54 protein-coding genes, 1 tRNA gene and 8 pseudogenes (2 of these 63 only partly in view) are annotated in these 54,382 nt (G+C 71.9%); 34 read left to right on the forward strand and 29 right to left on the reverse strand.

Going from position 1 to position 54,382, the window contains the following annotated elements; genetic code table 11:
* Both BN1555_RS01860 and BN1555_RS01865 read left to right on the forward strand, forming a co-directional pair.
* A protein-coding gene (locus tag BN1555_RS01860; protein ID WP_093797261.1) for a cation:proton antiporter crosses the window boundary here: on the forward strand, positions 1-127 show its final stretch. The gene continues 1,118 nt to the left of window position 1, outside the view; the window shows 127 of its 1,245 coding nt (coding positions 1,119-1,245); its start codon lies off the left edge, out of view; its stop codon occupies positions 125-127.
* A 541-nt stretch (positions 128-668) separates the two neighbouring features.
* Positions 669-1,544 (forward strand): SGNH/GDSL hydrolase family protein, encoded by an 876-nt coding sequence (locus tag BN1555_RS01865; protein WP_093797263.1) that lies wholly within the window; start codon positions 669-671, stop codon positions 1,542-1,544.
* 183 nt (positions 1,545-1,727) lie between these two features.
* Here the strand turns inward: BN1555_RS01865 and BN1555_RS01870 are convergent, their stop codons facing one another.
* Positions 1,728-2,303, reverse strand: coding sequence for an HPP family protein (locus tag BN1555_RS01870; protein WP_093797265.1), 576 nt, complete (start codon positions 2,301-2,303; stop codon positions 1,728-1,730).
* A 428-nt stretch (positions 2,304-2,731) separates the two neighbouring features.
* On the opposite strand from BN1555_RS01870, the gene BN1555_RS01875 reads away from it, so the two are divergent.
* Positions 2,732-3,712, forward strand: coding sequence for an AraC family transcriptional regulator (locus tag BN1555_RS01875; RefSeq protein ID WP_093797267.1), 981 nt, complete (start codon positions 2,732-2,734; stop codon positions 3,710-3,712).
* On the opposite strand, the gene BN1555_RS01880 is transcribed toward BN1555_RS01875, so the two are convergent.
* The 7 genes and pseudogenes from BN1555_RS01880 to BN1555_RS01905 all read right to left on the reverse strand — a co-directional run bounded on the left by BN1555_RS01880 (position 3,644) and on the right by BN1555_RS01905 (position 9,755).
* A complete protein-coding gene (locus BN1555_RS01880; RefSeq protein WP_093797269.1) occupies positions 3,644-4,405 on the reverse strand; it encodes an SDR family NAD(P)-dependent oxidoreductase in 762 nt (253 codons plus the stop codon). The genes BN1555_RS01875 and BN1555_RS01880 overlap by 69 nt on opposite strands.
* A gap of 30 nt (positions 4,406-4,435) precedes the next feature.
* Complete coding sequence (locus BN1555_RS01885) at positions 4,436-5,452, reverse strand: NAD(P)-dependent oxidoreductase (RefSeq protein WP_255306350.1); 1,017 nt, start codon at positions 5,450-5,452, stop codon at positions 4,436-4,438.
* Between the two features lie 165 nt (positions 5,453-5,617).
* A pseudogene (locus tag BN1555_RS39990) lies at positions 5,618-6,031 on the reverse strand (hypothetical protein); the annotation flags it as partial.
* 62 nt (positions 6,032-6,093) lie between these two features.
* Positions 6,094-6,513: a PPOX class F420-dependent oxidoreductase gene (locus tag BN1555_RS01890; RefSeq protein WP_093797273.1), complete on the reverse strand. Its 420-nt coding sequence runs from the start codon at positions 6,511-6,513 to the stop codon at positions 6,094-6,096.
* Positions 6,514-7,019: 506 nt separating this feature from the next.
* Positions 7,020-8,090: a hypothetical protein gene (locus BN1555_RS01895; RefSeq protein ID WP_255305829.1), complete on the reverse strand. Its 1,071-nt coding sequence runs from the start codon at positions 8,088-8,090 to the stop codon at positions 7,020-7,022.
* Between the two features lie 123 nt (positions 8,091-8,213).
* Positions 8,214-8,813 (reverse strand): hypothetical protein, encoded by a 600-nt coding sequence (locus tag BN1555_RS01900; protein WP_093797275.1) that lies wholly within the window; start codon positions 8,811-8,813, stop codon positions 8,214-8,216.
* Between the two features lie 108 nt (positions 8,814-8,921).
* Positions 8,922-9,755 (reverse strand): class II glutamine amidotransferase, encoded by an 834-nt coding sequence (locus tag BN1555_RS01905; protein ID WP_093803109.1) that lies wholly within the window; start codon positions 9,753-9,755, stop codon positions 8,922-8,924.
* A 312-nt stretch (positions 9,756-10,067) separates the two neighbouring features.
* Between BN1555_RS01905 and BN1555_RS01910 the strand changes: the two genes are divergently transcribed.
* A complete protein-coding gene (locus tag BN1555_RS01910; RefSeq protein ID WP_093797277.1) occupies positions 10,068-10,559 on the forward strand; it encodes a lamin tail domain-containing protein in 492 nt (163 codons plus the stop codon).
* A 250-nt stretch (positions 10,560-10,809) separates the two neighbouring features.
* Positions 10,810-11,610 (forward strand): IclR family transcriptional regulator, encoded by an 801-nt coding sequence (locus BN1555_RS01915; RefSeq protein ID WP_093797279.1) that lies wholly within the window; start codon positions 10,810-10,812, stop codon positions 11,608-11,610.
* Between the two features lie 572 nt (positions 11,611-12,182).
* Here the strand turns inward: BN1555_RS01915 and BN1555_RS01920 are convergent.
* The 3 genes from BN1555_RS01920 to BN1555_RS01930 form a co-directional block, all read right to left on the reverse strand.
* On the reverse strand, positions 12,183-12,386 hold the full coding sequence (locus BN1555_RS01920) for a cold-shock protein (protein WP_069925601.1): 204 nt from the start codon (positions 12,384-12,386) through the stop codon (positions 12,183-12,185).
* Between the two features lie 64 nt (positions 12,387-12,450).
* Complete coding sequence (locus BN1555_RS01925; protein ID WP_093797281.1) at positions 12,451-13,431, reverse strand: hypothetical protein; 981 nt, start codon at positions 13,429-13,431, stop codon at positions 12,451-12,453.
* A gap of 37 nt (positions 13,432-13,468) precedes the next feature.
* The gene (locus BN1555_RS01930) at positions 13,469-13,798 is read right to left on the reverse strand and encodes a hypothetical protein (RefSeq protein ID WP_176709916.1); all 330 of its coding nucleotides are present in this window, start codon (positions 13,796-13,798) and stop codon (positions 13,469-13,471) included.
* 167 nt (positions 13,799-13,965) lie between these two features.
* Between BN1555_RS01930 and BN1555_RS01935 the strand changes: the two genes are divergently transcribed.
* From BN1555_RS01935 to BN1555_RS01945, 3 genes and pseudogenes are all read left to right on the forward strand, one after another.
* Entirely contained in the window at positions 13,966-14,613 is a 648-nt protein-coding gene (locus tag BN1555_RS01935; protein ID WP_093803110.1) for a formylglycine-generating enzyme family protein, read from the forward strand.
* A 300-nt stretch (positions 14,614-14,913) separates the two neighbouring features.
* The gene (locus tag BN1555_RS41500) at positions 14,914-15,093 is read left to right on the forward strand and encodes a cupin domain-containing protein (protein ID WP_369688932.1); all 180 of its coding nucleotides are present in this window, start codon (positions 14,914-14,916) and stop codon (positions 15,091-15,093) included.
* A gap of 386 nt (positions 15,094-15,479) precedes the next feature.
* Positions 15,480-16,741: pseudogene (locus tag BN1555_RS01945) on the forward strand (phytase).
* 106 nt (positions 16,742-16,847) lie between these two features.
* Here BN1555_RS01945 and BN1555_RS01950 read toward each other — a convergent pair.
* Positions 16,848-17,186, reverse strand: coding sequence for a DoxX family protein (locus tag BN1555_RS01950; protein ID WP_093797283.1), 339 nt, complete (start codon positions 17,184-17,186; stop codon positions 16,848-16,850).
* 759 nt (positions 17,187-17,945) lie between these two features.
* On the opposite strand from BN1555_RS01950, the pseudogene BN1555_RS01955 reads away from it, so the two are divergent.
* The 3 genes and pseudogenes from BN1555_RS01955 to BN1555_RS01965 all read left to right on the forward strand — a co-directional run bounded on the left by BN1555_RS01955 (position 17,946) and on the right by BN1555_RS01965 (position 22,243).
* Positions 17,946-19,264, forward strand: a pseudogene (locus BN1555_RS01955) (aldehyde dehydrogenase family protein).
* Positions 19,265-19,905: 641 nt separating this feature from the next.
* A complete protein-coding gene (locus tag BN1555_RS01960) occupies positions 19,906-20,487 on the forward strand; it encodes a DUF2637 domain-containing protein (protein WP_093797285.1) in 582 nt (193 codons plus the stop codon).
* 178 nt (positions 20,488-20,665) lie between these two features.
* Entirely contained in the window at positions 20,666-22,243 is a 1,578-nt protein-coding gene (locus BN1555_RS01965) for a molybdopterin-dependent oxidoreductase (protein WP_093797287.1), read from the forward strand.
* 167 nt (positions 22,244-22,410) lie between these two features.
* On the opposite strand, the gene BN1555_RS01970 is transcribed toward BN1555_RS01965, so the two are convergent.
* Together BN1555_RS01970 and BN1555_RS01975 are read right to left on the reverse strand one after the other, a co-directional pair.
* Positions 22,411-23,025: a histidine phosphatase family protein gene (locus BN1555_RS01970; protein WP_176709917.1), complete on the reverse strand. Its 615-nt coding sequence runs from the start codon at positions 23,023-23,025 to the stop codon at positions 22,411-22,413.
* A 266-nt stretch (positions 23,026-23,291) separates the two neighbouring features.
* Positions 23,292-23,495 carry a cold-shock protein gene (locus tag BN1555_RS01975; protein WP_093797291.1) on the reverse strand — a complete coding sequence of 68 codons (204 nt, stop codon included), beginning with the start codon at positions 23,493-23,495 and terminating at the stop codon, positions 23,292-23,294.
* 428 nt (positions 23,496-23,923) lie between these two features.
* Between BN1555_RS01975 and BN1555_RS01980 the strand changes: the two genes are divergently transcribed.
* Positions 23,924-24,298, forward strand: coding sequence for a hypothetical protein (locus BN1555_RS01980; RefSeq protein ID WP_093797293.1), 375 nt, complete (start codon positions 23,924-23,926; stop codon positions 24,296-24,298).
* Between the two features lie 178 nt (positions 24,299-24,476).
* On the opposite strand, the gene BN1555_RS01985 is transcribed toward BN1555_RS01980, so the two are convergent.
* The 4 genes from BN1555_RS01985 to BN1555_RS02000 all read right to left on the reverse strand — a co-directional run bounded on the left by BN1555_RS01985 (position 24,477) and on the right by BN1555_RS02000 (position 27,164).
* On the reverse strand, positions 24,477-24,680 hold the full coding sequence (locus BN1555_RS01985; RefSeq protein WP_093797295.1) for a cold-shock protein: 204 nt from the start codon (positions 24,678-24,680) through the stop codon (positions 24,477-24,479).
* Positions 24,681-25,023: 343 nt separating this feature from the next.
* On the reverse strand, positions 25,024-25,440 hold the full coding sequence (locus BN1555_RS01990) for a VOC family protein (RefSeq protein WP_093803111.1): 417 nt from the start codon (positions 25,438-25,440) through the stop codon (positions 25,024-25,026).
* Positions 25,441-25,450: 10 nt separating this feature from the next.
* A complete protein-coding gene (locus tag BN1555_RS01995) occupies positions 25,451-25,870 on the reverse strand; it encodes a helix-turn-helix transcriptional regulator (RefSeq protein ID WP_093797297.1) in 420 nt (139 codons plus the stop codon).
* A gap of 265 nt (positions 25,871-26,135) precedes the next feature.
* Positions 26,136-27,164: an Lrp/AsnC family transcriptional regulator gene (locus BN1555_RS02000; protein ID WP_093797299.1), complete on the reverse strand. Its 1,029-nt coding sequence runs from the start codon at positions 27,162-27,164 to the stop codon at positions 26,136-26,138.
* A 211-nt stretch (positions 27,165-27,375) separates the two neighbouring features.
* Between BN1555_RS02000 and BN1555_RS39995 the strand changes: the two are divergent.
* From BN1555_RS39995 to BN1555_RS02010, 3 genes and pseudogenes are all read left to right on the forward strand, one after another.
* Positions 27,376-27,999, forward strand: a pseudogene (locus BN1555_RS39995) (amidohydrolase); the annotation flags it as partial.
* Between the two features lie 58 nt (positions 28,000-28,057).
* Positions 28,058-28,363 (forward strand): carbohydrate ABC transporter permease, encoded by a 306-nt coding sequence (locus BN1555_RS40000; RefSeq protein WP_369688933.1) that lies wholly within the window; start codon positions 28,058-28,060, stop codon positions 28,361-28,363.
* Entirely contained in the window at positions 28,360-29,130 is a 771-nt protein-coding gene (locus BN1555_RS02010; RefSeq protein WP_218058166.1) for a carbohydrate ABC transporter permease, read from the forward strand. Before BN1555_RS40000 ends, BN1555_RS02010 begins: the two co-directional genes overlap by 4 nt.
* A 302-nt stretch (positions 29,131-29,432) precedes the next feature.
* Here the strand turns inward: BN1555_RS02010 and BN1555_RS02015 are convergent, their stop codons facing one another.
* On the reverse strand, positions 29,433-30,338 hold the full coding sequence (locus BN1555_RS02015) for a family 43 glycosylhydrolase (protein WP_255305830.1): 906 nt from the start codon (positions 30,336-30,338) through the stop codon (positions 29,433-29,435).
* A 116-nt stretch (positions 30,339-30,454) separates the two neighbouring features.
* On the opposite strand from BN1555_RS02015, the gene BN1555_RS02020 reads away from it, so the two are divergent.
* Positions 30,455-31,198, forward strand: a complete 744-nt coding sequence (locus tag BN1555_RS02020) for an SIR2 family NAD-dependent protein deacylase (protein WP_093797305.1) — start codon at positions 30,455-30,457, stop codon at positions 31,196-31,198.
* Between the two features lie 401 nt (positions 31,199-31,599).
* A pseudogene (locus tag BN1555_RS02025) lies at positions 31,600-32,344 on the forward strand (SDR family oxidoreductase).
* 316 nt (positions 32,345-32,660) lie between these two features.
* Here BN1555_RS02025 and BN1555_RS02030 read toward each other — a convergent pair.
* Positions 32,661-33,155, reverse strand: a complete 495-nt coding sequence (locus BN1555_RS02030) for a hypothetical protein (RefSeq protein ID WP_176709918.1) — start codon at positions 33,153-33,155, stop codon at positions 32,661-32,663.
* A gap of 218 nt (positions 33,156-33,373) precedes the next feature.
* Here BN1555_RS02030 and BN1555_RS02035 point away from each other — a divergent pair, with 218 nt between their 5' ends.
* The gene (locus tag BN1555_RS02035; protein ID WP_093797307.1) at positions 33,374-34,129 is read left to right on the forward strand and encodes an aquaporin; all 756 of its coding nucleotides are present in this window, start codon (positions 33,374-33,376) and stop codon (positions 34,127-34,129) included.
* A gap of 74 nt (positions 34,130-34,203) precedes the next feature.
* Here BN1555_RS02035 and BN1555_RS02040 read toward each other — a convergent pair whose 3' ends face one another.
* Positions 34,204-34,530 carry an STAS domain-containing protein gene (locus tag BN1555_RS02040; RefSeq protein WP_255306352.1) on the reverse strand — a complete coding sequence of 109 codons (327 nt, stop codon included), beginning with the start codon at positions 34,528-34,530 and terminating at the stop codon, positions 34,204-34,206.
* A gap of 351 nt (positions 34,531-34,881) precedes the next feature.
* Between BN1555_RS02040 and BN1555_RS02045 the strand changes: the two genes are divergently transcribed.
* The 3 genes from BN1555_RS02045 to BN1555_RS02055 all read left to right on the forward strand — a co-directional run bounded on the left by BN1555_RS02045 (position 34,882) and on the right by BN1555_RS02055 (position 36,115).
* A complete protein-coding gene (locus BN1555_RS02045) occupies positions 34,882-35,457 on the forward strand; it encodes a hypothetical protein (RefSeq protein ID WP_141662799.1) in 576 nt (191 codons plus the stop codon).
* Entirely contained in the window at positions 35,454-35,735 is a 282-nt protein-coding gene (locus BN1555_RS02050) for a hypothetical protein (protein WP_093797314.1), read from the forward strand. The genes BN1555_RS02045 and BN1555_RS02050 overlap by 4 nt, the downstream gene beginning before the upstream one ends.
* Before the next feature lie 104 nt (positions 35,736-35,839).
* A complete protein-coding gene (locus BN1555_RS02055) occupies positions 35,840-36,115 on the forward strand; it encodes a GlsB/YeaQ/YmgE family stress response membrane protein (RefSeq protein WP_093797316.1) in 276 nt (91 codons plus the stop codon).
* 66 nt (positions 36,116-36,181) lie between these two features.
* On the opposite strand, the gene BN1555_RS02060 is transcribed toward BN1555_RS02055, so the two are convergent.
* Positions 36,182-36,610, reverse strand: a complete 429-nt coding sequence (locus BN1555_RS02060; RefSeq protein WP_093797319.1) for a DUF5709 domain-containing protein — start codon at positions 36,608-36,610, stop codon at positions 36,182-36,184.
* A gap of 178 nt (positions 36,611-36,788) precedes the next feature.
* On the reverse strand, positions 36,789-37,736 hold the full coding sequence (locus BN1555_RS02065; protein WP_093797321.1) for a glycosyltransferase family 2 protein: 948 nt from the start codon (positions 37,734-37,736) through the stop codon (positions 36,789-36,791).
* Between the two features lie 490 nt (positions 37,737-38,226).
* On the opposite strand from BN1555_RS02065, the gene BN1555_RS02070 reads away from it, so the two are divergent.
* Positions 38,227-38,697 (forward strand): hypothetical protein, encoded by a 471-nt coding sequence (locus tag BN1555_RS02070; protein WP_093797323.1) that lies wholly within the window; start codon positions 38,227-38,229, stop codon positions 38,695-38,697.
* A 366-nt stretch (positions 38,698-39,063) separates the two neighbouring features.
* Here the strand turns inward: BN1555_RS02070 and BN1555_RS02075 are convergent, their stop codons facing one another.
* Both BN1555_RS02075 and BN1555_RS02080 read right to left on the reverse strand, forming a co-directional pair.
* A complete protein-coding gene (locus BN1555_RS02075) occupies positions 39,064-39,255 on the reverse strand; it encodes a DUF6381 family protein (RefSeq protein WP_093797325.1) in 192 nt (63 codons plus the stop codon).
* 218 nt (positions 39,256-39,473) lie between these two features.
* A tRNA-Trp gene (locus BN1555_RS02080) sits at positions 39,474-39,549 on the reverse strand.
* A 147-nt stretch (positions 39,550-39,696) separates the two neighbouring features.
* On the opposite strand from BN1555_RS02080, the gene BN1555_RS02085 reads away from it, so the two are divergent.
* Both BN1555_RS02085 and BN1555_RS02090 read left to right on the forward strand, forming a co-directional pair.
* Positions 39,697-40,200, forward strand: coding sequence for a metallophosphoesterase family protein (locus tag BN1555_RS02085; protein ID WP_176709919.1), 504 nt, complete (start codon positions 39,697-39,699; stop codon positions 40,198-40,200).
* Between the two features lie 289 nt (positions 40,201-40,489).
* The gene (locus tag BN1555_RS02090; RefSeq protein ID WP_255305831.1) at positions 40,490-41,584 is read left to right on the forward strand and encodes a sialidase family protein; all 1,095 of its coding nucleotides are present in this window, start codon (positions 40,490-40,492) and stop codon (positions 41,582-41,584) included.
* Between the two features lie 37 nt (positions 41,585-41,621).
* Here BN1555_RS02090 and BN1555_RS02095 read toward each other — a convergent pair whose 3' ends face one another.
* Positions 41,622-42,377, reverse strand: coding sequence for a ZIP family metal transporter (locus BN1555_RS02095; RefSeq protein WP_093797331.1), 756 nt, complete (start codon positions 42,375-42,377; stop codon positions 41,622-41,624).
* 138 nt (positions 42,378-42,515) lie between these two features.
* Here BN1555_RS02095 and BN1555_RS02100 point away from each other — a divergent pair, with 138 nt between their 5' ends.
* Positions 42,516-43,010, forward strand: a complete 495-nt coding sequence (locus BN1555_RS02100; RefSeq protein WP_093797333.1) for an NUDIX hydrolase — start codon at positions 42,516-42,518, stop codon at positions 43,008-43,010.
* A gap of 256 nt (positions 43,011-43,266) precedes the next feature.
* On the opposite strand, the pseudogene BN1555_RS02105 reads toward BN1555_RS02100, so the two are convergent.
* Both BN1555_RS02105 and BN1555_RS02110 read right to left on the reverse strand, forming a co-directional pair.
* Positions 43,267-44,755, reverse strand: a pseudogene (locus BN1555_RS02105) (FGGY family carbohydrate kinase).
* The gene (locus BN1555_RS02110) at positions 44,752-45,795 is read right to left on the reverse strand and encodes a 2-hydroxyacid dehydrogenase (RefSeq protein WP_093797335.1); all 1,044 of its coding nucleotides are present in this window, start codon (positions 45,793-45,795) and stop codon (positions 44,752-44,754) included. The pseudogene BN1555_RS02105 and the gene BN1555_RS02110 overlap by 4 nt, the downstream one beginning before the upstream one ends.
* Positions 45,796-45,956: 161 nt before the next feature.
* Between BN1555_RS02110 and BN1555_RS02115 the strand changes: the two are divergent.
* The 5 genes and pseudogenes from BN1555_RS02115 (at position 45,957) to BN1555_RS02135 (ending at position 50,650) form a co-directional block, all read left to right on the forward strand.
* Positions 45,957-46,600: pseudogene (locus BN1555_RS02115) on the forward strand (histidine phosphatase family protein).
* Entirely contained in the window at positions 46,597-47,370 is a 774-nt protein-coding gene (locus BN1555_RS02120; RefSeq protein WP_093797337.1) for a DeoR/GlpR family DNA-binding transcription regulator, read from the forward strand. Before BN1555_RS02115 ends, BN1555_RS02120 begins: the two are co-directional and overlap by 4 nt.
* Positions 47,371-47,481: 111 nt before the next feature.
* The gene (locus tag BN1555_RS02125) at positions 47,482-48,852 is read left to right on the forward strand and encodes an MFS transporter (RefSeq protein WP_093797339.1); all 1,371 of its coding nucleotides are present in this window, start codon (positions 47,482-47,484) and stop codon (positions 48,850-48,852) included.
* Positions 48,853-48,904: 52 nt separating this feature from the next.
* On the forward strand, positions 48,905-50,446 hold the full coding sequence (locus BN1555_RS02130) for an FGGY-family carbohydrate kinase (RefSeq protein WP_093797341.1): 1,542 nt from the start codon (positions 48,905-48,907) through the stop codon (positions 50,444-50,446).
* 3 nt (positions 50,447-50,449) lie between these two features.
* Positions 50,450-50,650 (forward strand): antitoxin, encoded by a 201-nt coding sequence (locus tag BN1555_RS02135; RefSeq protein ID WP_093797343.1) that lies wholly within the window; start codon positions 50,450-50,452, stop codon positions 50,648-50,650.
* Between the two features lie 123 nt (positions 50,651-50,773).
* Here BN1555_RS02135 and BN1555_RS02140 read toward each other — a convergent pair.
* Positions 50,774-50,926: pseudogene (locus BN1555_RS02140) on the reverse strand (taurine dioxygenase); the annotation flags it as partial.
* A gap of 556 nt (positions 50,927-51,482) precedes the next feature.
* Here BN1555_RS02140 and BN1555_RS38775 point away from each other — a divergent pair.
* From BN1555_RS38775 to BN1555_RS02150, 4 genes are all read left to right on the forward strand, one after another.
* A complete protein-coding gene (locus tag BN1555_RS38775; protein WP_176709920.1) occupies positions 51,483-51,653 on the forward strand; it encodes a hypothetical protein in 171 nt (56 codons plus the stop codon).
* A gap of 62 nt (positions 51,654-51,715) precedes the next feature.
* Positions 51,716-52,171: a glycosyltransferase family A protein gene (locus tag BN1555_RS40005; RefSeq protein WP_255305832.1), complete on the forward strand. Its 456-nt coding sequence runs from the start codon at positions 51,716-51,718 to the stop codon at positions 52,169-52,171.
* On the forward strand, positions 52,162-53,457 hold the full coding sequence (locus tag BN1555_RS40010) for a glycosyltransferase family 2 protein (protein ID WP_255305833.1): 1,296 nt from the start codon (positions 52,162-52,164) through the stop codon (positions 53,455-53,457). Before BN1555_RS40005 ends, BN1555_RS40010 begins: the two co-directional genes overlap by 10 nt.
* A gap of 250 nt (positions 53,458-53,707) precedes the next feature.
* Positions 53,708-54,382, forward strand: partial view of a hypothetical protein gene (locus BN1555_RS02150; RefSeq protein ID WP_255305834.1) — the 5' portion only. The gene runs 375 nt beyond the window's last position; only the first 675 of its 1,050 coding nucleotides appear in the window; its start codon is at positions 53,708-53,710; the stop codon falls past the right edge of the window.

The following is a 54,382-nucleotide window of genomic DNA, read 5'->3' on the forward strand; positions in this document are numbered from 1 at the left end:
CACCGAACCCCTGGCAGGCTGGGTCACCCGTCGCCGCACCCCGGAAAAGCCCCGCCTGTCCGGGGTGCCGTTGCCGACGAGGTCCCCGGAGGCGGTCCAGGACCAGGACCCGGCCGGCCGCGCGTGACCGAGGACGCCGGGGCGGCGCGCAGCGGCACGGCGTGCGTGCCGGTGAGCGCCGCCCCGACCGTCCGTCCCGGCGGTGCCACCGGCTCCGCCCGCGGCCTGCGCGCTGCCCGATGTCGCCCCTGGCCGTCACCGACTGCGGGCCCGCCGGCACGACCCACGACTCGTCACCCTGGCCGCGGAGCAGTGCCGCCGTACCCGAACTGCGCTTCCCCACAAGCACAGTGAAGCGCTGTGCCGTCCCGCCGGTCCGGCGCATGGACAGGGATTCGGGCGCGCCGAGCCGGGGACGCCCCCACGCGGTCGGGCCCGGTCCGGAAATTTGAACGCGGACTGAACAATCCGCTGCCGGACATCTTGACTGCCCGTCACTCCGGTCACATATTACGTGCCAGTACAACTGACCAGTAACTGCGCGCAGTGCCCTCACACCTTCGACGGCAGGCGAACGGGACCGCCTTGCCGCCGGTCTCGTACGCCTTCCGGCCCTTCCCGGCGGCAGAAGGCGTCCACTCCTTCTCTTCGCCATGAGAGGCAGCGCCATGCGATCAGTTTCACCGAGCCGCCGCACCCGCACCCTTCTCGCCGCCACCGCAGCCGTCCTGGCCACCACGACGGCCCTCGGCGCGAGCCCCGCCCTCGCCGCGGAAACCCCGGTCGACCGCTATGTCGCTCTGGGGGACTCCTACGCCTCGGGAGCCGGTGTTCCGGACCAGGTCGACTCCACCTGCACACGCTCCCACCGCAACTATCCCGCCCTGGTCAACGCCGCGCTCGCTCCCACCGCCCACAAGGACGTCACCTGCGGAGGCGCCACCACCGTGCACATGACCTCGGCGCAGAACAGTTCCGCGCCACCGCAGTTCGACGCGCTGAGCGCCGACACCGGCCTGGTCACCCTGACCATAGGCGGCAACGACATCGGCTTCGCCAGCATCATCCTGCGCTGCGTGAGCCTCGGAGTGTTCAATCCCGTCGGCTCGCCCTGCAAGAACAGCTACACCTGGACCGGCACCGACCAGCTCGCCACCACCATCAACGCCACCGCGCCCAAGGTCGCCGCCGCCATCGACGGCATCCGCCAGCGCGCCCCCCAAGCCAGGATCCTGGTCACCGGCTACCCCGCGATCCTTCCCGACGACGGCAGCAACTGCCCCTCGGTCGTCTCGATAGCCAGGGGCGACGCCCCCTGGCTGAGAGACACCCACAAGCGTCTCAACACCATGATCGCCACTCAGGCCGCCGCGCACGGCGCCCAGTACGTCGACACCTACACCAGGTCCGTCGGCCACGACATCTGCAAGCCGGCCGGAACCCGCTGGATGGAGCCTCTCTTCACCAGCGCCGCCGCACCGTTCCACCCCAACGCGGCCGGTGAGCAGGCGATGGCCGACGCCGTCCTCACCGCCGCCCGCTGATCGGCTCTCACCTCCACGCCCCGGTGCGGCGACCCAGGACGACGCGCCGTACCGGGCCACGGCCGCACCGGCCGCCGGTGCCACTGAGCCGGTCCGCGCGCCCTGGTGACGGAGCGGCACACCTCCCCGCACCGAGGGACCGCACCCGGGGAAGTGAGGACCGCACCCCCACCTGATCAGAGGTCACCACCAGTAGGCGGGATACCTCGGCGCCGTGCGGCGGATGCGGGAGGCGGCGTATTCCGTCAGGACGAGAAGGACGGTGGCCCCGAGCAGGAGGGGGACGAACCGGGCGGGCGCGGGAGTCTGGAGCACGATGACGACGGCAGTGGCACAGGCGGGTGAGTGCGGGGTACGGGCGGCCATCATCAGGGCCAGCGTGACACCGGCCGCCACGGCGGCGGCCCATGCGCTGCTGCCCGCTGCGGCCAGGACGCCGTAGCCGACGGCGGCGCCGAGCAGGTGGCCGACGACCACGCTGCGGGGCTGGGCCAGCGGCAGGGTGGGGGCACTGTGCACGAGGGCCGCGCTGGCGGCCAGCGGCGGTATCAGGACCGGTTCGTGGATCATCGCGCCGATCGCGACGAGTCCCAGCAGGACGGCTGTCGCGGCGCTGACGCTGTGGAAGGCGGCCGCAGGGGTGGGCCGGGCCGGGGCCCGTCCGGCCGCCTTGCGCCGACGGGGCGCCTCGATGGCGGCTTGGGCTGCTTCGGGGGCGGCTCGGACGGGTTCGGGACGCGGGGCGGTGTCGATGCTCATGTGAGGTGTTTCCGGGAGAGGCGGCCGAGGGCCGGGCAGGGGCGGAGCGGAGGACGGGGAAGACGGGCTGTGCGGAGTGCTGTGACCGACAGTCGGCCCGCCTCTGCGCCCGCGTCCTGGTTCGGCCGGCGCAACCGCACAAGACCTTATCGCTCAGGTTTGCGACGGAATGATTCGGGTCGGCCGAGCCGGTTGCCGGAGCAGTGCGCGGCGCTCGCCGATGCCGGGCCGGACGGGGCTCCCGGCACCGCTCGCGCCCGGGGCGCCCGAGGCGGCGTCCGTACCACCCCGGCCACCATGCTCGTCGCCGTCGGGGCGGCGTCCCGGCCGTGCCCCGCGGACGCCGCACCACGCCTGGCCGGCGCGACGGCCACTGAGCTTCTCCAGGTGCGGCGGTGGCGCTCTTCGTCTTCGAGTAGGTTCGGCGCATGGACCACGTCCCGGGCTCCGGAGTCCGCGCCGACACCGGGGGCCGCGCCGGCGCCGGGCCGCTGCGCGGACATCTCGCCGCGGGCGGTGAGACGTCCGGGCTCCGTCTGCGGTTCGGCCGGGGCGCCGACGGGATCGAGCGGCTGGCCGCCTCCATGGCCGGCGACGCCTTCTCTCCGCACCGCCACGACACCTATGCGATCGGCATGACCCTCACGGGCGTACAGACGTTTCACTACCGCGGTGAGCAGCGGCACTGCCTGCCCGGTGAGTGGCACGTCCTCCACCCCGACGAGCTCCATGACGGGGCGGCGGGCACCGACGAGGGGTTCGGCTACCGGATCCTCTACGTCGATCCCTGCCTGGTCCAGGAGGCACTGGGCGGCGCGCCGCTGCCCTTCGTCGCCGACCCGGTGATCGCACGGCACGACGTGGACCCGGCCCTGATCGCCTGGCTGGCGTACATGGACGAGCCACTGGGCGACTTCGAGCGGATCGAGGTCACGCTCGCCGTCGCGAGGCTGCTCTCGCGGCACGGGGCTGTACGGCCCGGGCAGCGCGGCGCGCTCGCCGTGGACGCGCTGGCCAGGGTCAGGGACCTCATCGCGGACGATCCGACGGTGCGGCACCCGGTCGCGGAGTTCGAGCGGATCTCGGGCCTGGACCGCTGGACGGTCGCGCGCCAGTTCCGAGCCGCGTTCGGCACCAGCCCGACGCGTTTTCGCACGATGCGGCAGCTCGACCGGGTGCGGCTGATGCTGCGGGCCGGCGTGCCGCCCTGCGATGCCGCCGTCGTGGCCGGCTTCGCGGACCAGAGCCACATGACGCGCATGTTCGGGCGGGCGTACGGTTTCACCCCCGCCTGCTGGTCGGCCGCGCTCCGCGCGTCGCCGTGGGACGGCAGCCGGCCGCTACAGGCCGCCGGTGACGGCCAGCACGGTGCCGGTGACGTACGAGGAGCGTTCCGACACGAGCCATGAGACGGCCTCGGCGATCTCCTCCGGCCGGCCGGGACGCCCCAGCGGGATGCGTGAGGCGACACGCTCCGCCCGCCCCGGGTCTCCGCCCCGCGCGTGGATGGTGGTGTCGATGGTGCCCGGGGACACGGCGTTGACGTGGATGCCGTCCGGTGCGAGTTCCTTGGCGAGCCCGATGGTCAGGGCTTCGAGGGCCGCCTTCGTCGCGGCGTAGGAGACGTACTCGTGCGGAGAGCCGGTGCGGGCGGCGACCGACGAGATGTTGACGATCGTCGAGCGCGTCGTACGCCCCGCCCACCGCCGGGCGGCCTCCCGGCACCACCGGACCGGCGCCACCAGGTTCACGTCGACGACGCGCCGCAGCACGTCGTCCGACAGCTCCACGAGGGGGGCGATGCCGCCGGTGATGCCCGCGTTGTTCACCAGGCCCACGACGGTACCGAGGCTCTCGGCCACGTCGAACACCCGGCCCGGCGCGTCGTCGGCCGTGACGTCGGCCCGCACGGCGCGGGCGATGCGGCCCGAACGCCCGAGGTCTCCCTCCACCGCACCGGCCTCGTCGTCGGAACCGGAGTGGGTGAAGACCACGCCGTACCCGTCCGCGCACAACCGTTCCACGATGCTTTTTCCGATGCCGCGGCTTCCGCCCGTGACGATCACGATCGGCGGACGGGACGACTGGGGCTGTGTGTTCATGCCGGTCCAGGTCTCCTTGCCAGGTGGGGCTCAGCGGTGAGCCGGCCCCGGAGGGATGCCTTCCGTACGGGCCTCGATCGCCCGGAGAACAGCGGCCATGTCCGACCGGGCGTGCCCCAGGGCCGACGTCTCGCCGTAGAGAGCGTGACAGACGTCCAGCAGGGGGGAGGCCAGGTCCGCCGTCCGGGCGGCCTCGGCGATCAGCCCGCTGTTCTTGAGTACGTCGCGGATCGACGCCTGCACGTCGAAGTCTCCGGCCGTCAGCTTGGCCGCCTTCACCCGTGAGACGCCGCTCGCCATCGGGCCGGCGTCGAGGACGTCCCGGAACTGCCGCAGGTCCAGACCGTGGCGTTCGGCGAAGTGGAACGCCTCCGCGAGCCCCGTCACCATGGTGATCAGGAACAGGTTGACCGCGAGCTTCGTCACGAGCGCTGCGGGCACCCGTCCGCAGACAACCGTTTCATGGCACATGGGACGAAGCAACGGCCGCACTCTCGCGACGGCATCGGTCCCGCCGGCCAGCATCGCCACGAGCCGCCCCGCCTCGGCCGGTCCCCGTGACCCGGATACGGGGGCCTCGACGTAGCTGCCGCCCGCCGCCAGCACGTCGGCCTCGAGGCCGCGGGAGTGGTCGGGTGCGTTCGTTCCCATGGGGACGAGGGTGTGCTGCGCGACGCGTGCCTCGAAGTCCGGCGTGCCGCGGCCGAGCACAGCGTCCGTCGAGGAGTCGTCGGCCTGCATGAGGATGACGACGCGCGCCCGGGCGAAGACCTCGGCGGGATCCGCCGCCACCTGCGCGCCCGCGGCCCGCAGCGGTTCGCACCTGCCGGGTGAGCGGTTCCAGACCACGAGCGGAGTGCCCGCCCGCGCCAGGTTGAGCGCCATGGGCTGCCCCATGACGCCCAGGCCGATGAATCCCACGGCCGTATCCATTTCCGCGCTCCCTTCCCGCTCCGGCGCACGGCGCCGGCTTCTCCGGCGGCTTCCGGACCTCCACCGTTGTAGGCGCCGGCGCGCGGGACGGTCTTGAACGATTGTGCGTACCACGCCCGGTGGTGGCCGGCCGGGAAATCCGGTCGACGGGCGGGCCCGCGGCGCACTGTGATGGTCCCGACTGCCCGCCGCACGGAGCGGGCCTGCCGCAGGAGTTCCTCCTGGCAACCGTGAGAACCGGGGCCGCGCGCGGGTCGGGACGGGGCCGCGCGCGGAGCGCCTGGCGAAGCCCGTGCGCAGATCCGTACCCCCACCGCCCACCGGCGGTGCTCCCCCGGCGTGGCGCAGCGGGTGCACGCCCCGGGCCGCCGCGTCGCACGGCAGCACGGTGACCAGGTCGCGACGGTCGCCCCCCGGGACAAGAAACCGCGGCGACTTCGTGGAGCGCGCTGCCCGGTTCGGTGTCGCTGAGCGAGCCGGACGTGTCGATGGCCACGGAGACCCGGGGCGGCGGCCCGCGCCGCGGGCTCGGCAGGACCGCGCCGGGCGCCCGGCCGTGGGCGACGGCCGGCCGTGGGCGTAGTCCTCGCCCGCGCCGGCGCCGGAGACCGCCGCTCCCCGCAACTCGCGTCAGGGCTGCGGCGGGTGGAACGCCTCCTGCGCCCACCTCTGCCACTCCTTCGCGACCGTGCCCGCAAGCGGAATCCTCTTCGAGGACGGCCCCAGGGCACGGTCGCGGTCAGGCCGGGCAAGCGTCAACCAGGTTGGTCGCTGTCCTTCAAGGTGCCCCATCCGTGCCAGCGGTCGATCTCGATCCACGCGCTGACCCGGCGGCGGTCCCGCTGCGCGTAGGGCTTGCCGAGGTAGTGCTGGGACAACCGGTCGGCGTCGGCCAGCCCCTCGTCCTCGCTGAGTTCGGTGACGCGCCCGACGATGCTGATGTGCGTGTACCAGTTGCCCTCGTCGAGCACGGTGAGCGACACCCGCGGGTCGTTGCGCACATACTCCAGGCGCTTGCGTCCCTGGTCCATGTTGACCAGTACCCGGCCGTCCTCCCAGAGGTACCAGGTGGCCGTGGACACCGGCTGGCCGTCCGGGCGCAGAGTCGTGACAACGGCCGGATTGGCCTTCGCCAACATCGCGACTGCCTCTTCGGGAAGCGGTGGTTTCGACATGGGACATCCTCCGTCATGTGCTGCTGCAAGCCGTGGCCACCCTCGCATGCGCAACGGATCGAGCGCTTCGGCGCAGTGTCGTTGCGGGGCCGCCCACCCGGTTGGGGGAAAGGGTCCACCGGTACGCGTACTTCTGGAAAGACATGGCCGGACAATGCGGACGAGGTCCACAACGGCTGCCCGAACGGATCGCACGAGCTGTCGCGCGATGTCTGCCGGATGTCCCCGTGGATGCCCCCGGCCGTTTCGTCGAACCGGTGGGCAAGGCCGGGATCGTCGTGGGTGCCCATCCGACGGCGGCTTTCCTGGAGTTCCTTTCCGAGCCGCCGAAGACAGTACCGAGCACCCGAGCGGCACACGCCATCAGCCTGCCCGGCGGTTTCGCCGCAATGTCATGCCGTCGCCGCACGACGGCGTGGTGATGGGCTGCGTGGTGATGGGCTCCTCCATCTCCGGCCAGTGACGCCGATCCCGTGCCCGACCCGGTTCCGCCAGGGGATCGGACGTCATCCCTGGGCGGTCTCCGAAAAACCCTCCTCCGTGGAAATCTCTTCCGAGACTCCCTGGAAGAAGCCCTCCACCAGCTCGTCCAGCTTCACCTCGGTGGCTCCGGCCGGAGCCGTGGCCTTTTCGCCCTTGCCCACCCGCAGCACGAGCGCGAACTTCCTGACGTTCGCGTTTTCCGCCAGCTCGGCCAGGTCCACGGACACCTCGGTCAACGCCCCGTTCCTGAGCGTGAAGTCGGCTGTGACCTTCTTGTCCGGCGCCTCCTTGAGGTCCTCGGCCGTAGGGAGCCCGGCACCCGGCGGCAGTTCTTCCGCCAGCGGGCGGATCTCGTCGAACAGCTCGGTCAGCAAAGTGCGGAAGGGGGTGGTGGCCATGACGTGCTCGGTGCCGCCCTCCCCCTCGGAGGTCTTGAAGTCGACCTCCCGGGCGATGACCTCCCGGAGCGCCTTCATGAGCTTCTTCTGCGCCTTCGCGTCGGGCGTGGGCTCCGCCGAGGGCTTCCCGCCTTCCGGCGCCCGCATCTCCTCCATCTCGTCGCGGGTCTTCTTCAGTTCCTCCGTCGCGACCTTGACCCACTCGCCGTCGATCATCTTCTTGAACGCACCGGCGCTCTCGGGCAGTTCACCGGCGGACGGCAGGGGGACTCCCGTCGTCTTCGCGAAGGCGTCCACATCGGCACGGAAGTAGGTGTACTCGCCGACCACCCGGTACTCGAACAAGTCACCGCCGGGGCCGCTGAACTTGACGGCCATGCCGGTGAAGTCCTTGTCGTCGGAGTCGTCGAACGGCTTCTTGGACTGCATGGAGACGGAGAGCCGCGCGCCGCTGAACAACTCGGCTGCCCCGTCCGGCATTTCCTCACCGGTCCCCGCCTCGGCGTCAAGCGCCTTCAGCGTCTTCGCGTCGGTGTCCAGGTCCAGCTCGAAGGAGAGCGAGTGCTCCTTGCCGAGCTTGCCGAAGGCCCGGTCGAGCTTCTGCCCGGCGGACAGGTTCTCCACCGCGCCGCAGGCGGCGGAGCCCGCCAGGACCACGGTGGCGACGGCGGTGGCGAGCAGGGGCTTGCGTATCACGGAAATGACGGTCTCCTCATAGGTGCGACCACGTGGGCGGTCACGGGGAAGACCGGTGAAGTCCTCATAAGGTTGCACGTCATACGTGGCTGTCGCGGGGACCGGCAGCCGGGCGCCGCCGGTTCAGCGGCACGGGCCGGCGAATTCCCGCAAGGTCTGCTCGTACCGGCCGCCGAAGCCCACTCGGGTGATGTCCTTGAAACGGAACTTCGTCGCGTCGGTGGACCATCGCGCCCCTGGGTCGACTTCTCGCAACCGCAGCGATCTGGGCCGCAGGCCCGTCACCGCGCCGATCCAGCAGGCGTCCGGTGCGTGCCGTTCGGCATGCAGCGAAATGAGGCCGAAGTCGCGGCAGGCGGCCTCCACCAGAGCGGGCAGGCCGTCCAGCGGGACCGCGTGAGCGGGCATACGCACCGGCCACTGCCCCCGGCGGCGCAGTGCTCTGGCGGTCAGGCTTGTTCCGTCACCCCGCCGGCAGACCTTGGTGATGCCCGGGGTCCGGACCGCCGCCCAGCCGTCGAGCTGAACGTCCGTACAGGGCGCCAGCAGGGTCCAGGCGGGGGTCGTACCGACGACGAAGCCATCGATCCGGTCCGCGGAACGGGTCGACCGGTGGACGCGCACCAGATCACCCCTGCCGGCTGCCCGGTCGAGCCGGCGCAGGACGCGGTCGTTGTCCGCGGCGTCCTGCTGTGTCGCCTCCACGTTCTGCTTCTGCGTCATACCCGGATCCTGCACGGTCGGCAGGCCGGGTCATCCGGGTTTCTCCCGCACCGCCATGGGCCCGGGGTGCGCGGCGCGGGGCGGACCGTGCCTGCCGGGCCACGCCTGTCACACGGGCTGTGGCGCGAAGGGCAGCAGCTCGTCCTCACCCGGCTGGACGGCGATGCAGCTGTTCTCGGGAAGTTCGTTCCAGACCCCCGGAAGATCGCCCAGCGGCTCGGAGACGATGAGGCGGGTCTCGTCGGAGACCCCTTGCAGGAAAGCCAGGTCGGGGTGGAGAGCCCGCACGGCCTCCACCCTGCTGCTGACGAACAGCGACCGCGACGCCTTCTGGCTCGAGTACCGGAAAGCCCACAGCCGCTCACTGTCGGTCACCGCGATGGTCATCTGGAGCGGGAACTCCACTCCGTGCTCAAGAGCCAGCGTTTCCACCAGCCCGGCCATCCGGGCAACGGCACCCGGGGCGTCCTGGTCCAGGCCCAGGGTGACCGCCAGGTAGAACATCACTTCCGAATCCGTCGACCCCTCCAGCGAGGAGAACAGCGCGGGATCGATGGCCATGCAGAGGTCGCGCCTGATCCGGTGGAAGTCGGTGATCGCACCGTTGTGCATCCACATCCACCGGCCGTGTCGGAAGGGGTGGCAGTTCGACTGCTGCACGGCCGTGCCGGTCGAGGCGCGGACGTGGGCGAAGAACAGCGATGAGCGGACATGGTCCGCGATCTCCTGCAGGTTGCGGTTGTTCCAGGCAGGGCCGGTGTCCCGGACGATGGCCGGCGTGGCCGCGTCGGGTCCGTACCAGCCGATGCCGAACCCGTCGCCGTTGGTCGTCTCGACCCCCATCCGCGAATGGAGACTCTGGTCGATCAGGGAGTGGGCGGGCTTGTACAGGATGTCGCCGAGCAGGGCAGGGGTCCCGGAGTAGGCGAGCCATCGGCACATGAAGAGCAGTCCCTTCCCGGTCGGCACCCGAGCGGTCCCCGTCGGCCGTGGAGCCTGTCGCACGGCGCCGGACAGGTGTCCCGACCGGCTTGACGGCATGCTGCCGGTCGAGGCAGCTTCCCCGGTCGGGTGCCCCGCCTCACCGGCCGGAAACAGCCGGCCGGATCGCCCGCCGACGGTGACACCCCGGGCGCGGTACGCCGTCGCGCGGTGCCGCCGAGGTCTGGAACAGAAACATAGGAAGCTCAACCAATCGCTCATGGTGTCGGTAAGCTTCTGCCGCTCATCAGCACTATTGAGGGGGGACCTCTCTTGCGTAAGCACCCTGTCATCGCCGTGTCCATAGCGGCCGGTGCACTGGCCGTCCTTGCCGCCACCCCGGCCCAGGCCGCCGAGTACTCTTCGGCGCTGAAGGTCCGCGGAGTCCAGTACGACGCACCCGGCCGGGACTCCAACAGCTGTTCCTCCGGCAACACCGACGAGGAATACCTGACGGTCAAGAACTACTCGTCCTCGGCGACGGTGAATCTCAAGGGTTACGTCGTCAAGGACGCCACCGGCAACCGCTTCGCGTTCACGGCCAACCACTACCTGCAGCCCGGCGACTACGTAAAGCTCCGGGGTGGCAACGGCACCGACTCCGACGCCAACAACGTCGTCTACCGCGACAACTGCAACTTCCTGTGGAACAACGACCGCGACACGATCTACCTGTACAAGCCCTCCGGCAGCCGCGCGGACGTCCACTCCTACAGCAAGAGCGGCAACGACCGCGACGGCAACGGCTACATCACCTTCCACTGACCGATCCCGATGCGTACGGGCCCCGTCTCCCCGGTGGGGGAGACGGGGCCCGCCCGTGACAAGCACCACGACGAAACGCGCAGTTCCGCCCGCCGGCCGGCCGGAGCGCTCACCGGAGAACACTGCGGCTCCCCCGGGACCGCCAGGCCATGTGTGTGCGGCCGGTGTCGTCGGCTGCCTTGCGTCCCGTATCCCGGACGACGGTCGAGCGGTACGCGGTCAGAGCGTCCGGCGGACGTGATCTCACGCCATGTCTTCTGTTCCAGCTGCCGCTCAGGTGCTGGCCGTTCTCCCTTGCCCCGCAGGCCAGGCCGACCCCGTGCCGGCTGCGGCGATCAACCGTGATGTCCGGCTGCCCCGGTCGACGACGTACCACCTGCTCGACACCCTCGCGCGCGAGGGGTTCGTTGTGCACCTGCCGGAGGAACGGCGCTACGGCCTGAGGGTCAGCGCTTTCGAACTGGTGTCCGGCTACAGCCGTCAGGCACCGTTCCAGCGCCTCGCGCGGGTGCCGTTGGTGAAACTCGTCGACAGCACGGGGCACAACGCCCCTCTCGCCGTGCTGCACGGCCGGGAGGTCATCTACGCCATCGGGGAACGGGCGCCGGGACGGGCGCCCCTGGTGACAGAGGTCGGTGTCCGGCTGTCGGCGCACCTGACCGCCAGCGGCCGGGCGGTGCTGGCGCGCCTGCCGCAGGCACAGGTACGAGCGCTGTTCCTGGACTCTTCGGCCTTCGTGCTGCGCAACGAGGCCGGACCGGGATCGTTGACCGCGCTCCGTCATCTCCTTCTGGAGGTACGCCGGCGCGGGTACGCCACGGAGGACGGCGAGGTGACGGCGGGCTTCTCGTCCGTGGCGGTCGCTGTTCTCAGTCACACCGCACACCCGGTCGCCGGCGTGGCGGTCACCTTCCCGGCCCAGGACGCCGGGCCCGAGCAGCAGCAGCGGATCGCCGCGCAAGTGACCCGTACCGCGAATCAGCTGAGCCGTCGTATCGGCGGAGTGGCCGACACACCGCACGGTACGGGCGCAGGGGCCCGGGCGTCGTAGGGCCCGAGGAGCCGGCGCCGCGTTCCGGCGCGGCGGCTGTGCGGGGCGCCCGGAGCGGACGGCCCTCCGCCGCCGGCCGGGGCCGGCGGCGGAAAGCGGGAAAGGGCCGGGACCGGGTTCTCAGCGAAGCGGTCCGGTGACGCCTTCAGCGGCTGCGAGAGCCTGGCCACGGGCCACGTACTGCACGGCTGCCTCGATCTCGGGAGCGAGGTACCTGTCGGGGCCCGGCGCGTGGCGGCGCAGGCAGGCCAGGACGGCCGCCGTCGCGGGGTCGGGTTCGAGAGGTGCGCGCAGGCCGAGGGCGCGGGTGGCCGCGCGGCGTTACTGTCTGGGATCCCAGACACTCGCCCGGCCGCTCGCGGTGGCCATGAACGACGGCGTCGCCGGCGGCGCTGTGGAGGTGTTCCCGGAGCTGCCGGAAATGAGTGCGCCGGCTCCGCGGCCCGGGACCGCTGCATGCGCATCCCCCTGGCCGAGGGGAACCCGAGTGAGCGGCGGCACCACTTCGCCCCAGCGGACGCACCAGGCCCCCGGAGCATGCGCTCCGGGGGCCTGGTGCACCTGATGCCGGATCAGGCGAGGGTGATGTTCTCCGCCTGCGGGCCCTTCTGGCCCTGCGTGACGTCGAAGGTGACCGTCTGGCCTTCCTGGAGCTCACGGAAGCCGGAGGAATTGATGTTGGAGTAGTGCGCGAAGACGTCCGGTCCGCCGCCGTCCTGGGAGATGAAGCCGAAGCCCTTTTCGGAGTTGAACCACTTGACGGTTCCGCTGGCCATGCTGGTGCCTCTCAGTCGATATCGGATCCGCACCGCGCGGACCCGGAGGTGATCGCCCTGGTCCTCAGGCACTGCACAGCGAAACGCCCACGCCGGAGCGCGGGCAGGTACTGCGAACCACGACATCTGACAGCAACGCTACACGGCGGAACTGCCCCTCACCAGAGAGCAACGGCCAATTGGTGCTCTTCGACATCGTCTCCCTGCCCGATGCACCCGAATACCCGAATACCGGCCGGGGAGCCCCGGCTCTGCCGCGCGCGTGGCGCTGCCGGGGAGTCGGGCTCCGGGCAGGAGGCGTGCGGTCACCGGTGCGTGTCCGCCGGGCGAGGGCGTTGGGCGCATCCGGCGAGGTGGCCCACGGGATCAGCGCATCGCCAGTGGTACGGGGGGTGTTGAGCCGGGCACCGGCCGGTTTCCCGGTGAACACGCTGGTGCGGCTCGGCCGGGCGGCGACTGCCGGGGCGGCGCTGATGCGAGGGGCGCGGTTCAGGGCCGCGAGGTCGTCGCGCAGCGGCATCCCTGCCTCCCGGTGGAGCTCCGTCACCTCCTTGTGCACCGAGGACCGGCGGAGCACGGCCGAGTAGCCGACTCCGGCGTTCCACGACGGATCACCGCCCACGCGGCTCTCCACCTCCCGCCGCCAGGCGAAGGCCGCGGTCCGCCGCAGTCCGGCGGCCGCCGTGTACCGGTTGGCCCGCCGGGCTTCCCGGTCGGCCGGTTCCGGTTTCGGCTGCGAGGTGTCATTGCGTCCCGGAATGTCGCGGAGCGCCGCAGCGGGCGCGGCCCCGGGTGTCCGCTGGGCGTCGTCGGCCTTCGCCGCCAGGGTGTTCGCGGCGGTCCGCGCCGCCGCCCCGTCCCCGAAGCCGGTGCGTTCGATGCCCGGGCCCGGGGCCGGCGGGGTCCGGAACGCGAAGACCGTGTCGGAAGTGCTGTTCCGGCCGGCCGCGCCGCCTTGCACGAGACCGCGCATCGACAGCGAGCCGTCGATCCGCTCCGGGTGAGGCTCGGCGGTCCCGGTCGTGGCGAGTCCTCCGTACGTCACGCCTTCGTGGACGGCCGGGCCCACCGCCCCGAAGGGCTTATGCGGGGAAGTGATGCCCGGTGAGCAGCGAGTCGAGGATTTCGCGGACTGTCTCCTCGGTGATGTCCGGGTGGAGGAAGGCGGGGCGGGCCACTGTTTCGCCTTCCCAGACGCTTGGAGCGATGAAGGCGGTGCCCGCCGCCAGGAGCCTCTTCGACCAGGCGTAGTAGTCGGACGGCTGCCGGCCTGTCCGGCGGATCAGGACCACGGTCAGTTCCGGCTCGCGGAGGAGTTCCAGCCCCTCCGTCCGCTCTGCCGGACGGGCCGCTCGGTAGGCCATGGCCGCGCCCTTGGCCACGGCGTCGCGGCAGACGTCGGCGCCGTGCACGGCGAGGGAGAACCACAGGGGCAGCCGGCTGCGGAACCGGGTTGCCCCAGGGGACGTTCACACCCCGGGCCTCCCCCGTATCGTGGGCGTGCGACGACCTCGTGGTCGCTCCGGACAGAGAGGCCCACCGCGTGCACCCACCCGTCGACGACCCGACGGCCCCCTCGATGGTCCATGTCCCCGGTGGCGCCGTGGACCTCCGGGACGATCGGCGCGGCACCCGCTGGCAGGCCGAGATCGCTCCTTTCCTGCTCGGCCGGTATCCCGTCACGGCGGACTTCCACCGGGCCGTCACGGGGGTGGATCTCCCTCCCTCCGCAAGCGGAGCCTCGCCCGTGACGAACATCAGCTGGCTCGACGCGATCGACGTGTGCAACCGGATCTCGGTCCGGTCCGGGCTGGACCAGGCGTACTCCCGCGACGCACGGAACGGGGAAGTGACCTGCGACTGGGCGTCCGACGGCTATCGCCTGCCGACCGAGGCGGAGTGGCAGTACGCCTGCAAGGCGGGTACCAGCGGGTACCGGTACGGGGAGATCGACGACATCGCCTGGTACGCGGACAACTCCGGAGGCAGGGTCCACGACGTCGGCGGCAAGGCACCCAATCCGTGGGGACTGCACGACATGCTGGGCAACGTCTGGGAGTGGTGCTGGGATCTCTACGACGAGGAGGTCTACGGTTCCTACCGCATCTTCCGCGGTGGGGGCTGGGCCGAGTCGACGCGGGGCTGCGGTGCCTCCGTACGCCGCCGCAGTCACCCCTCGTTCGCAATCGACGACCTCGGCTTCCGGCTCGCCCGGACCGTGTCCTGAGGCCCGGCGGCCCCGCCCGGACCTGCCGTGGGCCTGGAACCGTTCCGTCGTGATGTCACGAGCCGTCGCGGCGGGAGGTTCTACCGAACGGTCGACCACTCGTTGTCCCTGCTCGGACAGCTTCCAGACATCCGTTGACCGCGATGCACGGGCTTCTCTCCGCACGGCTGGAGAAGCGCACGGAGAGGCATGTCATGAGTCTGATCAACGTGTTCGAGACCGTAGCCGCGCTGCCGGACGCCTGGCGCTCCCGTCCGCTGGGCCGGGTGGGGGCGGCCTGCCTGCGTGAAGGTCCTGCGCATGGACGAGCTGCCGGTCGCGGAGGAGACGCACGGCAGCGCCGAGCTGCTGTTCGCGCTCAACGGCCGGCTGGAGCTGGTCGTTGACGGCATCGTGGTGCCGGTGGGGCCGGGCGGGATGTACCTGGTGCCGGCAGGTGCCCGGAGTGCTGTCGGGCCGGGAGCCTGGGCGCCCTGGTGATCGTGGAAGAACCCGAAGGATGAGGTCCGCCCGGGCTGCAGGAACTGCCAAGGCTGCCAGAGCTGGACATCAGGTCCGGCGTCCGGTGACGGAAGCGGCCCGGGCGGGTGCGTCGACCACGACCGTCCCACAGGCCCGAACCGGGCCTGCCCCCGGCCGGCATCAGCCCGAACCACCCGCCGTCGCGTTCGGTTGGCCGGACAGGTGACGACGGGGCGGCCTGTTCATGCCGTGCACACCGGAACGCCTCCTTCCCATGTCCTGCGGTCAAGCTGGCCATTTGATGCTCACGCTGCGCTTGCCATGTTCTCGACATTGACATTGAGAGGCTCTTCGTGACCAGACACCCCGCCCTCCGCTCGACCGCTCTCGCACTGAGCACCACCCTGGCAGCGCTCGCCCTGGCCGCACCCGCCGAGGCGCACGGACCTGCGGCCGACCCGCTGCCCGCCGTCACCCCCAGTGCCGAGACTCCGGCGCTTTACGACGACGAGGCGGGCGGCAACGCCGACGCGGACGACCCGGCGATCTGGCGCAACGCGAGCGACCCCGACCGCAGCCTGGTCATCGCCACCGCCAAGGAGGCCGGCCTGCGGGTGTACGACCTCGACGCACGCCAGGTGCAGGCGATCCAGCCCCCCTCGTCGGCCGATCCGGACGACGCTCCGGGCCGATTCAACAACGTCGACCTCGTGACCGGCCTTCGCCTGTCCTCCGGGCGCGCCGACGTCGCCGTCACCAGCGACCGCGGCAACGACCGGCTGCGGATCTACCGCATCGACCGCGACCGCCCCGGCGGCCCGCTCACCGACATCACCGACCCGGCCGCCGCTCCGGTCTTCTCCAGCGGGCAGGACGAGATCAACGACCAGCAGACGGCGTACGGTCTGGCCACCTGGACCGACCGCACGACCGGGCGCTCCTACGCACTGGTCAGCCGTCGTGAACGCACCAGCATCGCCCTGCTGGAGCTCACCGCCACCACGGGCGGCAAGGTCGGCTACCGCAAGGTCCGCACACTCGACCTGCCGTCCGCCTTCCGCCTCCCGAACGGCGCCACCTGGTCCCCCTGCGGCGAGCCGGGCGAACTCCCCAGGTCGAGGGCATGGTCGTCGACCCGGTCAACGGCATGCTGTACGCCGGTCAGGAGGACGTCGGCATCTGGCGCCTGCGCGCCGACCTCACGGCCGCCCCGCAACTCGTCGACAAGGTCCGCGAGTACGGCGTCCCGGGCGTGTACGACGAGGAGACCGAGGAGTGCGCAGCAGGCGCCGACCCCGGCTTCGGCGGCTCCCGGATCTCGGCCGACGTGGAGGGCCTGACGCTGCTGACCGAGTCCGACGGTGACGGATACGTCCTCTCGTCGAGCCAGGGGGACAGCACCTTCGCCCTGTACGACCGTGAACTCGAGGACGACAACGAGTACGAGGGCGGCTTCCGCGTCACCTCCGCCTCGCAGTCCCTCGACGGCTCGGAGGAGTGCGACGGCGCGGCCGTACTCAACACCCCGCTCGGCACCAAGTACCCGCGCGGCCTTCTCGTCGTGCAGGACGGCCACAACACCTCGGCCGACGGCGAGGGCGACCGGGAGTCCACCGGCTTCAAGTTCGTGGACCTCGGCGGGCTGATGGACCGTATCGACGACTGACCACGTCCTCACTGCCCACGGGGTGCGCCGGGTGCGGGAACCGCCCGGCGCACCCCGCGGTCGTCCACCGGTGGACGCGGGTCGCGATCACGGGCCGGGACGGTCCTCAGGCGGCAGGCCCCAGCGCCGGGGCACCGGCCACCGGCCACCGGCCACCGGCCACCGGTGCGGCGTACAGCAGGGGAAACGGGATGCGGGAGTACCGGCGCGCCCGGACCACGGTGACGACGGCCCCGGCGAAGTACAGCACCAGGCCGGTCCCTGCCAGGAGGCCGACGGCCGGTACGAAAAGGCCGGCCGGCAGACCCGCGGCCCCTGCGGCCTTTGCCGTACCGGCCCAGGTCCACCAGGAGCGGGGGACGCTGTAGTCGGCCACCGGCCGCACGGCCCACTTGGCGCGGAAGAAGACGGAAGCGGCCGAGAAGCCCGTCAGGGCGGCGGCCAGGAGGGGGACGACGACGTAAGCGGTGGACCTCGGTGGCGCTCCTCATCGGGTGGACGCCGGAGCGGCTCGCTCCGGCCGGGTGCGACGAGTCCGTCACCGCGTTGACGCCGCGCGGCGAGCAAGTGGGACAGGAGCGGCCTTCGGCGTCATGGACGCGGGCATACGGAACGGGCAGGCGGCACAGAGCTACGGCCACGACGAGCCTTCCGTGCACTTGTACGCGCCCGAAGTCCTGGGTCCTGCGGTCGGCTTCCCTCTTTCGGGAGCCCACTCCTGCGGCGAGGTTGCCGCAGGAGAGATGCGGGGGCAGGCCGTGATCCCCCTCCCCGCCCCCGTCGGCCACCGGGTGCGCCCCTGCCGGTCGCCGGCTGGCGGCAAGCCGTCCTCTTCCGTCCGGAGGACGGTGGGGCATCGGGCGCCGTCGCCGTTGCCTGATCGCCCGGACGGCGGGCATGCCGTCGCGGGGAGGCCCACGACGCTGCGGTCGGCCGTCCGCACAAGGCGCCGGCCGACTCCCCCGGCGCGCCACCCGGGCTGGTGCCGCACACGGAGAACGGGCCGTATCCCACACCTCGCACCCACGCCCACCCCCACACAGACTGTCGCAATGAACTCGCAGCCTGGGGAACAAGCCGCCGAGCCGTATGGTTGCTATATGCATGTAAAGCTTTCGCCGCACGGCCGTCACCGCACGGCCGTCACCGCACGGCAGCCGCCGCCGGGCCCGGCGAGAGCGGTCACACCCCCTAGTGAGGAGCCATGGTGCACTCCACCGTCGAACAGCCCGCAGATGTCGTCACCCGGCTGCGCGCCACCTTCCAGACCGGACGCACCAAGCCTCTCGCCTGGCGTACGGAGCAGCTGCGCGGTCTGCGGACCATGCTGACCGAGCACGGTCGCGAACTCGCCGCCGCGCTCCACTCCGACCTGGGCAAGAGTGAGCGCGAGGCCTTCCGTACGGAGATCGACTTCACCGTGCGCGAGATCGACCACACCCTGGAGCGGCTGGAGGACTGGCTGCGGCCCGAGCCCGTCGACGTCCCGCCGCACCTCGGCGGAGCGACGGCGTGGACGGTGCAGGACCCGCTGGGCGTCGTCCTCGTCATCGCACCGTGGAACTATCCGGCGCAGCTGCTGCTCGCCCCGGTGGTCGGCGCGCTCGCCGCGGGCAACTGCGTCGTCGCGAAGCCGAGCGAGCTGGCACCTGCCACCTCGCGCGCCGTCGCCGAACTGCTGCCGCGGTACGTCGACAGCGACGCGGTGGCCGTGGTCGAAGGCGCCGTACCGGAGACCACCGCCCTGCTGGAGCAGCGTTTCGACCACATCTTCTACACGGGCAACGGCACCGTGGGCCGCATCGTGATGCGTGCGGCCGCCGAGCACCTCACACCCGTGACCCTGGAACTCGGCGGAAAGTCCCCGGCGTTCGTCGACCGGGGCACGGACCTGCGGACGGTGGCCTCCCGGCTCGTGGCCACGAAGTTCCTCAACGCCGGGCAGACCTGCGTCGCCCCGGACTACGTGCTCACCGACCCGCAGACCGCGCGCGAACTCGAAGGCGCGCTGGAGAAGGCCGTACGGGCGGCGTACGGAACCGATGCGGCCGACTCGCCCGACTACGGCAGGATCGTCAACGAACGGCACTTCGACCGGCTGACCGGCCTGCTCGGCTCGGGCCGCCCGGTCGTCGGGGCGAGCACGACCGTACGCGCCGCTACCTCGCTCCGACGGTACTGGCCGAGGTATCCCCGGACTCCCCGGTCATGGCAGAGGAGATCTTCGGTCCGATTCTGCCGATCGTGGAGGTGGAAGACCTCGACCGGGCCATCGCGTTCATCAACGACCGGGAGAAGCCGCTGGCGCTGTACGCGTTCACGGAATCCGGAACGACGCGTGACCGGCTGGTGTCGGAGACCTCTTCGGGCGGCGTCGGCTTCGGTCTTCCGGTGGCTCACCTCACCGTGTCCGACCTGCCCTTCGGAGGCGTCGGCGAGAGCGGTATGGGTCGTTACCACGGCCACTACTCGCTGGAGACGTTCAGCCACCGCAAGGCCGTACTGGACAAGCCGCTCGGCTGATCCGTGCGCGGGCCGCCGCCTCGGTGACGGGCGGCGGCCCGTGGTGGTGGGCGGCCCTCCACCGGCGGGAAATCCCGGTGATCACACTGGCCGGACTGTATGTACGGCCGGGTCAAGGCGGCGGCGTACGAATCATCCTCGGAGGGTGGCCGGTCACCCGGTCGCCGGACACCCGGCCCCGAGCCGGGGTCGTTGACGGGAAGTGACTCCACCCAAGCCGTATCCCCCGTATGGGGGCCGTGCCGACGGCGCCGGCCCTTCAGCGTGTTCGTCCGGCACCGAAGGGGAACACCCAGCGCGCGACAGTCAGGAACGGGGGACCGGGGAGCCCCGGCCGTACCTCTTCTCAGACCTGCTCGAAGAGTTCCTCCACAGGCTGGAACGGATTCAGACCGACTTTCACCACCGCTCCCGGCCCGTCGGCAATCGCACGGAACCCCGGCCTCCCGAGCTGCCGCCCGTCGCTTCCGGTACGACAGAGAGCCTGCGGGGGCGGACACGCCATGTATGACCGGCCGAATCCGATCGATGCCCGCCCCACCCCCTCCGGCTCACCAGTGCACCCCCACGGCCCCGGCCTGCCACCGGCAGCCAACCGGGCGATGGACGTGCAGGAAGCTTTCTCCCCGCCCGTCCCGGTCGTGGAACAGACATTCGACTGGGACGAAGAACTCACCCATCTGCTGCAGACCTCCGCACCGCACACCGCATCGGCGTTCCCGCGCCCCCGCTCCCACAACCGCCGCAAACCCGGGCGGGCCACTCCTCTCAGGGGCTGGTCGTGGGTGCGGGTGGTCAGCCTCAGCATGGCGGCACTGACCGCCTTCATCGTGACAACGGTCGGCGTGCTCGGTGCGATGGTCTCCTACGACCCGCTCACACACCTGGCCGCCGCCGGTGTGGCACCCGGCCTGGTGCACGGCTGGCCACTGCTCGTCTTCGGCCCCTGGGTCGTGGCCTGCCTCAGCGTCCTGCGCGCCGCCCTGCACCGTCGCCGCGCCCTCCACGCCTGGACGGTCGTGGTGCTTTTCACCGCCATCGCCGTCGCCCTCTCCGTCACCCAGGCTCCCCGAACCCTGCCCGGCATCGCGGTCACCGCCCTGCCCCCCGCCGCGGCCTTGGCCTGTTTCCACCAATTCATTCGCCAGATCACTCTCGCCCGCCCCCGCCACGCTCTCGCACGCGCCGCCGCACACCGCGCCGGCACCCGTGGCCGGCCCTGACCGCGCCCGGCCGGCACGGCCATGGCGCCATCCGGCCCGGTACCTCCTCCGCACCACCGCGTCTCTGCCGGCCGTGGGCGGTGACCGGTGGCGGCGCCTGGAAGCGTGCTTCCCGGCGGGTTTCCGCGCGGCCGGACGACGGACCAATCCGCTCCGCGGCCGGTACCGAATAGCGGGCATGAAGATCTCCCGCAGGAACATGGCCCGTGGCGGGCTCGCCGCACTCAGCGGCCTGCTCTCCGGCTTCGCGGCGCTCGCCGTTGCCGAGCTTGTCTCGGCGGCCGTACGAGCCGGGTCCGGGCCCGTCGCCGCGGTGGGCGGCGCAGCGATCGACCGCACTCCGGCGCCCGTGAAGGACTGGGCGATCCGTAACTTCGGCGAGAGCGACAAGCTCGTTCTGCAACTCGGTATTCTGGCGGCACTCGCCGTCCTGGCACTCGCACTGGGCGTGGTCGCGCTGCACCACCGGCGCACCGGTTCCGCCGGTGTGCTGATCTTCGGTGCGGTGGGGGCGGCAGCGGCAGTGAGCCGCCCGGACGCGACCGGACTCGCGGACGGACTGCCTTCACTGGCCGGCGCCGTGGCCGGTGCCGGTGTGCTCTGTGTACTGACCGGCAGGCTCACCGCACGGCGACGCGCGGACGCTCCGTCGAGCGTCGACAGCGGGTGGGACCGGCGGGGATTCCTGATCGCCGCCTCGGCGGCGGCGGTCGCGTCCGGCGGTGCCGGTGTGCTGGGTCGCACGCTGAACGGCAGTCGCGGCCGGGACGCGATCGCCTCGCGTGCCGGGGTGGTGCTCCCGCCGCCCGCTTCACCGGCGGCTCCCGTGCCCTCCGGCGCGCAGCTGCGGATTCCGGGCGTCAGCTCCCTCACCACGCCGAACAAGACCTTCTACCGCGTCGACACCGCTCTCGTGGTGCCGAAGGTCGATGCCACCGGCTGGCGGCTGCGCGTCCACGGCAAAGGTGTCGAGCACCCGACGACCGTCACCTTCCAGGGCCTGCTGGACCGGGAGCTGATCGAGCGGGACATCACACTCACCTGTGTCTCCAACGGGGTCGGCGGCCCGTATGTGGGCAACGCCCGCTGGATCGGCGTACGACTGGCGGACCTGCTGCGCGAGGCCGGGGTGAGGCCGCCGTCCAGAGGTGGCCCCGCCGACCAGCTGGTGGCCCGCTCGGTGGACGGCATGACGCTCGGCACGCCGGTGGAGGACGTCATGGACGGCCGCGACGCGATGCTCGCGGTCGGAATGAACGGTGAGCCGCTGCCCTTCGCACACGGCTTCCCCGTCCGGATGATCGTCCCGGGACTGTACGGATACGTCTCCGCCTGCAAGTGGATCGAAGACATCGAACTGACCACGTTCGACGACTACGACCCGTACTGGGTCAAGCGCGAGTGGGCCCGCAGGGCCCCGGTCAAGACGCAGTCCCGCATCGACACACCCAAGCCCTTCGCCCGGCCCGAGGCGGGAACCGTCATGGTCGCCGGCGTGGCGTGGGCCCAGCACCGCGGCATCGACAAGGTCGAAATCCGTGTCGACGACGGGCCCTGGCGGCCCGCCGACCTCGCCGCGCAGGACACCGTCGACACATGGCGGCAGTGGTCCTTCCCCTGGCAGGCCACCCCCGGCGGCCACACCCTCACCGTGCGCGCCACCGACCGTACGGGCGAAGTCCAGACCGGGAAACGCACCCGGACCGTCCCCGACGGCGCGAGCGGCCGGCATTCGGTGGTCGTCACCGTCGGCTGACCGGGTCTTGCCCTGCGCCTGACGCAGACCTTCTTCATTCCTCGGCCCCCGGGAAGGGCGTCGGCGGCGTACGGATCGTGCGGGAAGCCACCGAACCCCGGCTCCGTGTGCTGACCATTCTTTTCCCGGTGGTCAGCGGACCGGCCGGCCCGGACGGCCGTTGCCGGTCAGATGCGGAGTTCGGGCGGGAAGCCTGTCCAGCACAGCTCTGCGGGCAAGTGCCGCATGTCGTTGTACAGGAGCACACTGGACGGCCTGCCGGGCGCATACCGGATGACCGTGAGAGCCGCGTTGCCGTGGTTGAGTCCCATCCAGCGCCATTCGGGCGCGTCATGGGCGGCTCGGACCAGCCATCCGATGAGGAAGTTATGGGTGACGACCAGCTCATGACGAGGCCGTCCGCCCTCGACCGGCCCTGTGAACTCCGCAAGGGCTTCCCGGGCCAGTGCGGGGCCCCGTTCACGGTCGTCCGCCGGAAGCCGGGCCAGGAAGTCGAGCAGGAGACCGGCCGAATCCGGCGGCAGTTCCCGCTTCTGCGGCAGGTGGGGGACGTAGTCCCCAGCCGGCTCCGACGAATGGAGCGGGACACCGTCGAGCTGTTCACCGATCAGCCGGGCCGTGTGCTCCGCCCGGGGCAGCGGACCATGGTAGATCGCCGACAGGGGGGCGCCACGGAGCCGTTCACCGAGGAGAACGGCTTGGCGGCGACCGCCTTCGGTCAGAGCCGTCCCGTCCGCTGACGCCTCGCCGTGCCGAGTGAGGTAGAGGTATCGAGTGGCCATGTCCTTCACGCCCGGGGTCCCCTGCCAGCATCGTTGATCTTGCGTATTGAGCAGGTGGACGCGGGAACCCTGCCTCTCGGTTCCCTCCGGAAAGGCCCTGGGGCCGGCTCCGGCCCCGACGCTCCGAGATGCCGATACCCGATGCCAATGCCGAAGACACCGCACGGGCGTCCTGGGGTTCCTGGACTTCAAGCGAGGCTGGCCGGGCGACGCGACGCCAGTTCTTCGGCTTCAGGCTTCAGGCTTCAGGCTTCAGGCTTCAGGCTTCAGGCGAGAACGATGTTCACCGCATGCGGGGCCTTGGGTCCCTGCCTGATCTCGAAGGCCACCTCCTGGCCTTCGAGCAGCCCGAGAAGACTCCGGTCGGCGATGTATGAGAAGTGGGCGAACACGTCAGCGCCACCGTCTGTCTGCTCGATGAAGCCGAAACCCTTGGCCGCGTCAAACCACTTCACGATTCCGGTAACCATGCCGTACCTCCTTGTGAGCGGTTTCAAGGCCTGCGCCGTGCGATCCTCGCGTCGCCGCATGAGTCGCCCCGCCCGAAAGTGCACCATGGACGAAAAAGAGAATTCAGCTAACCATTACCGCAAGGCTACCCAACAGTAGCACGGCATAAGCAACCGGGAGCCCGACGCAATATCGCCCCGACTGTCGGACCATAAACCTTCGTCGCGCATCGCGTGATTTTCTGTGCCCACAAGGGGACATATTCGACTTCGCCGAGCATCCGTATTCCGAATTGCGACGTCCGCGGCCGGACGGGGGTCCGGGAGCGCGGTGCGCTCCGGGCGGGGCACAGGGGTCCCGCACCTCCGGCCCGGAGAGGCACCCGCCTCGTCGGCGTCCGCAAGTCGGCCTACCGGCGCGAGGTTCAACGGTAGTAAAATCACCTGCCATGTCGAACCCTGATGATCTGCTCGTTGACGTCGCCGCGACGGTGGAGTCCGAGCACTGTAATCAGATGTCACTCACCGTGGTCGCCGGTGGAGCTGTCATCACTGGACGGTTGGCCCCCGAGGCGGTGTGGCGGGAGCGGGTTGCCGAGGTACTGAAGGATTCAGATCGGCTGGGTCCGTTCGCCGGCATCTTCATGGCCGCCGACGCAGACCTCCGTCCGAAGCAGGACAAGCCCCCCACCCATCTGCATTTCCATGTCGCGAGGATCCTCCAGGGCAGTCTCGGAATTCCCGAAACCGGCGGGATGTACCGCATCGCCATCGAGGACGTAAGCGCATGGACGATAGGGGACTTCAGCTACTCGGACCGCTGAACTCCCACCCCCCGCCCGGCCCTCCGTCACCGGCTCGTGCGGGGCGGGACCACAGAGCACGGCGTGGCTGCACCGTTCGCGGAACGGTGACAGCACACGGACCGGACCCGCGACAACACAACGGGGCTGGGGCCCGCACCTTTGGGTGCGGGCCCCAGCCCCGTTGTACGCCTCGGCGTCAGGCGGGAACGATGTTCTCGGCCTGCGGGCCCTTCTGGCCCTGCGTGACGTCGAAGTTCACCTTCTGGCCCTCCTGGAGCTCACGGAAGCCCTGGGCGGCGATGTTCGAGTAGTGGGCGAAGACGTCGGGGCCGCCACCCTCCTGCTCGATGAAGCCGAAGCCCTTTTCCGCGTTGAACCACTTCACGGTGCCAGTAGCCATGTCATATCTCCTTCGGGGCAATGCCCAAGGGCCCGCACTGTGCGGGCGCCCGAGTCGCCGCAATGATTGTCCCGCCCGGAAAACAACACCGGCAATACAAGAGCGCGCTCACCGGCACAGGAGCCAGCAAGAGCACTTGAAGTCTTTGGGAACCACAACTGCAACTGAGATCAACATAGCACAGTGCAAGCGGTGGGGTGCGGCAAGTAATATCACTCCGCCCGGCACGTCATAAACTCTCACCGCCTATTGCACGGATTTCTGTCGCCGTGGCAATAGATATCCGCGGATGCGGGGCGCAGGGGCCGGCCGGCAGGACAGCCCTGGTTCGCGGGTCCAGAGCTCACTGCCTACGAGGCTGGCTGAAGCGCAGCATGTTGCCCGAGGGATCGCGGAAGGCGCAGTCACGGACGCCGTACGGCTGGTCGACCGGCTCCTGCAGCACCTCGCCGCCCGCCATGCTGATGCGCTCGAAGGTCGCGTCGCAGTCGTCGGTCGAGAAGATGAGGCCGCGCAGCAGGCCCTTCGCCATGAGTTCCGCCATGGCCCGCCTGTCGGCGGGCGATGCGTTCGGGTCCGCCACGGGCGGTTCCAGGACGATGTTCACGTCCGGCTGCGAGGGCGACCCGACGGTCACCCAGCGCATCCCCTCGAACCCGACGTCGTTGCGCACCTCCAGGCCGAGAATGTCCCGGTAGAAGGCGAGCGCCCTGTCGTGGTCGTCGACAGCGATGAAGCACTGCGAAAGCTTGATGTCCATGCGTTTCACGCTAGGGGCCGGGGTGGGGTTTCGCTTCTCCGTTCCTGACCGGTCGCGTGTGGATCTTGGCGACGCAGGCCGGGACGGCGGCACCCTCGTCATGGCGGCGGGCCCGGTACGAGCTCGGACTCTCGCCGACCAGCTCGGTGAATCGCGAGCTGAATGACCCCAGCGACGTACAGCCGACCTCGAAGCAGACCTCCGTCACCGTCAGGTCTCCCCGTCGCAGCAGCGCCTTCGCCCGCTCGATCCGGCGCGTCATCAGGTAGCTGTACGGCGTCTCCCCGAAGGCGGCGCGAAAGCTGCGGGAGAAATGGCCCGGCGACATGAGGGCGACGCGCGCCAGCGCCGGAACGTCGAGCGGCTTCGCGTATTCACGGTCCATCAGGTCACGGGTCCGGCGCAGCCGGACGAGATCCTCCAACGTCACGCGACCACCATCCCACAGCGCCGGGCATCACCGGTGCCGGCGCAGGGTGACGGCATGGCCGGCGGTCGCGTCCTCGACGGCGCCGACCACGGTCCCGCACGGAGCAGGGCAGGACATCGCCGGGCATCCCTCCGGCTTCGACGGCCCCGCGGCCTTCCGCGTCGGCAAGGCCGTGGAGGAGCTGCTGCCCCGGGTGTGCGCGCCGGAGCGCCGGCCCGCCCTGCGGAGGCTCCGCGAAAGGCACCGGAGGAGCGCGCGGGCCGTCTCACCCCTCCACGGGGACGGGGCGGCCCGGTTCCATCGCCACGTACTCGACGCTGCGCCCCTCGGCGTCCAGGAGCCGCCCCATCCGTTTCACCCCGGTGAAGGTGGTGCAGCGGTCCAGCACGCGGGCGGCCGGGAAGCGCCGGGCGAGCTGGGCCTCGTAGCGCGAGAGGTCGCTGAGACCGTGCAGCCAGATCTGCGCCAGCAGGTTGCCCTCTCCGGCCGTCGAGCACACCATGCGGGTCTCCCGCGTCGCGGCCAGTCCGTCGGCGGTGGATTCGAGTTCCGCCGGCGGCACCGCCAGCCACAGCGTCGCCGTGACCCGCCAGCCGGCCGGCAGGTGCGCCGTCTCGCAGCGCACCACCGCCCGTCCGCTGCCCAGCGCCGCGGCGAGCAGCCGCCGTACCGTGCTCTCCGGGCGGTCCAGCAGCTCGCCGAGGCGTGCGCAGAACAGGCGTCCGCCGGCTGCCAGCGCGGTGACCGGACGCCGTTCCTCGACGCTCGCGGGGCCCGGGGCGGTGCGGTCCCCGCCGGAGCGCCGGAGGTCGCGCTGCTGGTGCTGGTCGAGGGCGTCCATGCGCCACCGGCCCGCCTCCCGGTGGATGCGCCGGGCGAGGTGAGTGCGGGTGGCCGTGACGCCCGGCATCCGGCCCAGTCGGCTCAGGACGTACCGCCCCATCATCGGCAGGTTCGGCGTCGCCACCGTGACGAGCAGGTCGTACGTGCCGGTGACGATCTCCACGCTCAGCGCGTGAACGTCGCGCGCGAGCCTGCCCGCGGCCTCCTCCCAGGCGCCCGGCGCGCACGCCACCTGGACGAGTGCGAACGCCCCGTACTCGACCTGGGAAGCACCGGGGCAACAGGGCACCCAGGCGTTGCCGCTCTCCCTCAGCCGTGCCCAGCGGCGCGACAGAGTGGCGGGGTCCGCCCCCAGCGGGCCGGCGAGCCGGCTCCACGGCGCGCGCGGATCGAACTGGAGGGCGTTGATCAGAGCGAGATCGAGCTCGTCCAGCGTGGCGGTTCCGTGCATGAGGCGGCAACTCTCCTGCGGATTCCTGCAATTCGCCGGTGCGCGGCCGGACAGTGCTGATTCTTGCCGCCCACCGGGTCCCCCTTCGTTCCGGGAGTTGCGCAGTGCCACGTCCCCGACTCACCGCAAGCGCCGTTCCGGCCGTCTCCACGGCGCTCGTCACCTCCGCGTGCGCTATCTCGTCCAGTACGCCCGGGAAGGGCGGCACTTCGGCGAGGGCCCGGTGGTGATGCTCCGCGCGGACATGGACGCGTTGCCCGTCACCGAGGAGACCGGACTTCCGTACGCCTCGACCGTGCCGGGCGTGATGCACGCCTGCGGCCACGACGTGCACATGACGTGCCTGGTGGGAGCCGCGGAGGCGCTGGTGCGCGGCAGGGACGCCTGGGGCGGCACGCTGCTGGTCGTCGGGCAGCCCGGCGAGGAGGGCGCGCTGGACATGCTCGGTGACGGGCTGTTCACCCGCTTCCCGCGGCCCGGCGTCATCCTCGGTCAGCACGTGGGGCCGGCCCCCGTGGGTACGGTCGGCCACCGCGCCGGGCCGCTGATGTCCGCGGCGACGGACGTCGGCATCCGCATCTTCGGCAGGGGCGGTCACGGCTCCTCCCCCGAGCACTGCGTCGACCCGGTGGTCACCGCCGCCTATCTGGTGACCCGGTTGCAGACGGTCGTCTCGCGGGAAGCGCCCGCCAGGGACGCCGTGGTACTGACGGTGGGAAGGATCCGGGCCGGCACCAAGGCGAACATCATTCCGGAGGAGGCCCGGATCAACCTCAACATCCGTACGCGGGACACGGACGTACGCACGCGGGTCCTGGAAGCGGTACGGCGCATCGGTCATCTACCTGGCGGGACTCCAGGACATCCCGGCGGAGCTGTACGAAGCCGCCAAGGTGGACGGGGCCGGTCCCTGGCAGCGTTTCCGCCACGTGACCGTGCCGGGGCTGCGACCGGTGGCCCTGTTCGTGGTCAACTCCACGCTCCTGGCGTCGGCGAACATGTTCGGCCAGTCCTATCTGATCACCACGGGCGCGCCGGCGGACGAGACGAAGACCGCCATCTTCCTCATCGCGGAGACCGGCCTGCGCCGCTTCGACATGGGCACCGCCTCGGCGATGAGCTTCCTGCTCGCCCTCACCCTCATGGTCACCAGCGCGGTCGTCTTCCGCGTCTTCCGTGACCGGCAGGAGACGTCATGACCCTCGCACCGCCGCGCTCCGACGCCACGAACCGGCCGCCGGCCGGGCGCCGGGTGCGCCTCTCGCTGCTCCACCTGGTCCTGGGGGTGGTCGCCGCCCTGTATCTGAGCCCGCTGTTCCACATGCTCGTCACGTCGTTCAAGGACCGGGAGTCGGCCGGGGCGAGCGCCCCGGAGTGGATCCCCGGCCCCGCGACCCTCGACGCGTATCAGGAGATCTTCAGCGCGACCGACAGCCCGGTCCTGCGGTGGCTGGTCAACAGTCTGCTCGTGGCCACCGCGCACGCCGTCCTGGTGCTCGCCACGGCCACCCCGGCGGCGTACGCGCTGGCCCGGCTGGAGTTCCGCGGTCGGGGCGCCGTCTTCACCTGCGTGGTGGCCACCCTCTTCGTGCCGCCGGTGATCCTGCTGGTGCCCAACTTCCTGCTGGTCAACGAGCTGGCCTGGATCGACACGCTGCCCGCGGTGATCGTGCCGGGAGCGGCGAGCGCGTTCGGCGTCTTCTTCCTGCGGCAGTTCTTCCTCTCGCTGCCCGGCGAACTGGAGGAAGCCGCGGAGATCGACGGGTGCAACCGCTGGCAGATCTTCGTACGGGTCGTCCTGCCGCTGTCCCGCCCGGCGCTGACGACGCTGGCCCTGCTGGCCTTCCTCGCCAGCTGGAACGACTTCCTGTGGCCGCTGTACGTCCTCCTCAGCCCGGAGTCGCTCACGCTGCCCGTGGGTCTGGCCAACTTCCAGGGGCCAACAACATCCGGTACGACCTGCTGATGGCCGGGGCGGTCGTCGCGAGCCTGCCGGTGCTGCTGCTGTACGTGGTGGCCCAGCGGTGGGTGATCGAGGGCGTGTCCCGCTCGGGGCTCAAGGGCTGAACGAAGCCCGGGGGCCGGGGTGGGTCCGGGGGTCTCGCGCAGGTGGGACCAAGGCGCCCGGACCGCACTCCGGGCGTCGACCGGGTCGGTGACGTCCAGGGCGGTGGCCGGCAGGCCGTCCTGCCGGCCACCGCCGGCCTGTCCGGCTGCGGGCCGGATCCGCGGGCCGGATCCGCGGGTCAAGGCCGATGGCCAGAACCGTCAGGCGATCTCGATGGCGTCCAGTTCCGCCCAGTGGTCGCCCTTGGCGAGACGGACGGTGTTCCACCCTTCGTTCAGGATGATCCCTTTGTCGACGTGACGCCAGTTGTCCCGGCCCGTGTGCGGATAACCCACCGGGCCCGCCGCGTCGCCGTTGACGCTCAGCCCGTGCGAGGAGGTGACGGGCGAGCCGCCGCTGGAGGAGCCGTTGCCGTAGCGCACGGTCAGGGTGTGCCGTCCGGCGGAGGCCGCGAAGACGGTGAACTCCACGAAGCTGTCGGCGTGGTCGGTGTGGCCGACCGCCCGGCCGTCCAGGGCGCCCGCCGCGTCGCGCACCACCGCGTTGTTCACCCGGGCGTTCTCGGCCTGGTAGATCACCTTGCTGCCGCGCACGACGGGATGGTCGTTCGCCCAGCCGAGATCGGCCGCGTACACCGCGCGCCTGGAGTGGTCGCCGCTCCAGCCGTGGAAGACGATCCGGTCACGCCCGTCCGGCCCCGTCACCACATCCTGTCCGCCCGGCCCGCGCAAGGAGCCGGCGAAGGTGTCCGTCGTCATCAGCGGGGACGGGGCCTTGGTGTACGGGCCGTTCAGCGAGGTCGCCGTGGCGTAGCCGGTCTTGTAGGAGGCGTCGCCGTAGCGGTTGGCCGAGTAGAACAGCACGTAACGGCCGCCGTGCTTGACGGGCGTCGGCGCCTCGACGAGCGCGCCCTCCCAGGAGCGGTCCTGCTTGATCAGTCCGGTGGCGGCTCCGGTCGTGCGCGTACCGTCCCAGGAGAGGGGCTGGAGGTAGAGCCAGGTGTCCTGGCCGCAGCAGTTGCCGTCGTTCTTCCACAGCATGTACCGCCGGCCGTTCTCGGTGTACGAGGACGTGTCGATCGCTCCGCCCCGGTCCCCCGGGCACACCAGCGGCCCGCCTCCCGCCGGCCGGGGAGAGGCGGCGGGCCGCCGACCCGGAACCGGACGGGAGCGAGGATCAATCCCGTCGACGACGCCGCTCCGCGCCGCCTACGCTCGGCCCCATGAGCGACAACGGCACGGCACGGCGCCCCCTGGTCGCCGTCCTCAGCGGAGCGGGGATCTCCACGGACTCCGGCATCCCCGACTACCGGGGGCCCAATGGCCTGTGGCGGCGCGACCCGGAAGCCGAGAAGCTCGTCACGTACGACTTCTACATGTCCGACCCCGACATCCGGCGTCGCGCCTGGCGCATGCGTCTGGACAGTCCCGCGCTGCGTGCCCGGCCCAACGGAGCCCACCGGGCGATCGCCGAACTGGAACGCTCGGGGATCCCGGTCCGGGTCCTCACCCAGAACGTCGACGGGCTGCACCAGATGGCCGGGCTGCCCGCCCGCAAGGTGCTCGAACTCCACGGGAGCGCCCGGTCGTCGGTGTGCACCGGCTGCCATGCCCGCGCCCCGATGGAGGAGGCGCTGGCACGGGTGGAGGCGGGCGAGGAGGACCCGCCGTGCCGCGCGTGCGGAGGCATCCTCAAATCGGCCACCGTGATGTTCGGGCAGCGGCTCGACCCTGTGGTGATGAGCCAGGCGTTGTCGATCGCCAAGGCCAGCGATGTGTTCGTGGCCGTCGGCACCAGTCTCAAGGTGCAGCCGGCGGCCTCGCTCGCGGGGATCGCGGCGGAGTACGGCGCGCGGCTCGTCGTCGTCAACGCCGAGCCGACCCCTTACGACGAAGTGGCCGACGAGGTCGTGCGCGAGCCGATCGGGACGGCGCTGCCGACCCTGCTGAAGCAGCTGGCGGCCTGAGGCCGGGGCCCGCAGGGCCCGGGCCGTACGGGCCCCGGCCCTGCGGAAGCCCTTCAGTGGATGCGGTGCGCCGGCGCCCGCATCCCCGGCTGATGCCGTCCGGGCGCGCAGACCGGCCCGGACGGCACGGACGCCGCCCCACCGGTCCCGCCGGCCACTGCGTGAGCACTTCCCGGCCCCAGCCGACGTGGGCCACGCGCCCGGCGCGCCGCCCGCCGGCGCGGCCGGGTCCTCCGGGCGGGCCCGGCGGCGCCCGCCGAGGCCGACAGCCGGACACCCGACGAGGTCCACCCCTTCGAGGAAGGCGGCCCGCCCCGCCGCCTGTGGCGCGTCACCCGGACCCGGTGAGGTAGAACTCGGGTGCGAACGCCCCACTGACCAAGGACCACAGGAGTCGGCGCATGTCACGTCCCGTCACCATCGTCACAGGCGGCAGCAGAGGTACAGGCGCTGCGACGTGTGTCCGGCTGGCAACCGACGGACACGACCTGGCCCTGGCGTACGTCAGCAACAGCGCGGCCGCCGAGGAGACGGCGGCCGCCGTGCGCGCGGCGGGGGGGGGGACGCTGCGTCACGGTGCGGGCCGACACCTCCGTCGAGGCGGACGTGGAGCGGCTGTTCGACACGGTCGCGGCCGAACTCGGGCAGGTGACCGGACTGGTCAACAACGCCGGCGTGACCGGCCCGCTCGACAGGCTCACCGACGCCCGCACCGAGGATCTGCGACGGGTGGTGGAGGTGAACCTCCTGGGCTAACTGCTGTGCTGCCGCCGTGCCGCCCAGGACATGGCGGGTGCGGGTTCCGGCGCCGTCGTCAACATCTCCTCGGCGGCAGCCACCCTCGGCAGCCCCGGCGACTACGTCCACTACGCCGCGACCAAGGCGGCCACCGACGCCCTGACCATCGGCCTCGCCAAGGAACTCGGTCCGGACGGCATCAGGGTCAACGCCGTCGCCCCCGGCATCATCGACACCGAGATGCACGCCGCCATGGGCGACCCCGACCGCCCGGCCAAGGCGGCTGCCGGGATCCCGCTCGGACGGCCCGGCGAGCCCTCGGAGATCGCCGCCGCCGTCGCCTGGCTCCTGTCGGCCGACGCCTCCTACACCACCGGTACGGTCCTGAGGGTCTCCGGGGGCCGGTAAAGCACTCCGGGCACAACGACGGCGCGTTGTGCCCGGAGAATCCCGCCGCGCAGCGGCCGCACCCGCTCACTGCCCCTGGAAGGGAGGCTGCTGGGGGTACGGGCTCTGCCGGGGCTGCGGGTTGGGGTTGTACGGGGGCTGGTTCGGCGGAGCCGGGGGGTACGCCTGGCCCTGCGGCATCGGGTACTGCGGGGGCTGGGGCGGGTACCCCCCTGGAAGGGTGCCGCGCCGCCGCCATTGCGGTTGCGCCGGCTCAGGACCGCTACGACGACGATGCCGACGACTACTACGCCTACGATGCCCGCGCCGATGACGATCAGCATTCCCATGGGCTGTTTCCATCCTGAAGTTGCCGGCCGGAAGGGTGGTGCGGTGCCGGTCCGGTGTGATCGTGCCGCCCGGCGCCCGGTTCAGGGTATGTGATCGCCCACCCCGGCGGATGGGGGCTTTCCCCGGTCGGCGCCGGCCGGACCGGCCAGGGGCTGGTGATCCATCGCAGGACGGCGCCGATGGTGATGTCGTCGAGCGCGCTGAGGACGTGGACGGCTTCGAGGTCGCCGGGGAGCGGCGCGATCCCGCTGGCGGTCAGGGCGGCGTGAAGGTCCAGGCGGCGCTTGTCGGCCGCGCTCGGGATGAGGAGCGGTCGCCGCCGGAGGTCCGGGGCGGGCAGGAAGCGGCCCTCGGCCCCGTCGACGGCTCCTGCGGTGCCCCGCCGGTCGAGGTCCCGCAGACCGGGAAAGCGGTATGGGTCGAGTGCCCGCTGCGGCGTCCTGACCGGAACTGCGGAAGCCTCTGCGCCCTTGCCGTCCATCGGAACCTCCTGGGTGTCGTCACTGACCGACAGGACTCCCGCGGGGCGGCGCCCGGTTGCGCGCGGGGCCGCCTGCCACCCGGATGCCGCCAATGGCATCTCGTCACCGTGCAGGACAAGCAGCCCCGTGCGGAACCCGGCCCGGACGAGGCTTTACATTCTTTCCAAGATGCGGAATATATTTTCCGTTGCACTGCACCCGGGGGAGGAATCGCACCATGGACATCGAGAAGGCACTGCCACGCCGGGCGGCCGCCGAACTGGTGGGAACCGCCGCCCTGGTGACCGTCGTCATCGGTTCCGGCATCCAGGCCACCGGGCTCAGCCAGGACGCCGGAGTCCGGCTCCTGGCCAACGCACTGGCCTCGGCGATCGGACTCGGCCTGCTGATCCTCCTGTTCAGCCCGGTCTCCGGGGCTCACCTCAACCCGGTGGTCACGCTGTTCACGTGGTGGTCCCGGCGGCGCGACAGGTCCGGCTTCAACGGCCGGGAGGCCGGCGTCTACATCACCGCGCAGCTCACCGGGGCCGTCGCGGGGGCTCTCCTCGCCGAAGCGATGTTCGGCAGGCCCCCCGGCGTCTGGTCCACCCAAGTGCGGTCCGCCGGCCACTTGCTGCTCGGCGAAACGGTCGCCACGGCCGGGCTGGTGCTGCTGGTGTACGGACTGGACCGCACAGGCCGCGCGCGGCTCGCCCCGGTGGCAGTCGCCTCGTACATCGCCGCAGCGATCTGGTTCACCTCGTCGGGGTCCTTCGCGAATCCCGCGGCGACGGTCGGCCGCTCGCTCACGGACTCCCTCACCGGCATCGCCCCCGCGTCACTCCCCGGCTTCATCGGCGCACAGCTCCTCGGCGGCCTCCTCGGCGCCGTCCTGGCGACTGTTCTGTACGGGCCGTCCCCAGCTCCCCCGCTGCCCTCCGGGCTGGTGCTGAGCGACGGCTCGCGAGGCCGGATCTTCTCCCGCCGTGTGTGACGCGCCCCGACGGACCGCCCGGTCGCGAGCGGACACGGCGCCGACCGGCACGCCCGTACTGACGCGGCGGCCCGTCAGCCGTCCCCGAGCGCCTCCTCCCGGCACGTGAACGCCTCGTCACTGTGCGACAGCCTCAAGAGGCGGGCCAGGAAGTCCGGCACTGCGGACAGGGTCAGGTCGGCGTCGTCCGCCCTGGCCGTACGGGCTGCGCTCAGCAGCGCGCTCAGTCCGGCGCAGTCACAGAACCGCAGGGCCGACAGGTCCACGGTCACGTTCCTGTACGCGGCCAGCGCACCGTGCAGGGCGTCACGGACCTCCGGGGCGGTCTCGACATCGAGGTCTCCGGCCACGGTCACCCGGCAGCTGCCGGGCCCGGCGGGACGGACCACAACGTTGATCATTTCGAGCACTGGGCGCTCCCTCGCGTGGTGATGCGCCTGCACTTCCAAGGGAACGCCCGAGCGAACGCGCTGTCCACCATTGGCGGAGCAACCGTCCGGGTCCGGTCTCGTCGAGCGGGCAGGGCGGGTGCTCCTGTGCGTTCCCCGGCGGTGACCGGTGGTGAAGGGATGGGCCCGGCTCAGCCGGTGACAGAACCCCGGCGGGCGGCTCAGCGCCGCGCCACCGGGGTCGTACGGACCTCGAGCGTGCTGACCGGTGGCGGTGTGGCGGGAGCACGACGCCGGGGAGTGGCCGGAGAGCGCGGCCGGGCTGTCGCAGGACTTGGACACCCTCGACGTACCGCACGCCCCGTGGCCGCCGTCCGGCCACCACGGGGGCGTGAGCCGCGGTGGCGCGAGAGCCGGGAAGTGCGGGTCGCCTTCACCGAGCTGCGACGGCTGGTGCGGTGGGTGCCCTCGCTCCAGCAGCCGATCGACGAACTGCCCGCCCGGGCACCGGGATTCACCTTCGCCCACCGCGAGCCGCGGGGGACGGGGATGGCCGTGCTGACGCTCCCCTCGTTCGCTGCGGAATGGCCCGCCTGGACCGTGGTCCAGGCGGCGGTGATGGACCTGCTGTACGCCCGGTGCGGCTTCGACCTGCGTACGCGCGGGGCCGGCCGGCGGCCGGCGTACAACCTCCCCGGGCAGGCCGGGACGCGGCGCCTGGTATGCGGCACGTGCTGCGACGGCGGACGCGCGGAACTGGAGCGCCTGGGCGCCGGAGGGACCGGCGGACGGCCCCTCGAAGGGGCCTGGGAGCGGCCTGCCGGCCCACGGCGTTCCGTCACGCGCATGAGTGCCGGACACCGGCTCGGGGGCCAGCAGGATCTGCGGGAAACCGTCGGCAGGCAGTCGTCCACCGACGTGGCTAGGGTGGAAATGTGAACGGCTACGCTGCGGTATTCGAGGTCGCCATCACCGCTCAACGGTCCCTCGGCGGTATGGGCGCAGTGGAAGACATCGGCATCCTGCACGCTGCCGAGACCGACGCGAGCGGCCGGGCACCGGAGCGGCAGACTCTGTGCGGCCTGGACACCACGAACATGCAGCCGGCGCCGCTCGACCAGCCGGCCACTCCGTGGGACACCTGGATGCCGCCTCTCCCCGGCCCCGCGGAGGCCTGCCGGGAATGCGACCGGCTGGCCTCCGCGCCGCGCCCCTGAGACCCGGCCCGCCGGTGTCCGCCCTGCGTGTGTCCGCGTATTCGAAAACTCGCCCGAGGGCTACGCGCTCGGACGAGAACATCGTGCGAGACGAGGAGATACCCATGGGCATCATCGCCTGGATCGTCATCGGACTGCTCGCCGGCCTCATCGCCAAGGCACTGCTGCCGGGCAAGGACCCCGGGGGCTTCATCATCACCATGCTCATCGGCATAGCCGGCGGGCTGCTGGGCGGCTGGCTCGGCAAGGTGATCTTCGGCGTCGACTCCATCGACGGCTTCTTCGAGCTGTCGACGTGGATCGCGGCCATCGTCGGATCGCTCATCCTCCTGGTGCTGTACCGCTTGGTCACAGGGGGCCGGAACCGGTCGCGCGCCTGACCCCTCACGCGCCCGATCCGTCCGGTCCGCCCGGCCCGGAGGAGCTCCACCGCCGAACCTCTCCGGCTACAGCGTGTCGTCGTCTTCCGGGGGGTCGATGTGCATCGCGGCTTCCTCGGCCGGTCCCGCGGCGCCGTCCATGCCGGCGTCCTGACCCGGTACGCCGATGTCGTACTGCGGCGCCGCCCCCTCCAACGGCTCGCCCTCGCCCCCGGGCAGGTCACCGATCCGGTCGCCCACCGGCGGCTGCACGTCGGGCACTTCCTCCGCCAGCCGTTGGTCGAGGGTTTCGCCCTCGCGCTGCTCCTCGCCCGTGGTGCCGTGCTTGGTGGCTGCCATCGGCCGGTCGGGCGGGGAGTACCCCTCGACCTGCATCTCGTCGACCTCCCGCTCCCCGAGAGCGTTCTCCATGTCGAGATCGTCGGTCGGCCGGTCGTCCGCACCTGAATTCGCGGGCTGGTAGACGTCGTCACCTCGTGCTGTTTCGTCGGACATGCGTCGTTTCCTCTCTTGTGGAAGCGTTCCCGGAAAAGCCGGCACACAGGGCAGCGGGTCAAGCACCCCTCGGAGCCGACGTGTTTCTCCGCGTACCCGGCCGGATACACAACACACCGCATTTCTCGCATTTCTCACCGAGCGGCGCTCAAAGCCCGGCGCTCTCCTGCGCCGGCGGTCACCCCACGTATTTCCGCGCGGTGGAGGCCCGCTGCGCTTCCTCCAGCGTCCACAGCCGCGCTTCCAGCTCGGGGAGCACCGGATCGCGTTGTCCGAGGACCCACGGCAGGCCCGCGACGGCGTGGGCGAAAGCCCGCAGGGACGCCACGTCACGCGGGACTGTCCGCAGCAGGTAGCCGGTGCGGCGCAGGGCCGGGCCCAACGGACGGCGCAACCAGGTGAACCACAGCGTGTTGCGCAGCCCCACGATCCGCCGCGCCGTACTGTCCCGCGCCGTGGACGCGGCATGGTGGGTCGTGAGCGCCGGGACGTAACTCAGCCACCAGCCCCGCCGCAACAGGTCGGTGGCCAGCAGTTCCTCCTCGCCGCCGAACCACAGGCCCGGGTGGAACCCGCCCACCGCGCCGAAGGCGTCCGTACGTATCACGGTCGCGGCGGCGAGGAACGAGCCCAGGGCGGGCCCCGGCAGCCATTCGGGGCCGGACAGCGGTGAATCGCGCAGTTCGGCGACGATGGGGTCTTCCTCACCCGACGGCTCGACGACGATCCCGGCCGTGACCGCGGCCAGGAGCGGCTGTGCGTCGAGGACGTCCGCCGCGTGCCGCAGCGATCCCGGTTCCCACCACGTGTCGTCGTCGCAGAAGGCGACATAGGGAGTACGCACGTGTCGCACCGCCAGATTGCGGCCCAGCGCGCCCGGATTGCGCCCCGGCCGCAGCAGCACGACTTCGGGGAACCGCCGGGCGACGGCTTCGGCCGTGCCGTCGCCCGACGCGTTGTCCGTGACGATCACCAGCGGCCGTTCCGGCAGGTCGCGCAGCATCCCCAGTGTCCGGAGCAGCTCGGCGCGGCGGTCCTTGGTGATCACCACGACGGTGGTACGGCCGTCCGGGGCACTCTGGACCGCCCGGTCCGGAGCGGGCGTCTCGAGAGGAGGTTCCGGCATCCCTGCTGCTCCCTTGCTCCTCCGGGCGCCTCGGCGGCGGCCGTGGTGGTGGGCGGACGTTGTCCGCGGCCGGTCAGCTGATGACGTGCGGCAGATGCGGGGCGGGGCCACGGCTTCCGGAGCAGCCGGAGCCGCTCCGGGACTGCCCGTCCGTACCGGGTGCCGCCCCGGTCCAGCTGGTCGGCCATGCCCCGTCCGGCCCGTACGGTGTGCGGTTGTCCCATGGCCCGGCGGCCCGGTCCTTGAGCTCCATCGTCCGTCCGCTCCCCGGTTCTCGCACCGGATCTCGCAGTGAAGTACCGGTGTCCCGTTCCCCTGCTGCCCGGAGCCATGCGGATCGCATCGTGGCCCGGGGCCCGCCCGTTCGCCCGCCCCGCCGCGTCGACGTGGTGACCGCTCACTCGGGGCGATCGGCGACTGCTGCCCCGGCTCCCGGCTGTGGAAGATCCCTGCCCTGGCCAACCAACATCACCGTACTTACGGTCGAGAAATGAACCTTCGCACAGCTGCGGCCGCCCTGGTACTGGCTGTCGCCGCCTCCGTACAGCTGTCCGGCGTTTCGCAGGCGCAGGTCGACCTCGACTGTCGCGATTTCGCTTTCCAGGAAGAGGCACAGGCCGAGTTCGACCGGGACCCGAGTGATCCGAACCGCCTGGACGAGGACCAGGGGCCGGACGACGGCATAGCCTGCGAGGCCCTGCCCAGCAGGGACAGCGTCGGCACGGCCACCGCCGCGCCCCTTCCTCCCACGGCGCCCGGGCGGACGACCACGATGCCCGGGCGGACGACCGCGGTCCCGACCCCGACCCGTGGGGTCGACGCCGGCACCGGCGGTGCCGCGGGTGGCAGCGGCGGCGCCGAGACCGCGTACGGCCTCGGCCTGGCAGCCGGAGCCGCCGCTCTGACCGCGGCCTGCGTAGTGGCCAGGCGCCGCAGGCACGCCAAGCGGCCGGCGGAGTAGCCGCCACCGGCCCGCCGTCATGGACGACGGCGGGCCCGCCGTCCATGGTCCCGTCCGGGCCCGGCGCGGCCCGGACGGCGGAACGGAGCAGTTCGGCCCGCGGCCGCCCCTCCCGTGAGGGCCGCCCGTTCCGGCCCGGGAACGCCCATGCCCGTCCGGCGAGCAGCGACATGGCGGCCGGCAGCAGTACGCCTCGTACGACGGTCACGTCGACGAGGGCGGCCACGGCCATTCCCGTACCCGGCATCTTGTACTCGACTCCCGCTGGGCGCTTCGCGGCCGACGGCCCCATCACGTGACCGGCCGGTGGCCTCGCGCACGCCTGGAGCGTGGGGGCAGCCACCGGCCGGTGTTCACGCAAGGGCGCTACTGCGGAGGGGAGATGTCCCCGTCGCCCATGCTGCTCGCCTGCTCGCTCTGTTCCTTGAGGCGGCGGGCCTTGTCCTTCAGCCGCTGACGCTGCTCCGGGTCAGTGGCACGCTCCGCGGCCTGCTCCACTTCCTGCGCCATCTGGCGCAGCTGCTGGGCACGACCGCCGGACTCACCTGCAACGCTCATGATCACTCCTCGGGTGAAGGGAAGAGCGGGCGGCACTAGCGAAGCAGGACGCGCGCACCGGCGCATTCCGAACGGTCACCCACCGCTATCCGCGCAGGCCAGAGGCCTGGAACTCCCAAGGAGCCCGATGAGGAGAGCCGCGCCGGCACGTCCGTGCGCCGCGGGCGGGGGAGGGGCTTCCGTGGCCCACGTCCAAAATCCCGTGGGCCACGTACCGGTGGCAGGGGCGGCAGGGGTCGAACCTGCGGCATCCGGTTTTGGAGACCGGCGCTCTGGCCTCTGAGCTACGCCCCTTCGACGCGCATCAGCTTCGCACTGCCGAGGCGAGGGAGGCGAGTCATTTTCCCGTGTCCCGCGCTCTTCTTGACGGACGGCCACCCGATCGCAGGAAGCCGGCCGGCGTCCGCGCCGGGGACGGCCGACGCGCCTACGGTGGTGTACGTGCGCCTGCTGCTGACCTCCGACACCCATCTGCCCACACGCGCCCGGGAGCTGCCCGCCGAGCTCCTCGCGCGGGCGCAGGAAGCCGACGTCGTGATCCATGCCGGCGACTGGGTGGACACGGCCGCCCTCGACCTGCTCGACGCGCACGCACGGCTTCTCATCGGGGTGTACGGCAACAACGACGGTCCCGAGCTGCGGGCACGGTTGCCCGAAGTGGCGCGGGCCGAGCTCGGCGGGCTGCGCTTCGGCGTCGTGCACGAGACCGGAGCCGCCCGGGGGAGGGAGCTCAGGTGCGCGGAACGCTTCCCCGATCTGGACGTCCTGGTCTTCGGCCACAGCCACATTCCGTGGGACACGACCGCTCCCGGCGGGCTGCGGCTGCTGAACCCGGGTTCACCGACCGACCGGCGGCGACAGCCCTACTGCACCTGTATGACCGCCGTCGCCGAGGACGGACGGCTGAGCGAGGTCCGCCTGCACCGTCTCCCCCGCCGCCGCTGACGTCCCGAGCTGCGTCGTGGTCGCCGCCACCGCGTCCGCCGCCACCGGACCGTCCGGCCACCCCCTTCCGCGGGCGTGGCGCTCGCGGGCACAGGCGTTTCCTGCCGTTACGTTCCTTCCGGCAGGCGGGATGAAGCCTGGAACACCACACCGGACGAGAGACGCGATGAAACTCCGTGCCACTGCCAGTCGGCGACTGGCCCTTCTGCTGACACTGGTCGCCGGGCTGGGAGTCACCCGGGCTCCGGCACCCGCGGCACACGAGCCACCCGAGCCGTGCGCGGCTTCCGTGCCCTACCGGTCGGGGGCGTCCGGATACCACACCTTCCGCATCCCGGCCGCGCTCCACGTGCCCGGCGGTGCGCTGCTCGCCTTCGCCGAGGGCCGGCGGAACTCCTCCGCCGACGACGGCGACATCGATCTGGTCCTGCGTCGCTCACTCGACGGCGGATGCACCTGGCAGCCGATGCAGTTGGTCGCCGACGCCGGGAAGGACACGGTCGGCAACCCCGTTCCGGTGATCGACCCCCGTACCGGAGACATCGTGCTGCTGACCTGCCGGACGATCGGCGGTGCCACGAAGCGGCAGGTGATGTCCGGGAAGGCCGCCGCCTCCGTGCGCCGCGTGTACGTCCAACGGAGTACCGACGGCGGCAGGACCTGGTCCGCGCAGCGGGACATCACCGGATCGGTCAAGTCCGCGGACTGGCGCTGGTACGCCGTCGGCCCCGGCCATGCGGTCGCCCTGCGGCACGGAAGCCACCGGGGCCGGCTGCTGGTGCCCGCGAACCACAGTTCGGGCACGACAGGACTCAGCGGCGCGCACTCGCTCTACAGCGACGACGGCGGGCACACCTGGCACATCGGGTACGTGAGCGGGTCGGTCGGTGGCCCGCTCTCGCTCAACGAGAGCACGCTGGCCGAGCTCCCGGACGGCACGGTCTACATCAACGCCCGCGACCACGACCGGACGGCCGAGGGAACCCGCGCGGACGCCTACAGCGCCGACGGCGGCCTCACCCTGTCCGTTCCCTTCCGCCCGCAGCCCCTGCTGACGGGACCGACGGTCCAGGGCAGCGTGCTTCAGGTCTCCGGCCGGCCGTGGAAGAAGGGGCCGTTGCTGTACTCCGGGCCCTCCCACCCGGACAGGCGGCTCCGGATGCAGGTGCGTGCCAGCGACGACGGCGGCCGGTCGTGGCGGCCGGTGTGGTCGGTCTCGAAGGACCCGGCCGGCTACTCGGACCTGGTGCAGACGGGCGCTTCCGTCGTCGGCCTGCTCTACGAGACGGGACCGCTGTCCTCCCACGACACCATCCGCTTCACACCGCTGCCCTCGGAACACACCGTCGCGTGGCGTGACGGCGGACGGTCGTCCGGAGGGTGAAAGGACGGAGGCGCGGGAGCCGGTGACCCGGATCCCGTCATGCGTGGGACAGCGCGAAGGACACCAGGAACCCGCTGACCGTGATCAGTCCGATCGCCAGATGGGCGTCCTCGAATGCCTCCGGGATCATGGTGTCGGCGATCATCGCCAGGATCGCGCCGGCCGCCACTGCCGTCACCGCCGCCACCACGCCGGTCGGCAGCCCGCCGACCACGGCGTAGCCGAGCACCGCGGAGACCGTGCTGGCGGCGGCGATCGCGCCCCAGATGCCGAAGACGTACTTCTTGCCGCGGCCGGCCTTGCGCATCCCCGCAGAACTCGAAAGGCCCTCGGGCACGTTGCTGATGAACACCGCTGCCACCGTCACCACGCTGACGGCCCCGCCGTCGACCAGGCTGACGCCGATCACCGCCGACTCCGGCACACCGTCCAGCAGGGCGCCCAGCGCCAGGGCCAGGCCGGAACCGGCCTGCTGGGACTCCGACGGCTGGGACCGCCGGTGCCCGGACCGCTTGCGGTGCCGGGCACCCCGGCGCGCCAGCCACACGTTTCCCGCCGTATAGGCCACCGCCCCGCCCACCGTCCCGAGCGCCGCCGGGACCAGCCCCGCCTGGTCGTACGCCTCCTGGACCAGCTCGAAGGACACCGCGGACAGAAGCACTCCCGCGCCGAACGCCATGACCGACGCCATCACCCACTGCGGGACCCGCACCCCGTACCCGAACACCGCTCCGAGCAGAAGAGCCGACCCGGCCACCAGCCCCCACATTCCTGCCTGCACCACTTCGCCCATGCCCCCCATGTACCCCACACGTCCACCTGGACAGCCCGACCGCGGTGCCGCGCACACCAACGGACCCGCCCGGGGGCCGGCCTTTCCCGTTGCCCCTCCCGTTGGCGTCGCACCGCCCCGGCACGCAGACTTGACGGCATGTCGGGCAAGCGAAGCGCGGGGCTCCTCCTGTTCCGGTCCTCGGGAACGGGGGTCGAGGTGCTCATCGGCCACATGGGCGGCCCGTTCTGGAGCGGCCGTGACACCGGGGCCTGGTCGATCCCCAAAGGCGAGTACGAACCGGACGAGACGCCCGAGGCGGCCGCTCGCCGGGAGTTCACGGAGGAGCTCGGCCTACCGGTGCCCGACGGTGAACTGGTGCCTCTCGGAGAGTCCCGCCAGGCGAGCGGCAAGATCGTCACGGTCTGGGCGATCGAGGCGGATCTCGACCCCGCCCTGGCGGTCTTCGGCACGTTCGCCATGGAGTGGCCGAGGGGGTCCGGTGTCCGGCGCGAGTTCCCCGAGATCGACCGGGCCGCATGGTGCACACCCGAGAGCGCCCACGACCGGCTCGTGACCGGCCAGCGCGTCTTCCTCGACCGGCTCGCCCAGTACCTGCGGAACAGCCGTCCGCCGTCACCGCCGGGCCGTTGACCGCGCCGGCGCCGACTGCGCTGACCGGCCCCGGTCACCGGCCTCCGCCGGGCGGGAGCCCCGGTCCGCGAGGCCCGCGCCGCCGTCCTGTCCAAGGCGTGGTGCGACCGCGCGGGTCCGCGGGTCGGGGCATCAGGGCGCGTACGCCTCCCTCCCGCCGATCCGGACGGCGGGCCGGCCCGTGCCGGCGGTGCCCGTCAGGCTCAAGTGGCGGGGCCGGACACCCGCCGGGAGCGCGACGGTGACGGAGTTCCGGTCACCGGGCCGACCGGGTCCCGGGCCGGTGCGCGTGCGGGACCGCCTCGCCCCACTGGGCGCGTGCCCCGTCGAGCGCGGAGCGGTAGGCGGCGTAGCCGTCCTCGTACACCGCGCGTGACGCCCGGCGCGGCTCCACGGTGCGAAACGGCTGCGGCTTCGCCTCCTGGCCTTCGCCGAGGAAGCGGCGTGCCACCCGTACGGCGCCGAGCGCGCCCACCTCGTTCTCCTGCGGGATGCGGACCGGACACCCCAGGATGTCGGCGAAGAGCCGCGCCCACGGGCCGGAGCGGGTGCCGCCGCCGCAGGCCGCGAGGGTGCCGGTGAGACCGGCGGCCTCCAGGCAGTGGCGGGCGGCGTAACCGATGGCCTCGCACATGGCACGTACGGCGTCGGCGCGGGTGTGCGCGAGCGTGAGCCCGTCGAAGCGGCCCCGGGCCGCCGGGTCCACGAAGGGGGCGCGCTCGCCCGCGTCGGAGAGGAACGGCAGCGCGGTGACGCCCTTCGCGCCCGGCGGGCTGTCGGCGAGCAGTCGGTCGAGGTCGGCCGTGGTGGCGCCGGTGAGGCGAGGAACCATTCGAGGGCGGCGGTGCCGACCATCGCGGGCATCGCCCGCAGCCAGCGGCCGGGATCCGGGGTGCACAGCCACATGCCGGCCGGTTCGGCGGAGCCGTCCGTCCGGACGCGGTCGGTGAGGACCTGGCAGGCGAGGGTGGTGCCGACGATCAGCAGTCCGTCGCCCACGTCGCGTACGCCGCTGCCTATCGCGCAGGCCGGCAGGTCGTACGGTCCCGCGGTGAGCGGCAGCCCGGTGGGCAGCCCCAGCAGGCCGGCGCCGTGGGCGTCCAGGGCCAGGACGGTTCCGGGCTCGGCGGGGCGGGCAGCAGGTGCGCCTGGTCCTCCAGTCCGCAGGCGGCGAGCGCCTTGGGCGCGTACGTGCGGCTCACCGGGTCGAGGAAGGGCAGGGTCGCGTCGGAGGCGTCCACGCTGACGCGGCCGGTGAGGCGCTGGGCGACGGCGTCCACGCAGTAACCGGCGGTGGCCGCGCGGCGGAGGGTCTGCGGCTCGTGTTCCCGGAGGTGGGCGAGGAGCGGGGCGTGGCAGCCGGGGAACATGCCGGAGCCGGTGCGCCCGTACACCTCCTGGACCGTGCCGTTCTCCAGCCAGCGCGCGACGAGGTCCGAGGCGCGGCCGTCCATCCAGGAGATGGCGGGCCGGACCGCGCGGCCGTCCGCGTCGCGCAGCCACAGCCCGTCGCCCTGGCCGGTGAGGGCGAGCGCGGCGGGTGGTCCGGCGAGCGCGGCGGCGGTTTCCCGTACGACTTCGGCGACCGTACGGACGACGTCGTCGAGGTCCTGCTCGACGCGGCCGCCGGACAGGCGCACCACGCTGCTGCGGCGGGCGGCCGAGGCCAGGGGGGTGTTCTCGCTGTCGAAGGCGACGGCTTTGGTGACGGACGTGCCGATGTCGACACCGATGATCACGCTCATGGGCGCGCGGCCTCCTGGACCTCGGGATTGGCCGGGTGGGCGAGGTTCTCTCCGCGCACGAAGCGGCCGGCCTCGGCGGCGGTGATGGCGGCGGCGCGGTGCGCGGTCTGCCGGGTGGCGCCGGCCAGGTGCGGGGCGGTGACGACGTTCGGGGCGTCGTGCAACGGCCAGTCGGCGGGCGGCGGTTCGATGTCGTAGACGTCGAGGGCGAGAGCGCCGAGGCGGCCGCTCCTCAGCAGCTCCGGCAGTGGGGCGTAGTCGAGGAGGCCGCCGCGGGCGGAGTTGACCAGTACCGCGCCTTCGGGGAGCAGGCCGAGCTTGGCGGCGTCGATGAGGTGGTGGGTCTCGGGGGTGAGGCGGGCGTGCAGGCTCACCACGCCGCTGCGGCGCAGGAGTTCGTCGAGATCGACCGGTTCCACGCCCTCCGCGCGGGCGGCCGCCGGGTCGGTGTAGGGGTCGGCGACCAGGACGTGGGAGCCGAAGGCGCGCAGGACGCGGGCGACGATGCGGCCGATGGCGCCGTAGCCGACGAGCCCGACGGTGGCGCCGTCGAGTTCGATGCCCCCCTCGTCGTACGCGTAGAAGTCGCCGCGCCACTTTCCGCGCTTGAGTTCGGCGTCGGCGGTGGCGATGCGGCGCATGGCGGTGAGCATCAGGCCGATGGCGAACTCGGCGGCGGCGGGGGCGTTGCGGCCGGGGGCGAAGGAGACGGCGACGCCGTGGCGGGTGGCGGCGGCGAGGTCGACGTTGACCGGGCCGCCGCGGGAGACGGCGACCATGCGCAGGTCCGGGCAGGCCGTGAAGACCTTCTCGGTGAAGGGCGCCATCTGGGTCACGCAGATCTCGGCGCCGTCCAGCGCCTCGGCCATCTGTTCCTCCGTGCCGCTCGCCTCCTGGACGTCCCCGACCGGGCCGAAGGGTTCGTGCGGCCAGGGCAGGGTGAGTTCGGTGATCTCCGGGGCGGATCCGAGCTCCTCGCGCAGGGCGGCGCACAGGAGGTCGGGGCGTACGAAATGATCGCCGGCGGCGAGGATGCGCATGGGGCGGGCCCTTCTCGGGGGTCGCGGTGGCGCCGGGCTCCAGCAGTGCCGCAGCGTCACTAACACTGACGCTGATAGATTTAACATCATTGCTTTGAAGAAGCAATGCACCACCGGCACGGCCCCGGTCCGCGCCGGCCGCTCGCGAGGGAGAGATTCCGATGACGTCCCGACTGCTGCTCGTACGGCACGGAGAGACCGAATGGCACGCGGAGAACCGGTACGCCGGCATCTCCGACGTCGCGCTGACCGAGAAGGGGCTGCGGCAGGCGGAGGGGCTCGGGAACTGGGCGAAACGGCGCGGCGTCGACGCCGTGGCCTGCTCGCCGGTCAGCCGCGCCCGGCTGACCGCCCGGCCGGCCGCCGAGGTTCTCGGCGTGGAGCCGGAGGTCGTCGAGGGGCTGCGCGAAGTGGACTTCGGCTGGGGGAGGGCCGCACCATCGCGGAGATGGCGGCCGAGGACCCCGAGGCCGTACGGCGCTTCCTCGAGGACGCCGAGCTCGGCGCCTTCGCCGGATCGGAGCCGCCGTCCGAGGCCGCGGCCCGCGCCTCGGTCGCGCTGCGCGGCCTCGCGCGCAAGCACCCGGGCGGCACGGTCCTGGTGGTGGCGCACAACACGCTGCTGCGCATGGCGCTGTGCACGATGCTCTCCATCCCGGTCGGCCGCTACCGCCTGGTGTTCCCCCGACTGGACAACGCGGCCGTGACCGAGATCGAGGTGACGGACACCCACACCGCCCTGCGGTCGCTCAACGTCCCCACCTGGGCGCCCCTGCCCGGCGGTACGCGAAACTTGGGCACATGACGACGACCGGCGCGGAAGCCCGCAGGCAGATCATCACCGAGCACGTACTGGAACACGGGACGGCGAGCGGGGCCGAGCTCGCGGAGCTCACCCGCGTGAGCCTGATGACGGTCCACCGGGACCTGGACGAGCTGGCCAGGCGCGGGGTGCTGCGCCGCTTCCGGGGCGGGGTCTCCGCGCTGCCGTCGACGGTCTTCGAGTCGAATCTCGACTACCGGCTCGGCGTCAACACGGCCGAGAAGGAGGCCATCGCGAGGACCGCCGCCGATCTGGTCGAGCCGGGCATGTCGGTGATGCTGGACGACTCCACGACCGCGCTCGCGCTGGCCCGGCTGCTGGTCGACCACGCCCCGCTGACCGTGGTGACCAATGCCCGGCGGGTCATCGACCTGTTCGTCGGCCGGGAGGACATACGCCTGATCTCGCTGGGCGGGGAGTACTCGCACCCCCACGACTCCTTCCTGGGCGTGCCCTGCCTGGAGGCCATAGAGGCGCTCTCGGTGGACATGGTGCTGGTCTCCACCTCGGCGATGGACGCCCGGATGACGTACCACCAGGAGCAGGACGTGGTGCTGGTCAAGCGGGCGATGCTGGCCTCGGGCACCCGCAGGGTGCTGCTGATGGACCGTACGAAGCTGGCCAGGACCGCGCTGCACCGACTCGGCCCGCTCGACGACTTCCACCACCTGGTGGTGGACGACGGGGTGGACGGGGACCTGCTGGCCGCACTGAGGGAACGTACGGACGTCCGAGTCGCGCCCACCGGCTGACGACAAGGCTTCTTAAAGTATTGCGTGTTAATTTCACAGAGGTCATGATGCATTCCCGTCGCGGCTGTACGTCCGCGGGCCCATCGGCACCTCACTGTGGAGGCACGAGCAATGAGCAGCACCGCCGCATCCGCCGGACGCACCCCGCCCACTGGACGCACCCCGCCCGCCGTACGGCGCACGGAGACGGTCTGGGACCGCATCGGCATCCCCCGGCCTCTCCTCTTCGGCTTCGTCGGTGTCCTGATCTTCATGATCGGCGACGGGGTCGAATCCGGCTTCATCGCACCGTTCATCCAGGGCAACGGCGCCGACAGCGAGGTCCGGGCGAGTTATGTGATCACGGCGTACGGCGTCACGGTCATGCTCGCCTCCTGGCTGTCGGGCGCCCTGTCCGAACTATGGGGCCCGCGGCGGGTGATGCAGCTGGGACTCGCCATCTGGATCGTCTTCGACATCCTCTTCCTCGCCCTCGGCGCCGCCCAGGACAACTACGCGCTGATGCTGGTCTTCTACGGGCTGCGCGGCTTCGGCTATCCGCTCTTCGCGTTCTCGTTCCTCGTGTGGGTCACGGCCACCGCCCCGGTGGCCCGGCTCGGCGCGGCCGTCGGCTGGTTCTACTTCGCCTTCACCGGCGGACTGCCCACACTCGGCTCGCTCACCGCGTCCGTCACCAACCCGCTCTTCGGGAAGTTCGGCACGCTGTGGGTCGCGCTCGCCCTGATCGCTATCGGCGGCGCCTTCTGCCTCCTCGGCGTACGCGAAAGGACCGGGTACTCCCGGCTCGCGCCGCCCGGGGTGAAGCCGGTCCAGTCGCTGGCCCGCAGCCTGTCCATCGCCTGGACCAACCCGAAGGTCGCCGTCGGCTGCGTCGTGCGCGTCATCAACACCGCCCCGCAGTTCGGCCTCTGGGTGATCCTCCCGGCGTTCTTCACCGACGAGATGGGCTTCACCGACGGCGACTGGCTGCGCCTGCTGTCGATCATGTTCGCCACCAACATCTTCTTCAACCTGCTCTTCGGAGTGGTCAGCGACCGGATCGGCTGGCGCACCACCATCGGCTGGTTCGGCGCGGTCGGCTGCGCGCTGAGCGTCCTCGCCCTGTACTTCGTGCCCAAGATGCTGACCGACAACTACTGGGTCGCGGTCGGTGTCGGCATGGTGTACGGCGCCACGCTCGCCGGGTTCGTACCGATCTCCGCGCTGATGCCGTCCCTGGCCCCCGAGAACAAGGGCGGCGCGATGGCACTCCTCAACCTCGGCGCGGGTGGCGCGGCCTTCGTGGGGCCCGCGATCGTCTCGCTGTTCCTCGGCCCGCTGGGCCGGGACGGCGTCGTGCTGATCTTCGCCGGCCTGTACGTCGTCGCCGCCGTGTTGACGCTCTTCCTGAAGCTGCCGAGGGCGTCGGAGGAGGCCATCGTGCAGGGCAAGTCACTCCAGGAGGCCGCCGCCGAACCGGTCGCCGCCCGCGCCACCACCTGACCCCGCATCCGCGTACGCCCATGCACCCGTACCCGAAAGGACCGGCCCGCCCATGAGCAGCACCGCCGACGCACCCCGCTCCCCCGCCCCCGTCGTGGCCGGCATCGATGTGGCCACCGCCGCGGTGAGAGTGGTGTGTGCCGACGCCCGGGGGCGGGTCCTCGCCGAGGGGCGGGCTCCGCTGCCCCAGCCGGTACGCGGTGCGGGCGGCCACAGCGAGCAGGACGCCCGCGCCTGGTGGCCCGCGACCGCCGCCGCCCTGCGGCAGGCCACGGCCGCGCTGCCCGGCGGCGGCCGGGAGGTCCTGGCGGTCGCCGTGTCCGCCACCTCCGGGACGCTGGTCCTGGCGGACGCGGACGGGGAGCCCGTGGGCCCGGCCCTGATGTACGACGACCGGCGGGCCGCCGGCCTCAACGCCAAGGCGCAGGGGCTGGGCGCGCCGCGGTGGCGGGCCCTGGGCCTGACCGTCGGCCCGACGGCCGCGCTCGGAAAGCTCGTCTGGTACGCGAACCGCTCCCGCCCCGGCCGGCTCCTCCTGCACACCCCGGACCTGCTCGGCCACCGGCTGACCGGGCACCCGGTGGCCACCGACTGGAGTCACGCGCTCAAGACCGGCTACGACCCGCGCGCGGGCGAGTGGGCCACCGAGGTGTTCGACGCCTTCGACGTCCCCTCCGGCCTCCTGCCCGCCGTCCGGGCCCCCGGCACGGAGGCCGGCACGGTCTCGGCGCGGGCGGCGGCCGAGACCGGTCTGCCCGTCGGCTGCCGGGTCCGCCTGGGCATGACGGACGGGTGCGCGGGCCAGATCGCCACGGGCGCCGTGGAGCCGGGACAGTTCGTGGGCGTACTGGGGACGACGTACGTCCTCAAGGGCGTCACCCGGGAACTGGTCACCGACCCGTCGGGCGCCCTCTACAGCCACCGCCACCCCGACGGCTGGTGGCTGCCGGGCGGCGCCTCGAACACCGGTGGCGAGGCTCTCGCCGCGGTGGACCCGGCCCGCCTGCCCGGCCTGGACGCGGCGGCGGACGCCCGTGGTCCGGCTTCGTACCTGGAGTACCCGCTGCGCCGTGAGGGCGAGCGGTTCCCGTTCGTCTGCGGCGAGGCGCGCGGTTTTCGCACCGGTACGCCGCAGGACGAGGCGGACCGGCACCGGGCGGCACTGGAGGGCGTGGCCTTCCTGGAGCGCCTCGCCCTGGAACACGTCCAGGCGCTGGGCGTCGAGGTGCGGGGCCCCCTGCACGCGGCGGGCGGCGGCAGCCGCAGCGACCTGTGGACCCGGATCCGCGCCACGGTCCTGGGCAGACCGCTGCGCGTCGCCGAACGGGCCGAAACCGCGTTCGGGGCGGCCCTGCTCGCCGCCGCCGGCACCCTCCACCCGGACCTCTCCGCGAGCGCGGCGGCGATGACGGCGGCGGGGCGGCCGGTCGATCCGGTGGAGCGGGAGCGGGCGGCGCTGGACGAGTCGTACGAGGGATTCGTCGCGCAACTGCGCGCACGGGGCTGGCTGCCCCCGCGCCGGGACCACGCAGATGCGGACCACGCGGGGCACGGAGACCCTGGAGGGGTGGGGGTCACACAGCGAGGAGGCTGACCCATGTCGATGATGGACAAGCTCAAGCAGAAGCTGAAGGGCCACGAGGCCCAGACAGGAAAGGGCATCGACAAGGCGGGCGACGCCGTCGACGACAGGACCCAGGGCAAGTACAGCGGCCACGTCGACACCGCCCAGAAAAAGCTCAGGGACGAGTTCGGCGGAGACCCGGGCCGCGGCCAGGACCGGCCGCCCCAGCCCTGAGTGCGCGAGGGTGTCAGGCGGGGCGGCAGCGCTGCCGTCCCGCCCGCCGGTCCGCGGTCAGAACGGCCGGTCGCCCGCGATCGCGACACGCTCGGCGACCCGGCGGTGCGGACCGTAGTCGTTCTCGTACGAACGGTCCGCCCATCCTTCCGGCACCCGCCGCAAGTCACGGGGGCCTTCGTACATGCCGTGGGCGGGGATGCGGTGCTCGCGCAGTACGGAGGGGGCGGGGCCGGATGCTGCGGCTGTCGTGGCTGTCGCGGAGGTGATGGTCATGGGTCTCCTCTGGAAGCCGGGCCGACAGGAGTGCGGACCGCCGCCGGCAACGACGGCAGGCACAACGGGCGGGGTGAAGAGCACGAAGAACGCGAAGAAAGACGACGACGGAGAGGCGGACAGGCGCGAAGCGGGCCGGCGTCAGACGGGGCAACGGCGCTCAGCGACAGAAACGGACCGGCGGGGACCCCACCCGGCCGCGGCGGCGCGGAAAGCTCTGGCCGCGGGGCGCGCACTCACCGCGGGGACCGCTGTGGCGGAGCTCCCCGGTACGGCGGTTCGAGTACGTTCCCACGCCGGGCACCGTAGCCCGGCCGAGCGACCGCTGTCCGGCAGGTGATTCACGGCATGCCAAGTCCTCGGCGCGCGCGAGGAGTCCGGCTCGTGCACGAGCGGTCTCGTCCTGAGGGTACGGCGTAGACGATCTACGCCCAACGCATCACCGTGCGTCACACGTGAAGCGCAACATGCGGCTGGTCGTACAACTCGCACACCGTCCGGCCCGTCAACCTGGTGCATTCACAGCCTCAACAACCGTCACTCCATCGGGTACTTCATGTCCGACAGCGGGCAGCTTGCCCAGACCGGCATCGGCACGGTCGTCATCGGCGGCACCGCCTACTACATAGGCGGCTGGATGGTTCTCGCCGCGGCCGTACTCGTCATCACGGGCGTGGTCCTGCTCCGCCTGAAGTTCCGGCCCGGGCGCGGTATGGGCGAGAGGTGACCGGCCGCCGCCGCAGAACGCCGGTGCTGGCTGCCCGCCAGCACCGGTCGGGCACCATTTTCATGGCCATCATCGTGCTGGCCGTGGCCGCCGTCTGGACCGCGCACCACACGCTCGTCGCGTCCGCGTACGACTCCACCACCACCGGCCGCCTGTCGCTCGTGTGGACCGCTCTGTTCGTCGTGTTCATGGTGCAGACGCTCATGTACCACCTGGAACACCCCCGCCGGCTCTCCGCCCGCGGCGCACGGCAGCTCTCGGGCCTGCACGTCGCGATCCTCATGCCCGTCCACAACGAGGACCCCGGCTGCCTCAAGCTCGGTCTGGAGTCCTTCCTCACCCAGACCCGCAGGCCCGACTCCGTGCACATCGTCGACGACGGCAGTACCTCCCCGGACTACGCGGAGGTCCGCGCCTGGTGGAACCGGGCAGCGCCCGAGGCCGGCGTCGCCTTCACACCTGGCAGCGGGTTCCCAACGCCGGGAAACGCCACGCGCAGGCGCACGGCGTGCGGGTGAGCCCCGAGGCGGACGGCTGCATCACCGTCGACTCCGACTCGTGCCTCGCGCCGAACGCCGTCGAGGAAGTGCTGATCCCGTTCTCCCGGCCCCGTGTCCAGTCCGTCGCCGGGATCGTGATCGCCACCAACAACCGGGCGAACCTGCTCACCCGCGTCACCGACCTGTGGTTCGTGACCAGCCAGCTGGTCGACCGCTCGGGCCAGTCCGCTGCCGGCGCCGTCATGGTCAACTCCGGTCCGTTGGCCGCCTGCCGGGCACCGGTGATCCGCGACAACCTCGACAGCTACCTGAACGAGACGTTCATGGGCCGTCCCGTGATGTTCTCCGACGATTCCCTGATGACGCTGTACGCGCAGGAACGCGGGCTGACGGTGCAACAGCCGTCGGCGATCGTGTTCACCGCCATGCCCGAGAAGTGGAGTCATTTCTCCCGCATGTATTTGCGGTGGATGCGGGGCTCCACCATCCGGTCGGTGTGGCGTATGCGCTACCTGTCGATGGCCCGTCCCGCGTTCTGGCTCCATCTGCTGCGCTGGTTCCAGATGTTCCTCACGCAGATGGTGACCGTCTGGCTGCTGGTCGTCGAGCCGGTCGCTTTCGACAACCTGCCGCCGGCCACGATGCTGTGGGTGCCGTTCATCATCGGCTGGGCCCAGGGGCTGCGCTACCTGGGCGTGATCCGCAGCGACGAGCGCATCCGCTCGCGCGCGCTGACATACATGGCTGATGATGCCCGCGGCGATCGTGCTGGCTTGGACGGCGCTGCGCTGGATGCGCTGGTACGGCATCGCCACGTGTGCCGCACCGGCTGGGGCACGCGGCAGAACGGCGCCGAGGTCTCCCTCGGCGGAGCGGGTGCCGCCGCCCCCGTGCCGCCGGCCCCGGCCCCGTCGTGGGGCCTGCGGTGCCCGCCGGACGCCACGCCCGCAGCGCGCCCCTCGCGCAGCTCCTCGCCCCGGAGAACGAGCAGACGTCGCGGATCGCACTGCACCGCAGGTAGCGGCGGCCGCGCCCGCCTCTCGGCCACACGGGTGAGACGACGCACCAGGTCATGGACCGGCCCCGCCCGGCCCGCTGGACCACCCGCTGGACCAGCGGCGGTGGCCGGGCCCCTTCCGCGTGGTGGCACTGCGGCCACGCTCACCGTTCCGGCCCCCTGCCGGCCTTCCAGCCCTCCCTCACGCCGGGCGAGGCGCTGGTCGGCGTTGCTCTCGGAATCCCGGTGCACGGCGACCGCGTACGCACCGGACTGCGGCCGGCCCCGGAGGGGGTCGGCACGGTGACGGGCACCTGGGGCATGCTGCTCCTGCCCAGGGGCGACACGGCGGACCGGGGCGCTTCCGTCACGTGACGGTTCCGGCGGCCACCGGTGGGCCGGCAGTTCCGGATCCGGGCCCGGAACCCCTCTTCGGCCCTTCCCGAATGGCGCAATAGCCCGAAATGCCTATTGGATGGAGCGAAGCGTGCGCCCTGATGGCGCACGACAACCGGAACGGTGTGTGCCACCGGAAGTTCGGCGAACGGAGCCGCGCCATGACAACCGACCCGACAATTCCCTCTACCGCGGACGACGACGACCGCTCGAAGCCGCCCGACGCAGTCGCCGCGTACATGGCCTCCGCCTACGCGGCCGCCGCGGAGGCCGGAACACCGGAATCGGCCCAGGAGGCGGGCGACGAGCCCATACGCACCCTGCTCTGGACGGCAGCCACACACCGGCCGCTGGACGAGGTCGCCGCGCTGGTGAGTCTGCTCCATCAGACCGGAGCGGTTCCCAGCCCCGGGGACGAGGCGCTGCGCGCAGCCGCCGTGGCCCGCCCCCTGGACGAAGTCCGGCAGCTGGTCGCCCTGTTGAACGAGCATCCGCACGAGGTCGACGAGGCCGGCACAACGCTGCGCGCCGCGGCCGTCGGCAGGCCGATCGAGGACGTGGCGCAGCTGGTGAGCATCCTCGGCGCCGACGACGGCGACCACCGGCACCCGGCCGGTGCGGCCACCGTCCACGAGAACCGGACCGCTCCCGGCGGCGAGAGGACACCGGACGGCCGCACCACCGGCGACCAGACCGCCGCGCCGCCCGTCGAACGACCGGACAGCAGTCCGGGGTGGCCCACGAACGCTCCTCAGAGCGCCGTCCCGGTCGTCGGCGACGTGCTCACCACCGGACAACAGCACGACGACACCTCGTCGGTCCTCCGTTCCGTACTG

It is taken from the genome of Streptomyces sp. Wb2n-11, from assembly GCF_001049855.1.
Classification (GTDB): Bacteria; Actinomycetota; Actinomycetes; order Streptomycetales; family Streptomycetaceae; genus Streptomyces; species Streptomyces altiplanensis.

Bases quoted from the DNA above. Each gene is read 5' to 3' on its own strand.
- BN1555_RS01865 (WP_093797263.1), top strand. From the start codon at position 669: ATGCGATCAGTTTCACCGAGCCGCCGCACCCGCACCCTTCTCGCCGCC.
- BN1555_RS01870 (WP_093797265.1), bottom strand. From the start codon at position 2,303: ATGAGCATCGACACCGCCCCGCGTCCCGAACCCGTCCGAGCCGCCCCC.
- BN1555_RS01875 (WP_093797267.1), top strand. From the start codon at position 2,732: ATGGACCACGTCCCGGGCTCCGGAGTCCGCGCCGACACCGGGGGCCGC.
- BN1555_RS01880 (WP_093797269.1), bottom strand. From the start codon at position 4,405: ATGAACACACAGCCCCAGTCGTCCCGTCCGCCGATCGTGATCGTCACG.
- BN1555_RS01890 (WP_093797273.1), bottom strand. From the start codon at position 6,513: ATGTCGAAACCACCGCTTCCCGAAGAGGCAGTCGCGATGTTGGCGAAG.
- BN1555_RS01900 (WP_093797275.1), bottom strand. From the start codon at position 8,813: ATGACGCAGAAGCAGAACGTGGAGGCGACACAGCAGGACGCCGCGGAC.
- BN1555_RS01905 (WP_093803109.1), bottom strand. From the start codon at position 9,755: ATGTGCCGATGGCTCGCCTACTCCGGGACCCCTGCCCTGCTCGGCGAC.
- BN1555_RS01915 (WP_093797279.1), top strand. From the start codon at position 10,810: ATGTCTTCTGTTCCAGCTGCCGCTCAGGTGCTGGCCGTTCTCCCTTGC.
- BN1555_RS01920 (WP_069925601.1), bottom strand. From the start codon at position 12,386: ATGGCCAGCGGAACCGTCAAGTGGTTCAACTCCGAAAAGGGCTTCGGC.
- BN1555_RS01935 (WP_093803110.1), top strand. From the start codon at position 13,966: ATGGTCCATGTCCCCGGTGGCGCCGTGGACCTCCGGGACGATCGGCGC.
- BN1555_RS41500 (WP_369688932.1), top strand. From the start codon at position 14,914: ATGGACGAGCTGCCGGTCGCGGAGGAGACGCACGGCAGCGCCGAGCTG.
- BN1555_RS01965 (WP_093797287.1), top strand. From the start codon at position 20,666: ATGAAGATCTCCCGCAGGAACATGGCCCGTGGCGGGCTCGCCGCACTC.
- BN1555_RS01970 (WP_176709917.1), bottom strand. From the start codon at position 23,025: ATGGCCACTCGATACCTCTACCTCACTCGGCACGGCGAGGCGTCAGCG.
- BN1555_RS01975 (WP_093797291.1), bottom strand. From the start codon at position 23,495: ATGGTTACCGGAATCGTGAAGTGGTTTGACGCGGCCAAGGGTTTCGGC.
- BN1555_RS01980 (WP_093797293.1), top strand. From the start codon at position 23,924: ATGTCGAACCCTGATGATCTGCTCGTTGACGTCGCCGCGACGGTGGAG.
- BN1555_RS01985 (WP_093797295.1), bottom strand. From the start codon at position 24,680: ATGGCTACTGGCACCGTGAAGTGGTTCAACGCGGAAAAGGGCTTCGGC.
- BN1555_RS01990 (WP_093803111.1), bottom strand. From the start codon at position 25,440: ATGGACATCAAGCTTTCGCAGTGCTTCATCGCTGTCGACGACCACGAC.
- BN1555_RS02000 (WP_093797299.1), bottom strand. From the start codon at position 27,164: ATGCACGGAACCGCCACGCTGGACGAGCTCGATCTCGCTCTGATCAAC.
- BN1555_RS02010 (WP_218058166.1), top strand. From the start codon at position 28,360: ATGACCCTCGCACCGCCGCGCTCCGACGCCACGAACCGGCCGCCGGCC.
- BN1555_RS02020 (WP_093797305.1), top strand. From the start codon at position 30,455: ATGAGCGACAACGGCACGGCACGGCGCCCCCTGGTCGCCGTCCTCAGC.
- BN1555_RS02030 (WP_176709918.1), bottom strand. From the start codon at position 33,155: ATGGACGGCAAGGGCGCAGAGGCTTCCGCAGTTCCGGTCAGGACGCCG.
- BN1555_RS02035 (WP_093797307.1), top strand. From the start codon at position 33,374: ATGGACATCGAGAAGGCACTGCCACGCCGGGCGGCCGCCGAACTGGTG.
- BN1555_RS02040 (WP_255306352.1), bottom strand. From the start codon at position 34,530: ATGATCAACGTTGTGGTCCGTCCCGCCGGGCCCGGCAGCTGCCGGGTG.
- BN1555_RS02055 (WP_093797316.1), top strand. From the start codon at position 35,840: ATGGGCATCATCGCCTGGATCGTCATCGGACTGCTCGCCGGCCTCATC.
- BN1555_RS02060 (WP_093797319.1), bottom strand. From the start codon at position 36,610: ATGTCCGACGAAACAGCACGAGGTGACGACGTCTACCAGCCCGCGAAT.
- BN1555_RS02065 (WP_093797321.1), bottom strand. From the start codon at position 37,736: ATGCCGGAACCTCCTCTCGAGACGCCCGCTCCGGACCGGGCGGTCCAG.
- BN1555_RS02070 (WP_093797323.1), top strand. From the start codon at position 38,227: ATGAACCTTCGCACAGCTGCGGCCGCCCTGGTACTGGCTGTCGCCGCC.
- BN1555_RS02075 (WP_093797325.1), bottom strand. From the start codon at position 39,255: ATGAGCGTTGCAGGTGAGTCCGGCGGTCGTGCCCAGCAGCTGCGCCAG.
- BN1555_RS02095 (WP_093797331.1), bottom strand. From the start codon at position 42,377: ATGGGCGAAGTGGTGCAGGCAGGAATGTGGGGGCTGGTGGCCGGGTCG.
- BN1555_RS02100 (WP_093797333.1), top strand. From the start codon at position 42,516: ATGTCGGGCAAGCGAAGCGCGGGGCTCCTCCTGTTCCGGTCCTCGGGA.
- BN1555_RS02110 (WP_093797335.1), bottom strand. From the start codon at position 45,795: ATGCGCATCCTCGCCGCCGGCGATCATTTCGTACGCCCCGACCTCCTG.
- BN1555_RS02120 (WP_093797337.1), top strand. From the start codon at position 46,597: ATGACGACGACCGGCGCGGAAGCCCGCAGGCAGATCATCACCGAGCAC.
- BN1555_RS02125 (WP_093797339.1), top strand. From the start codon at position 47,482: ATGAGCAGCACCGCCGCATCCGCCGGACGCACCCCGCCCACTGGACGC.
- BN1555_RS02130 (WP_093797341.1), top strand. From the start codon at position 48,905: ATGAGCAGCACCGCCGACGCACCCCGCTCCCCCGCCCCCGTCGTGGCC.
- BN1555_RS02135 (WP_093797343.1), top strand. From the start codon at position 50,450: ATGTCGATGATGGACAAGCTCAAGCAGAAGCTGAAGGGCCACGAGGCC.
- BN1555_RS38775 (WP_176709920.1), top strand. From the start codon at position 51,483: ATGTCCGACAGCGGGCAGCTTGCCCAGACCGGCATCGGCACGGTCGTC.
- BN1555_RS40005 (WP_255305832.1), top strand. From the start codon at position 51,716: ATGGCCATCATCGTGCTGGCCGTGGCCGCCGTCTGGACCGCGCACCAC.